We start from the raw sequence: 56724 nt of genomic DNA on the forward strand, positions 1-56724 counted from the left end.
GGTGGTGCAGGTGCTTGCGGTCGGGCGAGAACGGCGACTTGCCTTTGCTCATGCGCCGCACGACCGCCAGCCCGAAGTCCAGCAGCGGCAGGAGCACCACGACCACCGGCAGCAGGATCGGGATGAACGCACCGAGCAGCTGCGAGCGCCCGAACTCATCGGGGTCGAGCATCGACGGCTCGAACTGGCCTGTGATCGCGATCGCGGAGCACGCCATGAGCAGGCCCAGCATGAGCGCGCCGGAGTCGCCCATGAAGAGCTTCGCGGGGCTCCAGTTCAGCGGCAGGAAGCCCGCGCACGCCCCGATCAGCACCGCCGCGATGAAGGACGCGAGGTTGAAGTAGGTCGTCGATCCGAAGTCGCGCACGAGCATGTAGGAGTACGCGAAGAAGATCGCGTTCGCGATGAGGCAGACGCCCGCGACGAGCCCGTCGAGCCCGTCGATGAAGTTGACGGCGTTCATCACGATCACGATCGACATCACCGTCAGGATGAAGCTCACCCACGGCGAGACCACGACGAGCCCGCCGATGGGCAGCGACAGGATCTGGAGCTTGCCGAACCACGCGATGATCCCCGCCGCCAGGAACTGCGCCCCCAGCTTGATCATCCAGTCGAGGTCCCACAGGTCGTCGGCGACTCCGACGACGACGATCAGCAGAGTGGCCGCGAGGATCGCGTAGATGCGCTCGGGCCGATCCCAGAAGATCGCGAAGTACGGATGCCGTGACGACACCGCGAAGGCCGCCATGACGCCGAGGAACATCGCCACCCCGCCCAGGCGCGGAGTCGGGGTCTTGTGGACGTCGCGCTCGCGGATGCCGGGGTAGATCTTGTACCTGAGGCTCAGGCGCCACACCGTCCACGCCAGCACGAGCGTGACGGCAGCGGTGAGGATGACGATGAAGACGTACTGCTTCACTCGATGCCGCCCGGGAAAGGGCTGGATGCGGCATCCGTGCGGTCTGCCTCGAGCAGGTCGCCGAGCACGTCGCGCAGCGAATCCCGAGAGACGGTGCCCTCGCGAAGCACCCGGATGACCGGATCGTCAGACCCGACCAGTCGCGTCGCGTCGACGATCGTCGACGAGATGCCCTTCTGAGACGGGCCGTCGTCGAGGTACGCCTCGACGCTGTCGCCGAGCATGCGCTGGGCCTCTTTGGCGACGATCGCCGCCGGGACGCCGGTGCGGTTGGCGCTGGAGACCGCGAGCGGACCGGTCTCCTCCAGCAGCTCGAGCGCGATGCGGTGAGCGGGCATGCGCACCGCGACCGTTCCGCGCGTCTCGCCGAGATCCCACGACAGCGACGGCTGCGCCGGCAGCACGATCGTGAGACCCCCGGGCCAGAACGCCTCGACGAGCCGCTCGACGGGCTCGGGCACCTCGGCCGCCAGCGCGCGGAGCGTGCGCACGCCCGGCACCAGCACGGGCGGCGGGGACTGCCGGCCGCGGCCCTTCGCGTCAAGGAGCCGCTGCACCGCCGAAGCGCTGAACGCGTCGGCGGCGACGCCGTACACGGTGTCGGTGGGCATCACGATGAGTTCACCGCGGCCGATCGCCTGACGCGCGTGACGCATTCCGGCGAGCAGCTGCGCTTCGTCACGGCAGTCGTAGAGGGGGGACATGTCCGGTCCAGTCTAGTTCGGGAGCCTGCGCGGCCGCCGTCATACGGCGGGTGCCGTCAGGGGCGGATCGCGGTGGTCGCCCGGTCGCGGAGCGTGAGGTCCTGGTGGGTCGCGGCGGCGCGCCAGCCGTCCGCGGCGAGCAGCCGCCGGACCGGCTCGCCCTGCCATTCCCCGTGCTCGAGCACGAGGGTGCCGCCCGGATGAAGCAGCCGCAGCCCCACGCGGCTCAGGTCCCGCACGACGTCGAGTCCGTCCTCTCCCCCGTACAGGGCCGCGGGCGGGTCGAAGAACCGCACCTCGGGGTCGCGCGGGATCGCGGCATCCGGCACATACGGGGGATTCGACACCAGAACCGACACGGTGCCGTCGAGCTCGGGGAACGCGTGCTCGAGGTCGACGAACGCCAGCCGGGCGTTGGCGGCGCCGATGAGGGCGAAGTTCTCCTTCGTCCAGACGAACGCGTCGACGGAGTTCTCGGCAGCGTGCACGCGCGCGTGCGGCACCTCGGTCGCCAGCGCCAGGGCGATCGCGCCGCTGCCGGTCCCGAGGTCGACCGCGACGGGGGCGGGGGATGCCGCGGCCATGAGCGCGTCGATCGCGAGCTGCGCGACCGTCTCGGTCTCGGGCCGGGGCACGAACACGCCCGGCCCGACGCGCAGTTCGAGGTGGCGGAAGGGCGCGATGCCGGTGAGGTGCTGCAGCGGCTCGCGCGTGGCGCGGCGGGCGACCAGGCCCGCCAGCGCCGCCGCCGTCGCCGTGTCGAGAGCATCGCCGCGCAGCCGGGCCGCCTCGACCTCGCCGCGGCCGATGCCCATCACGTGCGCCGCGAGGAGCACCGCGTCGACCCCCGGGTCGGTGACGCCGGCGCGGGTCAGCACCGCCACGGCGTCGGAGAGGGCGCGCGCGAGAGCCACGTTCGGCGCGGGCTCAGCAGGAAGATCTTCGGGACGCATACGAGCGATAAGCCTACCCACGCGACACGTCACAAATCACCGAGAGCCGGCGCGCTCGCCTAGGCTTGATCGGACGTCTGCTCGCACTTGAAGGGACCGCTATGCCCGGCATCCACTCCGACATCACCACCGCGTTCGGGAACACCCCGCTCGTGCGGCTCAACGCCGTGACCGAGGGAGTCGGAGCCGAGATCTACGCAAAGCTCGAGTTCTTCAACCCGGCATCGAGCGTCAAGGATCGCCTCGGCATCGCGCTCGTGAACGCGGCCGAGGAGTCCGGCCAGCTGCCTCCGGGCGGCACCATCGTCGAGGCCACCAGCGGCAACACCGGCATCGCCCTGGCGATGGTCGGCGCGGCCCGCGGCTACAAGGTCATCCTCACGATGCCCGCGTCGATGTCGAAGGAGCGCCGACTCCTGCTGAAGGCGTTCGGCGCCGACCTCGTGCTCACCGACCCGACGAAGGGCATGATCGAGTCGCTGCGCGTCGCCAACGAGATCGTCGAGGCCACGCCCGGCGCGATCCTCGCCAAGCAGTTCGAGAACGCCGCGAACCCCGCGATCCACCGCAAGACGACCGCCGAAGAGATCTGGCGCGACACCGAGGGCGACGTCGACATCTTCGTCGCCGGCATCGGCACGGGCGGAACCATCACCGGCGTCGGCCAGGTGCTCAAGGAGCGCAAGCCCGACGTGCAGGTCATCGCGGTCGAGCCCAAGGACTCCCCCATGCTGACCGAGGGCCACCCCGGTCCCCACAAGATCCAGGGCATCGGGCCGAACTTCGTTCCCGCGATCCTCGACCGCGACATCATCGACGAGGTCATCGACGTCGAGTTCGAGCCGTCGCTGGCGACCGCGCGCGAGCTCGCCGCCAAGGAGGGCCTGCTCGTGGGCATGTCCAGCGGCGCCGCCGTGTGGGCCGCGCTCGAGGTGGCCAAGCGCCCCGAGAACGCGGGCAAAAAGATCGTCGTGATCGTGCCCGACACCGGCGAGCGCTACCTCACCACAGCACTCTTCGCAGACCTGCGCGAGGACTGAGGTGCGAGCCTGGGATCGCGTGCGGGAAGACCTCGCTGCCGCGAAGCTGCGTGATCCCGCCGCGCGCGGCGCCCTCGAGATCGCACTGCTCTACCCGGGACTGCACGCCGTGTGGTGGCACCGGGTGTGGCACGCGCTGTGGGTGCGGCGCCTGCGCTTCCTCGCGCGCGCGGGATCTCAGCTCACCCGCTGGTTCACCGGCATCGAGATCCATCCCGGCGCCACGATCGGCCGCCGCTTCTTCATCGACCACGGGATGGGCGTCGTCATCGGCGAGACCGCCGAGGTCGGCGACGACGTCATGCTCTACCACGGCGTGACGCTCGGCGGCCGCACGACCGACGGGGGCAAGCGCCACCCCACGCTCGAAGACGGCGTGGCGGTCGGCTCCGGCGCGAAGATCCTCGGGCCCATCCGGATCGGGGCGCGCTCGGTCGTCGGCGCGAACGCCGTCGTCACGCGCGACGCGCCGGCCGACAGCATCCTCGTCGGGGTTCCCGCGAAGCCGCGCGCGCGCCGCGCGGGCGAAGACACGCGCGCCATCCTCACTGCCCCCGAGTACGTGATCTGACGCGAGGCGCGTGCCCGCGGCTGGTGGGACAGCGGAGCCGTCACCCGTGCCAGCGCGCGATGTTCGCCAACCACTGGTCGACCTCGCGCTGACCGCACAGTCGGATGACGGGCCAGCCGGCAGCGGCGCGCTCGGCCATGCTCGCACGCGTCGACGCGTGGCGCGTCCAAGTCCAGAGCACGATGTTCTCATGCGGGTCTCGGCTGAGCCAGGTCGCGGGTCGCTCCCTGTTGCCGTGCCACAGATCTTGGCGCAGGATGCCACGCCGCAGCGTGCGCCAGATCACCCGGCGCATGACGACGCCGCGCGGATGATCCAACCACACGACGGTGTCGGCGCCTCCCGGTGTGCCCGGATCGAGCAGCCCGTCGAGCCGCGACGCCCAATTGCCATCGACCACCCATCCGTCCGGATGCGCACGAGCGAAGTCACGGACGAGTTCCCGCGCCTCATCGAGGTCGCGATAGGTCCACCCGGCATCCCAGAAGACGGCGTCCAACTCAAGACGCGGGAGCCCCGTCACGCGAGAGATCCCGGCCGCGAGTCGTGACTTGCCAGCGCCGGAGACCCCGATCACGCGGATGCGGCGCGGGCGCTCAGGGGGCGGCATCCCGACAGACTATGAGCCCCGGCGCTGCTGCGCCTGATTCTTGATGAACAGCGGTGGAAGCAGCCACGTCGCAAGCGCCGTCACCAGCCATACGGCGAGCGTGCCGATGATCCACGCGACCGGCCCGTCGATGCCGATGCCCGCGGCAGGGATCAGCACGGCGACGAGGAGCGCGACGAACGTCGACAGCAGGCCGATGCCGCCCATCAGGGCGTGCGCGTGGCGGCGCGTGATCTTCAGCAGCCACGGAGCGAGGATGCTCTGCAGCACCGCGAAGACGACGACGGCGAGAACAATCCCCCACCAATCGCTCCAGTGCAGCGAGAAGCCCGGCAGCAGGAGGTCGGCCGCCACGAGCCCGAGGAACGCGGAGACGAGGAAGATCACACCGCGAATGAGGATTGCGATCACGCGCTCACCCTAGCGGCCCCTGTCGCCCGCACCGCGGAAGTGCGCGGTGCCGGACCCATCTTCGCCGAATGATGCGCCGGATGAGCCTCAGGCAGGGCGGAGCAGTCAGGCGTCGGCGCCGAGGGCGGCCAGGCGCGCCTCTTCGTCGGCGGCGATCGCCGAGTCGATGATCGGGTCGAGGGCGCCGTCCATCACCTGGTCGAGGTTGTACGCCTTGTAGCCGGTGCGGTGGTCGGCGATGCGGTTCTCGGGGAAGTTGTACGTACGGATCCGCTCGGAGCGGTCCATGCCGCGGATCTGCGACCGACGAGCGTCGGATGCCGCGGCATCCAGCTCTTCCTGCTGCTTCGCCAGCAGTCGGGCACGCAGCACGCGCATGCCGGCCTCGCGGTTCTGCAGCTGTGACTTCTCGTTCTGCATCGACACCACGATCCCGGTGGGAAGGTGGGTGATGCGCACAGCGGAGTCGGTCGTGTTCACGGACTGACCGCCGGGACCCGACGAGCGGAAGACGTCGATCTTCAGGTCGCTCTGTTCGATGTGGATCTCTTCGGGTTCGTCGACCTCGGGGAACACCAGCACCCCCGTCGTGGAGGTGTGGATGCGCCCCTGCGACTCGGTCGCCGGCACGCGCTGCACGCGGTGCACGCCGCCCTCGTACTTGAGGTGCGCCCACACGCCCTGCGCGGGGTCGGTGGACGACCCCTTGATCGCGACCTGAACGTCCTTGTAGCCGCCGAGGTCGGACTCGTTGCGTTCGAGCAGCTCCGTCTTCCAGCCCTTCGACGCGGCGTACTGCAGGTACATGCGCAGCAGGTCGGCCGCGAACAGCGCCGACTCGGCGCCGCCCTCGCCCTGCTTGATCTCCATGATCACGTCGCGCGCGTCATCGGGGTCGCGTGGGATCAGCAGGCGCCGCAGCTTCTCCTGCGCGTCGGCGAGCTTCGCCTCGAGCGCCGGAACCTCTGCGGCGAACGCCTCGTCCTCACGAGAGAGCTCGCGCGCGGCATCGAGATCATCGGATGCCGCAGCCCACGCCTCGTGGGCCGCGACGATCTTCGACAGCTCGGCATACCGCCGGTTGACGCGCTTGGCCCGCGCCGCGTCGGCATGCACGGCCGGATCGGAGAGCTCGGTCTGAACGGCCTTGTGCTCTTCGATCAGGCTCTTCACCGAATCGAACACGCCACTGCCCCGACGTCAGCGGATGCTGTTGTCGTGCGCGTGGCTGTGGCCGCCGCCGTGCCCGTTCGCAGGCGTCGGGATCGACTTCTGCATCTGCACCAGGAACTCGACGTTCGACTGCGTCTCCTTCAGCTTGCCGAGCACGACCTCGAGGGCCTGCTGAGTGTCGAGGCCCGCGAGGGCACGACGCAGCTTCCAGGTGATCTTGACCTCGTCGGGCGACAGCAGCATCTCTTCGCGACGTGTCGACGATGCGTTGACGTCCACCGCCGGGAAGATGCGCTTGTCGGCGAGTTGGCGGCTCAGACGCAGCTCGCTGTTGCCGGTGCCCTTGAACTCCTCGAAGATGACGTCGTCCATCTTGGAGCCGGTCTCGACGAGCGCGGTCGCGAGGATCGTGAGCGAGCCGCCGTTCTCGATGTTGCGCGCGGCGCCGAAGAAGCGCTTGGGCGGGTAGAGAGCGGACGCGTCGACACCGCCGGTCAGCACGCGCCCCGAGGTCGGCGCCGAGATGTTGTAGGCGCGACCCAGGCGCGTGATCGAGTCGAGCAGCACGACCACGTCGCGACCGAGCTCGACCAGGCGCTTCGCGCGCTCGATCGCGAGCTCGGCGACCGTCGTGTGGTCCTCGGCGGGACGGTCGAAGGTCGAGGCGATGACTTCGCCCTTGACCGTGCGCTGCATGTCGGTGACCTCTTCGGGCCGCTCGTCGACGAGCACGACCATGAGGTGCACCTCGGGGTTGTTGGTCGCGATGGCGTTCGCGATCTGCTGCAGCACGATCGTCTTGCCGGCCTTGGGCGGCGCGACGATCAGGCCGCGCTGGCCCTTGCCGATCGGGGCGACCAGATCGATGATCCGCTGCGTGAGCTTCTCGGGCGCCGTCTCGAGGCGCAGGCGCTCCTGCGGGTACAGCGGCGTGAGCTTGCCGAACTCGACGCGGGTCGCCGCGTCTTCGACGGAGAGCCCGTTGACCGCGTCGACCTTGACCAGCGCGTTGTACTTCTGGCGGCTGGACTGCTCGCCCTCGCGCGGCTGCTTGATCGCGCCGACGACCGCGTCGCCCTTGCGGAGGTTGTATTTCTTGACCTGGCCGAGCGAGACGTAGACGTCGCTCGTGCCGGGGAGGTACCCGGTCGTGCGCACGAAGGCGTAGTTGTCGAGCACGTCGAGGATGCCCGCGATCGGGATCAGGACGTCGTCCTCGCCGATCTCGGTCTCGAACTCGTCGGTGCCGGGCTGGCCGCGGCGCTTGTTGCGCTGGCGGTTGCGGCTGTTCGCCGACTGACCCTGCTGGTCGTCGTCGGCGTCGCCGGCGGGAGCAGCCGGCTGCTGCGCCTGGGGCTGCTGGCTCTGGCCCTGCGCAGGCTGCGCGGCGGCTGCCTGGCCGTTCTGACCGCCACGGCTGCGGCTGCGGCTGCGGCTGCGGCCGCGGCTCGAGCGGGCGGGGGTCTCGTCGGCGGATGCGTCGGCCTGCTCGTCGCCGGTCGTCGTGGCCTCGGCGGTCTCGCCGGCGGATGAACTCGATGCATCGCCTTCGTCGACACTCGATCCGGCCGCATCGACCGGCGCCTCGGCGGCGGCGTCCGCGGTCGCCTCTTCGGCGGCGGGCGCGGCGGGCTCGTCGGCGGCGGGCGCGGCGGCCTCGTCGGCGGCAGGCGCGGTCTCAGCCGGGGCGGCCTCGTCGGCCGGGGCCACGACCGGCTCGGCGGGGACGTCGGTGCTCTTGGCGCGGCGCGGAGCGCGCTTGCGCGGCGCCTTCACCGGGGCGACGGGCGCCTCCGCGGGCTCGGCGGGCGCCTCCGTCTCGGCGGCGGGCGCCTGCTCGGCAGCCGGCTCGGCCGGAACCTCGGCGACGATCTCTGCCGCGGTCTGTTCGGCAGCCGCCTCCGCGGCGACCTCCTCGGCCGGAGCCTCGGTCACCGGCTCTTCGACCGGCGCCTCGTCGGCGGGCGCCTCTTCGACCGGCGCCTCGTCGGCCGGAGCCTCGACCTCGTCGGCCGGAGCGTTGGCCGGAGCCTCGACCTCGTCGGCCGGCGCGTCGGCTGCGGCATCCGACGTCTCGGCGTCAGCCTCGACAGCGGTGTGCTCGGCCTCGACGGCCGGCGAGCTGGTCGTTTCGACGCCCTCGAGCGCGTCGGTGCGCTCCTCGGACGACGAGTCGACGGAATGGATCTCGGAGATGGACTCCACGAGTACTCCCTTGTGAAACGAAATGGATTGACTCCGCACGGAGACGTGCAAAACGGGTCAGACCCGTCTTGTCATCGGCAGGGAAGCTGATGAGGTGGGGGGCCGTGCGGGGGCTCGCAGAATTGCGACGGAGGCCAGATTCACGTGCTACGTGGAACCCTCCGTTTGATCCTTCACTGTACCACCCTTGAAGTCGACGGCGAGCATCAGCGCCTCCCACGGGGTTTTCGAGACGGATGCCGCGACCTCTGCCGCCTCGAGCCGACGGCCTGGTCCGTCGGCCAGGACCAGCACGCTCGGACCCGCGCCCGAGACGACGGCGGCGAACCCCGCCTCGCGCAGCGCCCGGATCAGCCGCTCGGTCTCGGGCATCGCCTGCGCGCGGTAGTTCTGGTGGAGCTTGTCCTCGGTGGCGGCGAGCAGCAGTTCGGGGCTCTGCGTGAGCGCGGCGATCAGCAGCGCCGACCGCGAGACGTTGAACACGGCATCCTCGCGCGGCACCTGGAGGGGCTGGAGGCTGCGCGCGAGACTCGTCGACATGGTGAAGTCCGGCACGAAGACCACGGGCGACACCCCGCGATGCACGAGCAGCTTCTTGTACTGCGGTCCGGTCTCGTCGACCCACGCGATCGTGAGTCCACCGAACAGGGCCGGAGCGACGTTGTCGGGATGGCCCTCGAGCTCGGTCGCGAGCCGCAGCAGGGTGTCGGGGCCGATCGCGACGTCGCCTTCGAGGAGGCCCTTGGCCGCGAGCAGGCCCGACACGACCGCCGCGCCGGACGATCCCATGCCCCGGCCGTGCGGGACGACGTTGTTCGCCTCGAGTCTGAGTCCGGGCATCCGCCGCCCCACCGCCTCGTACGCGTACGCGATCGAGCGGACGATGAGGTTCGACGCATCTGTCGGGATGTCGTCCGCGCCGGCGCCGGTGACGTGCACCTCGAGCTCGCCCTCGGCAAGGGCCGTCACGACGAGTTCGTTGTAGACGCTCAGCGCGAGACCGAGCGTGTCGAAGCCGGGTCCGAGGTTCGCGCTCGTCGCGGGAACCCGGACGCGCACGCTGCGCCCGGGGGCGGGTGAGACGGCGGCGGCCATTCAGTCGCCTTCCACGCGCAGCACCGACACGACGCGCTCGACCACGCCGCTCGCGGCGAGCCGATCGACCGTCGCGCTGAGGTTCGCCTCGCGCGCCTTGTGGGTGCCGATCACGAGCCGGGCGACCGTGTCGCTGGCCGGCTCGGCGCCCGCGCCGCCGTTTCCGGGAACCGGCTCCGAACGCACCGTCTGCTCGACGGTCGCGATCGAGACCTCGCCGTCGCTCAGGATGCCCGCGACCGTCGCCAGCACGCCGGGCTGGTCGTCGACCTCAAGGGTGATCTGATAGCGCGTGGTGACCGCGTCGATCGGAAGGATCGGAAGGTTCGCGCGGGTGGACTCCCCCACGCCGACTCCGCCGGCGATATGGCGGCGCGCAGCCGAGACGACGTCGCCGAGCACCGCCGAGGCGGTCTGCACGCCGCCTGCCCCGGCGCCGTAGAACATGAGGTTGCCAGCGGCCTCGGCCTGCACGAAGACGGCGTTGTTCGCACCGCGCACGCTCGCCAGCGGGTGGTCGCGGCGCACGAGGGCCGGGTACACGCGCACCGAGATCGCATCTCGATACGCGGTTCGGTTGTCGAGTAGCGGCGCAGACGCGTATCGAGACACGCCGCTGCTCGTTGACCGCACTTCCGAGGACTCCGTCAGCCGCTCGCACACCGCGAGGAGCTTGATGACGTACCCGGCGTGGCGGGCGGCGTCCATCATCGCCTTGTCGACGCCCGTGATGCCCTCGCGGTGCACGGCGTCCAGCGGCACGGTGGTGTGGAACGCGAGGCTCGCGAGGATCGCGGCCTTCTGCGCGGCGTCGAAGCCCTCGATGTCGGCCGTCGGGTCGGCCTCGGCATAGCCGAGCCGCTGCGCGTCGGCGAGGACATCGGCGAACTCGGCGCCCTCTGAGTCCATGCGGTCGAGGATGTAGTTCGTCGTGCCGTTGACGATGCCCATGATGCGCTGCACGCGGTCACCGGCGAGCGAGTCGCGCAGCGGCCGGATGATCGGGATCGCACCCGCCGCGGCGGCCTCGTAGTACACCTGCGCGCCGACCTGGTCGGCGGCCTCGAAGATCTCGGGGCCGTGGGTGGCCAGCAGCGCCTTGTTGGCGGTCACGACGTCGGCGCCCGAGTTGATCGCATGCAGCAGGTGCGCGCGGGCCGGCTCGATTCCGCCCATCAGCTCGATCACGATGTCGGCCCCCGTGATGAGCTGCTCGGCGTCGGTGGTGAACAGCTCGCGCGGCAGATCCGTCTCGCGCGGCGCGTCGGGGTTGCGCACCGCGATTCCCACCAGCTCGAGGTGCGCGCCCGCCCGGTCGGCGAGCTCGTCGCCGTGGCGGCGCAGCAGCGAGGCGACCTGCGACCCTACGGCTCCGGCGCCCAGCAGCGCCACCCTCAATCGTCGGTAGTCAGTCATTCGTTCCCTTCCCCCGTGGTGCCCTGTGCCGGCGCCGCAGCGTCGCGGGCCAGCAGATCGTCGATCGTCTCGCCGCGCACGATGACCCGCGCGCTCCCCTGCCGCACCGCGACCACCGGGGGGCGGGGCATCCAGTTGTAGTTGCTCGACAGCGAGAAGCAGTACGCGCCCGTCGCGGGCACCGCGAGCAGATCGCCCGGGGCGATGTCGGCCGGGAGGTACTCGTGGTCGACGACGATGTCGCCGGACTCGCAGTGCTTGCCGACCACGCGCGACAGCTGCGGCACGGCATCGCTCGTGCGCGAGGCGATGCGCGCGGAGTACTGCGCCCCGTAGAGGGCGGTGCGCGGGTTGTCGCTCATGCCGCCGTCGACGCTCACGTACAGGCGCGTGAGGTCGTCGCCGAGGGCTACGGGCTTGGTGGTGCCGACCTGGTACAGCGTCACCCCGGCGCGCCCCACGATCGCGCGCCCGGGCTCGAAGGCGAGGTTGGGCATCGGGATGCCGCGCACCGCGCACTCGCGCGCCACGGCGTCGGCGATGCCCGTCGCCAGATGCTCGATGGGCGTCGGGTCGTCAGCGGCGGTGTAGGCGATGCCGAACCCGCCGCCGAGGTTCAGGACCGGGATCTCGCCGCCGGCGAGCAGTTCGGCGTGCAGCTCCACGACGCGGGCCGCGGACTCCTCGAACCCGGCGGTGCCGAAGATCTGCGAGCCGATGTGGCAGTGCAGGCCCACGAACCGCAGACCCGGAACCTCGCGGATGCGGGCGACGGCGGCCCCGGCATCGGTCAGCGTGAAGCCGAACTTCTGGTCTTCGTGAGCCGTGGCGAGGAAGTCGTGCGTCTCGGCGTGCACGCCGCTGTTGACCCGCACGAGCACCGCCTGCGTCGCGCCGCGGCGCTCGACGATCGCGGCGAGGCGTTCGAGCTCGATGAAGCTGTCGATCACGATCGAGCCGACGCCGGCCTCGACCGCGCGCTCCAGCTCGGCCTCGCTCTTGTTGTTGCCGTGGAACCCGAGCCTGGCAGGGTCGGCGCCCGCGGCGAGCGCGACCGCCAGCTCGCCGACCGAGCACACGTCGACGGCGAGCCCCTCCTCAGTGACCCACCGCACGACCTCGGTCGACAGGAACGCCTTGCCCGCGTAGTACACGCGCGCCTGCGCGCCGCGCAGCGCCGCCGCGGCGCGGAAGGCGTCAAGCGTGCGGCGCGCGGTCTGACGCACCGCGTCCTCGTCGAGGACGTACAGCGGGGTGCCGAAGCGCTCGCGCAGCTCGGTGACCGCCACCCCGCCGATCTCGAGCACGCCGTGCTCGTCGCGGACGGCGGATTCGGGCCACACCGCGGGGACGAGCCCGTTCGGGTCGGACGGCACCGCGAGCCAGCGCGGCACCGGCTGCGAAGCGGACGAGACGGCGGACACAGGTGACCAATCAGGTGGGGTGGATCGGCGGGGCCGATGGTTGACAGCCCGGCGCGCAGTGGGGGGATTCACGCGCGCGCCGCACGGTACGTGCAGTCTAATCGCACGCAGATGCCGCCCCCTCGCGCGCGCCGCAGGTAGCGTGGTCAACGACGCCGGTGCGGCGTCCGGAGGAACGGGAGGGCTACATGACCTGGAACATCGACGTCGTGCGGGCGAGATCCGTGTGCGAGACCACCGAACACCATGCGGAGGGAATCGACACCACCGCGACCGCAGTGGCCAACGCCTTCGCCACTGTGCAGAGCGCGGCCGCTGAGGCCACCCAGACCGCGGCGGCACTTCGCGAGGTCGCCGCCGACCCGTTCCTGATCCGGCTCGCCGGCATGCGGCGCATGGTCACGACGGTCACCCAGACCACCGCGCACGTCATCGACCTGTACGAATCCGCTGATCTCGAGATGGCCGCGTCCACGCAGACGTCGATGCGGGGCCTGCAGCCGTGAACCCGCCCGTCCGGATCCCGTCCTCGGCGGCGGTCTCCGCCGCCGCCGACACCCTCGCGTCCACCATCGACGCGCTGGATGACACCGTGCTGGAGGTGACCGGCACCTGGAGCGGACTGGGCAGCGTGTACTCCGCCCCCGAGGCCGAGATCGCTTACCAGGCGATGGCCCCGCTGTCACCGGCGCAGACCGATCTCACGACGGACCTCTCCACCGCCGTAGCAGCCCTGCGCACCTTCGCCGAGGCTCTCACGGCGCTCGAGGTCCGCCGCGCCGAGCTAGTGTCGGACATCGCGCTGGCCACCGCGGCCTGGCCGCCGTCTCCGACGACTCCGACGGTTTCCGAAGTGACGGCGCAGCTCGCGCGGTTCGCCGCGGACGCCGCGACCGTCGACGCCGACTGCGCGCGTGCGTTGCGCGCACTCCGCGACAGCGCATCGTGGTTGCTCACCGGCGCGGTGGCGCCGTTCACCGGAAACGTGGGCAGCGGTGTGCAAGGTCTCGCCGCCGAATTGCTGCAGCGCTATCGCGGGACCCTGCTCGTGCCGGGCCCCGGCGCGGTGCTCCCCGACTCGATCAGCCTGCCGGCATCGGCGATCAACCCCACCTGGCCGCGCAACGTCGTCAACGGGCAGACCTGGGTGCAGCGCCCCTCGGGGATATGGGTGCTCGAAAGCAACCTGCTGCCCGATGGGCAGCCCCCTGCCGGGACTCTCCCCGGCTGGCAGGCGCGACCGCAGTTCACCCCGGCTCCGGAGATCGGCACGCCACCGGCGTGGGCGCGTTTCGGCGGACGCGCTCTCACCGTTGCGGGCGCGGGACTGACGTACTGGAGCGTGTACGGCGAGAGCTACAACGACACCCTGACCCGGCATCCGGACTGGACCGACGAGCAGCGTCAGCAGGAGGCACTCGTCGACAGCGCAGTCGTGGGGACGAGCTCGGTCGCCGCCGGCGCCGGGGGCGCGTAGGGCGGCGCGGCGGCGGGAGCGGCGATCGGCTCGATCTTTCCCGGCCCCGGCACGCTGATCGGAGGCATAGTCGGGGGGATCATCGGCGGTGTCGCCGTCGGATGGGCGGGCCAGGAGGCATCGCAGGAGATCCTGGATCAGGTGCGAGGCGACACGGACGAGATCATCATGGCACCCGGCCCGCTCGGGCCCGGCACCGACGAGGCGAACGATGGAGGGGTCGTATGATCACCGCGGTCTGGCTGGTCGCACTGGCGCTCATCGTCGCGGGCGTCCTCGCGTACGCCGGCGTGTGGAAGCGCTGGGCCGTCTCGACGCGCGGCTTCGGCACCTTCATGGGCTTCAGCTGGCTCTACCTCGGCATCGCCCTCGTGTTCGCCGCCCTCTCGCTCACCCTGTCCCGCTCAGGCGAGCCGCTGTTCTTCGCGCTTGTCGCGCTGGCGGGGACGGCTCTCATCGTCGCGATCGTCGGCTTCTGGTGGCTGCCGGCGTTCCTGCAGCCGCGGTGGTTCCGCACGGCGCGCTCGGCGGCGCTCGCGGGAGAGGGGCGGCGGTGAGGTTCTCCACCGAAGACGCCTCTGCGCGCGGCGCCGCCGACGTCGTCGAGGTCGAGACCCCGCACGCCGCTCTGCGCTACCCCGGCACGTTCGAGCCCATGCGGGTCGACGCCGCCGACCTCGTGCTGGTGACCCGCGACGATCCGCCTGGATTCCGGCCGAATCTCGTGCTCACATCGGTGCTCAGCACGGCCCCGCTCCCCGACGCCGCGATGTCGGCTCTGCTGGCCGCGCCTGCGCAGCATCCGGCCGCCCGAGTGCTGAGCTGCGACCTGTGGGATCTCGCCGACGTTGAGGGCGGCGACGACACCGCGCTGGGCCGGCGGATCGTGTTCCTGTACCGCGGCGACGACACTCGCGACGTGCTGGTGCACAAGTGGGTGTGGGCGACCGGTCAGCACCACGTGCACCTGTCCGCAAGCTGCCTGCCGTCGCAGGCCGAGGCGCTCGTGCCGGCGTTCACGTGGATCGCGAGATCGCTGCGCCTGTCGGCTCCGGATGCCGCGGTCCGCGCCGCGGCCGTCGCGACCGGCGCCGCCCCGGTGGACGCCGAGGCGAGCCTGGGCGTCGGGGTGCCACTCGAGGACCTGGGGTCTTTTCCGCTTCTGTCCTGGCTCTGCCCCGGCTCGGCGGTGACCCTCGACGCTTTGCAGGCGCTGCTGGACGGGGCGAGTCGAAGCCGGATCGGCGCATCGGCCGGCATCCTCCCCAAGGCCCTGCGCGACACCGCTGAGGCCGCCGAACTGGTCTCGGCCGGCTGGCTCGACGAGCGCGGGAAGCTCTCCACGCCGGGATCGGATGCCGCGACCGCCCTCGCCGACGGCACGGCATGGGTCATCGCGAAAGTGCGCCGTGGCTCTCGCGCCGCGCTCCTGCGGGCCTATCCGCACCGCCGGGGGGTGCTCGTCGTACGGGACGCGCATCCGGACGAGTCTCCGCTCGACTCCGACCGCCTCCGGATCGTCTCGCACGCCTCGAACGATCAGCTCCCGGGCCTGGTGGCCGCGTGGATCGGGCTCGGGCCGGCGTGGTCGTTCACCCCCGACGCAGACGACATCGACCCCCGCGACCTGGAGAGCCACCTCGCGCACGATCCGGGGGTCGAGCCGTGGGACGAATTCCTCGTGCGGACTCCGCTCGGAGAGTGGTACGGTGTGCGCTCTCCGTCCCGCGGCTTCCTGAGCATCGGCGCACCGGCCGAGGGGCGGCATCCGGTCACCCCGCTGCCGAGCGGCGCGCTGGCCGATGCCCTGCTGAGGCTCGCCTCCGGCTGACGGGTCTCATCGACCGGCGCTCGTGGGTCGACCGCCCTTGCCGACGAGGCCACGCCGGATTGCGCGCGTCACGTGCAGGAGCCGGTCTCTTGCAGCAAGGGATCGTGCAGCATCCCCGGTGCGATGTCGAAGCCCGCGACGAGCGTGTCGCCCGACACCGCGACGCTCGCGAGCGTCAGGCCGGACGGCAGGTACTGGGCCACGCACACGCCCCAGTCGCGCAGCACGACGTCCGCGATCGCGCCGAAGCGGTCGTGCAGCTCGTCGGCGCCGATGTCGGCCCCGGCGAGCTGCAGCGCGGCGGGGCTCAGCACGAGGTCGCCGTCCGCAGCGGACGGCGTGAGCGCCACGCCGACCGGGAACGACAGGCCGAACAGGCTCACCTGCGTCGACATCGTGACGTCCGGCTCGTCGATGCCGAGCGATCCTGCGGGAAACCCGTCGACCTGAGACATCAGGGTGCGCAACTGCTCCTCGGTCATCGTCACCGAGGCTGAGGCATCCGCCATCGGCCCGTCACCGCGCACCGGCACACCGTGCGCAATGATGACCACGTCGCCCGAGAACGCGTCACGTGAGACGTCGTCGGCAGAGATCGTGATCGTGCCGATGGTTCCGGCGGCCAACTGAGGGATGACAAGGCCCGGAACCTCCACCTGCACGCCGGATGCGTCGACCCCCGCCGTCTTCGAGATCTGCTCGCGCACCGCCTTGACCATGAGGTCGCGCACCAGCGCATCGGCGAGGAGGAACGCCGCGACGGCCAGGGCGATCACGATGATCCCCGAGACGATCCACGGCCAGGCCGAGCGGCGCCGGGGCCGATCCGGCTTCGGCGCGGACTCACCGGGCAGCGGGAGCGTGGGGTGCTGGTCCGACGTGGTCATGGCATGTTCCCCCCCCGCGGCCCTTCGCTACATGCGCTCGGGCGCGTCGACGCCCAGCAACTGCAGGCCGTTGCGCAGCACCTGGCCAGTCGCGTCGTTGAGCCACAGGCGCGTGCGGTGCACGTCCTGGACGGGCTCGTCGCCGAGCGGGATCACGCGGCAGTTGTCGTACCAGCGGTGGTAGAGGCCCGCGAGCTCCTCCAGGTAGCGCGCGACGCGGTGCGGCTCGCGCACCTCGGCGGCGAACCCCACGATGCGCGGGAACTCCTGCAGCGCGCCCAGCAGCGCCGACTCGGTCTCGTGGTCGAGCAGCTCGGGCGCGAACGCGTCGCGCGTGACGCCGGAGCCTTCCGCGTTGCGGGCCACGTTGTGGGTGCGCGCGTGCGCGTACTGCACGTAGAACACCGGGTTGTCGTTCGTGCGCTTGCGCAGCAGCTCGGGGTCGAGCGTCAGCGGCGAGTCGGCCGGATACCGCGCGAGCGAGTAGCGCAGAGCGTCGGTGCCGAGCCATTCGCGCAGGTCGTCCATCTCGATGATGTTGCCCGCGCGCTTGGAGAGCCTGGCGCCGTTGACCGACACGAGCTGCCCGATGAGCACCTCGATGTCCTTCTGCGGGTCGTCGCCCGCCGCGCCGGCGAGCGCCTTGAGCCGGTGCACGTAGCCGTGGTGGTCGGCGCCGAGCAGGTAGATCTTGTGGTGGAAGCCGCGGTCGCCCTTGTCGAGGTAGTACGCGGCGTCGGCGGCGAAGTAGGTGTACTCGCCGTTCGCGCGCCGGATGACCCTGTCTTTGTCGTCGCCGAAGTCGGTCGTGCGCACCCACACGGCGCCGTCCTGATCGAACACGTGGCCCTGGACGCGCAGGCGCTCGACCGCCTCGTCGACCAGGCTCGGTCCGTCGTCTGCGCCCTTCGCGTGCAGCACCCGCTCCGAGAACCAGACGTCGAAGTTCACGTTGAACTTGAGAAGGGATGCCTGGATCTCGGCGAGCTGGAACTGATAGGCGAGCTCACGGGCGGTCGTCAGGAGTCCCTCGCCGTCGAGGTCGAGCAGGTTCGGCTCGGCCTCGAGCACGCGGTGTGCGAGGTCGTCGATGTACGCGCCCGCGTAGCCGTCCTCGGGGGTGGGCTCGCCCTTCGCGGCGGCCACGACCGAGCGCGCGAAGCGCTCCATCTGGGCTCCCGCGTCGTTGATGTAGAACTCGCGGGCGACGGTGGCGCCGCTGGCCAGAAGCAGGCGCGCCATCGAATCGCCCAGCGCCGCCCAGCGCGTGTGGCCGATGTGCAGCGGACCGGTCGGGTTCGCGCTCACGAACTCGACGTTGATCGTGCGGCCGCGCTGGGAGTCGTTCGTGCCGAAGGCGGCGCCGGCCTCGACGATCGTCCTGGCGAGGGCTCCGGCGGCCGCGGCATCCAGCCGGATGTTGATGAAGCCGGGCCCGGCCACCTCGACGCTCGCGATCCCGTCGACCCGCTCGAGCCCCGCGGCGAGCTCGGCTGCGAACTCACGCGGGTTCGCGCCGACGACCTTCGCGAGCTTCAGCGCGGCGTTGGACGCCCAGTCGCCGTGGTCGCGGTTCTTCGGCCGCTCCAGCGGCAGGTCGGCGACCGAGAGCCCGTCGGCCGACCCCGGTCGTCGCGCCTCCGCGGCGGGGCGGATCACGTCGAGCAGGGCGGCGGAGAGGGCTTCAGGATTCATATCCCGTCAAGTCTAGAGGGGCGCCCCCGTGCGACCGCCGGGAGCGCCCCGTCGCGCATCGCGACGCCGGGGCGACCGGGCGATTTTCGCGTCAGGCAAGCTGCACGAGTTCGACGAAGTCGTCAAGGGCCGGGTCGGCCGCCTCAGGGAGTGTCTCGAGCCCCTCGAAGGCGGCCTCCTCGGGCACGACCCACGCGTCGACCTTGAGGCGCTTGAGGCCGACGTAGCCGCCGTGGTAGCTGAGGAACGCGCAGTCCGAGGCGTCCCGCCCCGTCGCGATGCGCACGAGCGACCGCCGGTTCGCCAGGCGCGTGCCGTCGATCACATACCACGTGCCGTCGAAGTACGCCTCGGCGACGGCGTGGAAGTCCATCGGGCGAAGACCGGGCGCGAAGCACGCCGTGTAGCGGGCGGGCATGTCCATCGCGCGCAGCAGCGCGATCACGACGTGCGCGTAGTCGCGGCAGACGCCCTGGCCGGTCATGAGGGTCGTCACGGCGCTGTCGGTGCCGTGGCTGAGGCCCGGCGTGTACGTCGTGCTCGTGGCGACGAACTCCGAGACGGCGTGGATGAGGTCCTGTCCGTGCAGGCCCTTGAACTGACGACGAGCCTGCGAGAAGACCTCGTCGGACTGGCAGTAGCGGCTCGGGCGCAGGTAGGTGATCGCCTCGAGATCGCTCGTGCGACTCGTCGACATCTGACCCTCCACGGTCGCCTCGTAGCGCACCTCGACCCGCCCGGGCTCGCCCGTGAGGCGGTGCAGGCGACTGCCGGACTGGTCGACGATCTCGGTCGGCGTGTACACGCGATCACCCTGCGTGAACGTCAACGACTCGCTCACCACCGGCACCTGCTGGGCGGCGGAGATCTGGAAGATGAGGTCGACGGACGCCCCCAGATCGAGGTCCAATTGAGCGGTCACGACGCGTTGCACCGAAGTATCCTCGCACGCCGCGCAGGGCCTTCCGTGCGAGCCGGTCGAGCCCTGGCTGAGAGCCGTCCGCGAGGTGGCTGAATCGCCCCGTCCGCTATGCCCGCGGAGCGCTTCCGAGCGCCCGGCGCTGGTGCGCGCAGGCGACCGCCATGCCGCCCTCGCCCACTCCCGCGGCGACGATGCACGCCCTCGACTGCGACGCACCGCTCGCGGGCGATGTCGTCGGGCGAGAGCGGCCATTCGTGTCGCCACCGGTCGATGCGGTGGAGGGCATCCGGCGGGCGTGACGTAGCCTCTGCTCATGACGTCGTCGGAGAGGTCGCGCCCGAGACCCCGGCTGTGGCCGGTCCTCGCTCTCGGGGTGGCCGTCGTGCTCATCTGCGCACTTGCCGCGTGGCGCCCGTGGGCGGCGACGCCGCGCGTGGTCGCCGACGCCGCCGGCGAGGCCGCGCCCGCCGCGATCGCGCCCGCTCCGCTGGCGCTTCGCGACCACCCGCGGGTGCTGGTGTTCGGCGACTCGTGGGTGTACGGGTCGGCGGCATCCGTCCCGACGCTCGGGTTCGCCTACGTGATCGCGCACGAGCGCGGATGGGACGCGACCGTGGACGGCGTGCGCGGCAGCGGTTACCTCAAGCCCGGCATCGACGGACCCTCGTACCCGGAGCGCATCGCCGCGCTCGAGGCGGCGCTCGAGCCCGACCTCGTCATCATCGAGGGGTCGATCAACGATCGCAGGCAGCCCGCAGCCGGATACCGGGATGCCGTCACCAGCGCGTGGGACGCGCTGGCCGCCCTCTACCCCGGCGCCGCCTTCGTCGTGCTCGGCCCCGCACCGCAGGTGCTGCCCGTCGAGAAGGCGACCGCTCGCATCGACCGCGACCTCGCCGAACTGGCAGCCGCACGCGGCTGGTGGTACATCTCCCCGCTGCGGGAGGCGTGGATCACCGAGGCGAACTACCTCTCGGTGATCGACACGAGCCCGCTGGGCAATGACCACCCCTCGACTGCGGGGCACGCCTACCTCGCGGAACGGCTCGGCGAGGCGCTCGACGCGATCTCGGGCACGGTGGCGACCGCCGACGGAACGTCCCCTTCCGACTTCGACCGTCCGTGAGAATGATCGTGCCCCCGACAGGAATCGAACCTGCGACCTTTGGTACCGGAAACCAACGCTCTATCCCCTGAGCTACGGAGGCGTACCGGTCGAGTATATCCGTCAGGAGCGCCGCGCCCGTGCACGGCGTCGGCCGAGGCTCTCGTCCTGGCGCCCGTCACACCAGGAACAGCCCGTCCAGCCCACCCGGATTGTGCGCGTGCACGAGCACCAGGAACACGATCGCGTCGAACAGCAGGTGCACCGTCACGACGTACGCGAGCGAACGCGTCCTGACGAAGATGTAGCCCTGCATGAGCGCGAACGGGATGGTGAGCAGCGGCCCCCACGCCTGGTAGCCGAGCTCCCACAGGAACGACACGAACACGATCGTCTGCAACAGGTTCGCCTGCCAGAACGGGAAGTGCCGCAGCACGAGGGCGAACACCGTGCAGATGAAGAACAGCTCGTCCCAGATGCCGACCCCGCCGACCCCGACGAACAGGCGCGCGATGAGGTCCGCCGTGTCGACGACGGGCCAGTTCTGGTAGACGCCGGACGTGATGAAATAGAACGGCAGGATCAGCCACGCGAGCACCAGCACTCCCACCAGCCACAGCCAGTGCAAGCGCGTCCAGCGTCCGCCGCCGCGCCACGGGAAGCGGATCGCGCGATCGCGATACACCCATCGCGACACGATGTACGGCACCGCGACCGCCCCGCCCAGGGCGACCGTGAACCGCAGGATCGCCAGGTTGTCGAGCTCCGCCCTCAGCGGGATCGCGCTCACGATGAGCAGGCCCAGCGCGATGAGCGACAGGTCGCGCACGAGGCCGGGGCGACGGATGCCGCCGGCCGGGGCATCCGCTCGGTCGCCCGCCCGCTCGATCATCAGCGCGAGCACCAGGCCTGCCGCCAGCAGCGCCCAGCCGAGCCACGGGATGCGCGCCACGAAGAACGCCGGCGCGGCCAGGCACACCAGCAGCGCCGGGGCGAGCCCCCACGACCACGCGGGCCGGGGGCCGAGCACGGCCGAAAGCTGCGCGGGCACGTCAGGCCACCGCGCTCAACGCGCCCTTCGGCGGTACGCGAGGTCGCGGATGTCGCGGCCCTTCGCGGCGCCTTTGCGCTCGAACGCGGTCAGCACGCGGCCGTCGAAGCGCTCGGCCCACTCCCCCTCGAACGCTGGCTCGAAGCCGGGCGCCCCGGTCAGAACCGACCGCATCTGCTGCGCGTAGTCTTCCCAGTCGGTCGCCAGGCGCAGCATCCCGCCATCTTTCAGCGCACGCGCTGCGAGCGCGGCGAACTCCGGCGTGACAAGGCGCCGCTTGTTGTGCTTGGCCTTGTGCCACGGGTCGGGGAAGAACACCCAGAGCTCGGCGACGGATGCCTCGGGCAGCAGGTGCTCGAGCACCTCGGGCGCGTTCGCCTCGACGAGCCGCAGGTTGCGCGCCCCGGCGCGGTCGGCGTCGAGCATCGTGCGGGCAAGGCCCGCCTTGAACACCTCGATCGCGAGGAAGTCCGTGTCGGGACGGGATGCCGCGGCGTGCACGATCGCGTGGCCCTGGCCCGATCCGATCTCCACGACCAGGGGCGCCGCGCGCCGCCACACCGCTGCCGGGTCGATCTCGGCTTCGTGGTGCACGCTCGTCGAGGCGATCGCGCGCGGCACGTCGATGACGTAGTGCGGGGCAAGCTCGCTCCAGGCCCGCTCCTGCGCATCGGACATGCGGCCGCTGCGGCGCACGAACGACACCGGCTTGTCGCGGAAGGGGCGAGGCTCGGGAGCGAGGTCGGTCACGCCTCCAGGCTACGTGAGCGGCGTCGGACGGATGCCGCAGCCCGCGTGCGCCGGAGTACCCCGCCTCACGAGCGCCCCGCCTGGCTGCCCTCTGCGGCGGCGGGTCGCGGGGCGGAGCATCCACCACCGCCTTCACGCGGTGACGAAGTCGATGAGCTCCTCGACGCGGCCCAGGAGAGCCGGCTCGATGTCGCGATAGGTCTTCACCGACGCGAGGATCCGCTGCCACGCGCGGGCGAGGTCGGCCTGGTCGCGGGCGGGCCAGCCCAGGGCGCGGCACACGCCGGTCTTGTAGTCGATGCCGCGCGGGACGTCCGGCCAGCGCTCGATGCCCACCGCACGCGGGGTGACGCACTGCCACACGTCGATGTAGGGGTGGCCGACGATCTTCAGATGGCGCCCGTGCGGCCCGCGCAGGATCGCCTGGGCGATGCGCGCCTCCTTCGACCCGGGCACGAGGTGGTCCACGAGCACTCCGTAGCGGCGCTGCGCCGACGGCGGCTCGTCGTCGAGCATCGTCGCGAGCAGGTCCACCCCCTGCAGGTACTCGACGACGACCCCCTCGACCCGCAGATCATCGCCCCAGATGCGCTCGACGAGCTCGGCGTCGTGGCGGCCCTCGACGAGGATCCGGCTCGCGCGCGCGACGCGAGCCCGCGCATCGCCGACGGCGAACGACCCCGACGCGGTGCGCGAGGGGCCCTGCGGCGCGCGCGGAGCGGGGCGCTCGAGAACGACGTCCTCGCCGTCGATGAGAAACCCCGCCCCGAGCGGGAACAGGCGGCGGCGCCCGCGGCGGTCCTCGAGCTCGACGTTGCCGCCCGCGACGCCCACCACGGCGCCGCACCAGCCGTCTCCGGCGACCTCCACCACCAGATCGGGCTCGGCCGCGACGCGCGGCACGGCCTTGCGGGCGCGCTCGCGCCAACCGGCGGCGAGCACATCGGCTCCATAGCGGTCGTGTTCCATCGTCTCCTCCGAGTCGCACAGGCTACCGGGTGCGGGCCGCAGCAGGCGGATGCCGCGCGGGCGGCGGCATCCGTTCCTGCGGCACCAGTCACGAACTACCGCGCCCCGCCCGGGGTCAATAGACTCGCGAAGTGGCGGGGTTCCGCAGCGACAAAGGGGGTTCGATGCGCGCGCGATGGGCGACGGTGCTCGCGGTGGCGGCAGGCCTGATGATGGCCACGGGCGGATCAGGCGCGGCATCGGCGACGGATCCCGTCCCGCTCGGCAGCGGCCACGTGGTCGACCAGGTGGGAGCCCTCGGCGGCCGTACCGGCGAGGTCGAGCAGCGCCTCGGTGAGCTGTACGACCAGTCCCGCCTCGACCTGTACGTGGTGTTCGTCGACGAGTTCACGAACCCCTCCGACCGCATCCAGTGGGCCGACCAGGTGGCGCTCGACAACGGGCTCGGCAGCACGCAGTACCTGCTGGCGGTGGCCACCGAATCGCGCCAGTACTACATCTCGGCCGACTCGTCGGGGCCGATCACCGACGAGCAGGTGGGCGCGATCGAGCAGTCGATCGTTCCGCAGCTGCGCGAGGGCGACTACGCCGGCGCCGTGCTCACCGCCGCCGACGGGTTCCAGACCGCGGCGGGCGGCGGGCTGCCCGGCGCCGCCGACTCCGGCGGAGGAGGCTGGCTCACGGGAATCCTGATCCTCGTGGTCGTGGCCCTCGCGATCGCGCTGGTCGTGTGGCTGATCATGCGCGCGCGCCGCAAGAAGAAGACCGCGGCAGCGGGGGGTCCCGCGCCCGCCGGCGTCGAGGCCCTCCCGACCGAAGAGCTCGAGCGCCAGGCGTCCTCCGCCCTCGTCGAGATGGACGACGCGGTGCGCACGAGCGAGCAGGAGCTGGGCTTCGCGAGGGCGCAGTTCGGCGATGCCGCGACCGTCGAGTTCGCCCAGGCGCTCGAGGTCGCCAAGGCCAACCTGACCCAGGCCTTCACGCTCAAGCAGAAGCTCGACGACGGCGAGGAAGACACCGAGGAGGAGGTCCGCGCGTGGAACGCGCAGATCCTCGAGCTGTGCACCCAGGCCAGCGACGGCCTCGACGAGAAGGCCGAGGCGTTCGACGAACTGCGCAAGCTCGAGCAGAACGCACCCGAGGCGCTCGAACGCGTGCAGGAGTCGCGGGCGCGGGCTGCGGCATCCGTCGACTCGGCCGCCGCGACCCTCGCCGGCCTCGCCACCGCGTACGCGCCCGAGGCGCTCTCGACCATCGCCGACAACCCCGACCAGGCGCGGGCGCGCATCGCGTTCGCCGACGAGCAGCTCGCCGTCGCGCAGGCCGCGATCGGCGCGGGTCAGGGCGGGCAGGCGGCCGTGAGCATTCGGGCCGCCGAGGAGTCCGTCGCCCAGGCCGCGCTGCTGCAGGAGGCGATCGGCAAGGTCGGCGCCGACCTCGCCGCAGCCGAGCAGAATGCAGGCGCGCTGGTGGCCGAGCTCGAGTCCGACATCGCCGCGGCGTCGGCCCTGCCCGACCCCGACGGGCGGATCGCGGGGGCCATCGCGGCAACGCGGCAGCAGGTCGACGCCGCCCGCGCCCAGCTCGCCGGCCCCGCGAAGCGACCGACCGCGACGCTGCAGGCGCTCGAGTCCGCGAACGCGACGATCGACGGCATCGTGCAGGGGGCGAGGGATGCCGCTGCCCAACAGCAGCGCAGCCGCCAGATGCTCGACCAGGTCATGATGCAGGCGCAGGCGCAGGTCTCGGCCGCCGAGGACTACGTCACCGCGCGGCGCGGCGCGGTCGGCGCCGAGGCGCGCACGCGGCTGGCCGAGGCGGGCGCGTCGCTCGTGCGCGCACAGGGGCTCGCGGCATCCGACCCGGCACAGGCGCTGCAGTACGCCCAGCGCGCCGACCAGCTCGCCGGGCAGGCGATCCGCGCCGCCCAGCAGGACGTCGGGTCGTTCTCGGACGCGGGCGCGGGCGGCATGTTCGGCCCGGCCGGCGGGTCGGGCGGATCGGGCGGCTCGGGCATGGGCGGGATGCTCGGGGCCGTGCTCGGCGGCATCGTCATCAACTCGATGCTCGGCGGAGGCGGCGGGCGTTCGTCGGGCGGATTGGGCGGCGGGCTCGGAGGCCTCGGCAGCGTCCTCGGCTCGGGCGGAGGAGGAGGCCGCAGCGGCGGCGTGCGGCCCGGCAGCTTCGGCGGCGGCGGTACCCGCGGTCGCCGGGGAGGTGGTCGCTTCTAGACCGCCTCGATCTGCCCCGACGGGCACCTCACTCTTCGTGACATCCAAGGAAAGGAATCCCCATGGCAAAGCAGTCCATCTTCGGTCGCATCTCGACGCTGATGAAGGCGAACATCAACGCCCTCCTCGACCAGGCCGAGGACCCGCAGAAGATGATCGATCAGCTCGTGCGCGACTACACGAACAGCATCGTCGACGCCGAGGCCGCGATCGCCGAGACGATCGGCAACCTGCGCCTGCTCGAGCGCGACCACCAGGAAGACGTGCAGGCCGCCGCGGAGTGGGGCAACAAGGCCCTCGCCGCGTCGCGCAAGGCCGACGAGCTGCGTGCGGCCGGAAGCACCGCGGATGCCGACAAGTTCGACAACCTCGCCAAGATCGCGCTGCAGCGCCAGATCAGCGAGGAGGGTCAGGCCAAGGCCGTCGAGCCCACGATCGCGTCGCAGACCGAGGTCGTGGGCAAGCTCAAGGACGGCCTCAACGGCATGAAGCAGAAGCTGGAGCAGCTCAAGGCCAAGCGCTCCGAGCTGGTCGCGCGCGCCAAGACGGCCGAGGCGCAGAACAAGGTCGCCGACGCGGTCAAGTCGATCGACGTGCTCGACCCGACGAGCGACCTCGGCCGCTTCGAAGACAAGATCCGCCGCCAGGAGGCGCTCGCGCAGGGCAAGCAGGAGCTTGCCGCCTCGAGCCTGGACGCCCAGTTCAACGAGCTCGACGACGTCGGCGAGCTCACCGAGGTCGAGGCCCGGCTCGCCGCCCTCAAGGCCGGCGGCACGCCGCAGCAGGCGATCGGCATCTGACCGCCGCCCGCGCCCGGGCGAGGGGCGCCGGACCCGCCGGGTTCGGCGCCCCTCGCGTTCGCCGGTGCGCGGCATCCATCGTCGAGTACGTGGTGTCTCGCCGAGACCGCACGCTGCCGACGTCGACAGCGTGGTGCCTCGGCGAGAAACCGCGCATTCGACATGCGAGCACGGGCGACGGATGCCGCGGACCGGCGCGGTGCGCGAAGATGTCAGGATGACCCGCTACCTCGTCGTGCCCCAGTGGCAGGGAAGCCCCTCGTCACGGGCGATGCAGCTCATCGACGGCGCCCGCGCGATCGCCGGCGATCTGCCGCGACCCCGCACCACGATCCTCGAGATCCCCATGGAGGCCGGCGAATCGCAGGGCAGCGGCATCCATCGCCTCAGCACCCTGCAGCGCGTGCGCGGCCTCATCGAGGAGGCCCTCGCCGAGCACACCGAGCCCGTGCTCACCGTCGGAGGCGATTGCGGCATCGCGCTGGCCCCGATCGCCCATGCCGCCCGCGGTCATGACAACCTCGCCGTCGTGTGGGTCGACGCGCACCCCGACTTCAACACCCCCGAGACCTCGCCGTCGGGCGCCTTCTCGGGCATGGTGCTGCGCGCCGCGCTCGGCGAGGGCGTGCCCGGGCTGTCGCTGGAGGAGGGGACGCTCTCGGCAGAGCGGGTCGTGCTCGTCGCGACCCGCTCGTACGACGATCCCGAACTCGAGGCGGTCCGGGCCCGCGGCGTCGCCGTCGTCACCGCCGACGCGATGGCCGACCCGCAGGCGCTCGCGGCGGCGGTGCGCGCCACGGGCGCCACCGCGGTGTACCTGCACGTCGACGTCGACGCGCTCGACCCCGCCGAACTCGCCGGCAACGCGCATCCCGAGCCATTCGGCGTGCGTGTGGCCGAACTCACCGCGGCGATCGCGGCGCTGCGCGCAGAGGTGCCGCTCGTGGGCGCCTCGCTCACGGGCTACTCCCCCGCGTCCGCCGAGGCCGCGACCGACGACCTCGGGGCCCTCCTGCGCATCGTCGGAGCGCTCGCGTGAGCCCGATTCCGCGCCCGCCCGAGGGATGGGAAGCCGCGGCGCGGCGCGCGGTCGAGCGCGGGCGAGCGCTCGACCGGTTGATCCCGTCGTTCCTTCTCGACTCGTCGATCAGCCGCGCCGGGTACTGGTACGGCACGACCGTCGGCTGGGTGTGGGGGTCGCTGTGGAGCACCGGCCGCATCGAGAGGCGCGAGGGCCTGTGGGTGTTCCGCGGCATGCCGCGCTGGACGTTCCCGCGCGGCGGCGTGTGCGCGGGAGGCTGCTATCTGACCGGCGACGCACCCGTCACCGACGCGGTGCTGCGGCACGAGGCCGTGCACACGCGGCAGTGGCGGCACTACGGATTCCTGATGCCGCTGCTGTACCTGCTCGCCGGGCGGGATCCGCTGCGCAACCGCTTCGAGATCGAGGCAGGGCTGGAGGACGGCAACTACGTCCCGCGTCAGCGAGCGACCCCGGCCCGCCCCACCCGCAGCACCTGACGGCCGAGCACGATCACGACCGCGAGCGGGAAGACGATCCAGAACAGGTTCGGCAGCACCGCGACCATGAGGAAGCCGACGAGGTCGCCGCGCTCGAGCGACTGGCGGGTCATCTCCAGACCGCTGGAGGCCTCGACGAGGAAGTAGATCACGGTCTTCCAGAACGTCGCCGTCGTCACGATCAGCGCGACGACCACCCCCGACCACTTGCGGGCGTGCAGCAGCGCCCACACGATGAAGACGACCTCGACGAGGTTCGCCCAGCTCTGGGCGCTGCCGAATGCGTCGAACTGCCCGTAGCGGTGGTCGAAGGTGCCGTAGAAGACATGGCCGGGCCAGAAGCCGGCGAGCGGGCCGCCCGCGTGCGACAGCGGCCCGAGCAGCACGTAGAACGCGTCGTAGGTCTGGATGATCGCCGAGACCGTCAGCCACACGAGCACCCACGTGGGCAGGCGCAGGTCGCGTGGCGCGACGGTCGTGGGGGCGGCGGGGGCGTCTGTGGGGGCAGGAGTCATGCGCGCGAGTGTAGCGACAGGCGGGCCGATGCCGCGGACCGCTGTCGCTCGACGATCAGCGCGTCGCGTTCAGCCCGTACTGCGCGGGCGTGTGCACCGTGTCGGCGTCGACGCCGTTGTGCGTGACCAGGTGGTCGAGGATGTCGGCGGTGCCGAGGTATCCGCCCAGCAGGAGGATGCGGGTGTGGTCGTCGTCGCCGCACAGCATCTCGTCGGCCCACGCGGTCACCGCGCGGGAGAGCGCCTGGCCGGGGGCGCACGCGCGGCCGCTGCCCGGGTCGCCCGTGCGCGCGGAGCGGTCGAGCCACGTGAGCACCATGCGGGCCGGCACGACGAGGTCGGCCTGCCACGAGGCATCCGGGATCTCGACGAACACACGGCCCGTCGAGCACAGCGGGAGGGTCGCCAGCAGCGTCTCGAGCTCGACGAGCGAAGACTCGTCGGCGGTGATGAGGTGCTGGGCGCGCGTGTGGCGCGACGCGCGGCACGCGGCGGCGTTGTGCTCGCCGGCGGCGCTTGCGTGCGCGGTGCTGTGAGATGCGGTGGTGGTCATGACGTTTTGACTATACCCCCGATGAAGGGTTGCCTAACCTCACTCCCGCTGAGTGAGCGCCGCGAATCCGCTCACCGCGCGACGAGCACGCGGCGCAGCTCTGCCACCTCGTCGTCCGAGAGGCCGTTCGCGCGCAGATAGTCGCCCGCCGACCCGAACCGCGCGGTGAGGTCGTCGAGAAGCCGACGCATGACCGGCGCCGGCGAGCGCGTCGCGAGATCCTCGAGGTGCCGCGCCCCGGGATGCGTCCGGCGCAGCTGCTCGACGATCCAGCGGTTGCGCCAGTCGGGAAGAAGCCCCTCGGTGCGCGCGTAGTCGGACACGATCGCGTCCTCGTCGACGCCGGCTGCGGCGAGGGTCAGCGCGACCGTCACGCCCGTGCGGTCCTTGCCGACCGTGCAGTGCACGAGCACCGGCTGGTCGGTGACGATCCCGCGCACGACGTCGACCACGCGGCCCGCGGAGTCGTCGACGAGGCGGCGGTACAGGTCGTCGAGCGAGAGGTCCTCCTCGAAGAAGGATGCGACCGACCCGGGAAACAGCGGCACGCGCTGCGTCTGGGCGGCCAGACCCGTCGGGCTCGGCGAGTGCAGCACCTCCTCGTCGTCGCGCAGGTCGATGATGCGGCGCAGCCGCAGCGCCGCGAGCGCGTCGACCCCGGGCGGATCGAGCCGGGCGAGGTTGCCGGAGCGGAACAGGATGCCGTAGCGCGAGCGCCCTGCGCCGGCGGCGAGCCCGCCCACGTCGCGCAGGTTGACCGCGCCCGGCACGACGGGGTCGGGGCGCTGCTGTGCGGCCTCTGGCGTCACCACGCCCTGCCGGCGGCGGCGTCGCGGTTCTCGCCGACCAGGTCGGCCCCCGGGGGCACGCTGTAGCGGCCGGCGATGGCGACGCGGTTGAAGGCGTTGATCGCCACGAGGATCCAGCTGAGGGCGACGTACTCCTGTTCTGTGAGGACTCCGCCGACCCGGTCGTAGACCTCGTCCGAGACACCCTCCTCGGAGATGAACGCGAACGACTCCGCCAGTTCGAGCCCCGCGCGCTCGCGGTCCGAGAACACGCCGGACTCGCGCCAGACCGGCAGCTGCGCGATCGTGTCGGCGGTGATGCCCGCCTTCACCGCGCGCTCGACGTGTACGCGCACGCAGTAGGCGCATCCGTTCAGCTGCGAGGTGTGGATCTGCACGAGCTCCTTGAGCCGATCGTCGACCCCCGCCGCGTCGGACAGTTCACCCACCGTCTTGGAGAACGCTCCGAGCGCCTGATACGTCGCAGGCGCCGAACGGGACAGGTGAACTCGCGATTCCTGGCTCATGCCTCCAGCCTATCGAGCACCCCGGTTGCCGCCTTCGGCTTCGTGACACGCCCCGACACGCTCGCTCGCGCCACGGCACAATGGCGGGGTGAGCGACGCCTTCGACGAGTTCTCCTTCCTTCCCGAGCAGGCCGCCGACGCCGGCCTCCACGTGCCGATCCCGCCGGTCGAGCGGCTGCGGCTCGACCTCGCCGACGGGCGCGTGCTGAGCGCGCTGCGGTACGGGAGCGCGCCGCCGGTCGTGACGCTCCTGCACGGCGCGGGCCTCAACGCCCACACGTGGGACACGACCGTCCTCGCGCTGGGGCTGCCCGCCCTCGCGATCGACCTGCCCGGGCACGGCGACTCGTCGTGGCGGGACGACGCCGCGTACCTGCCGCGCCTGCTGGCTGCGGACGCCGCCGCCGGGATGGATGCCTGGACCACCGCCCCGCAGGTGCTCGTCGGCCAGTCGCTCGGCGGACTCACCGCGGCGGCGGTCGCCGCGACGCGCCCCCACCTCGTGCGCACGCTGGTCGTCGTCGACATCACCCCCGGGGTCGACCCGAACGCCGGGCCCGGCCAGGTGCGGGACTTCTTCGCCGGCCCGACCGAGTGGGCGACCCGTGACGAACTCGTCGACCGCGCGCTGCGGTTCGGCCTGGGCGGCGGATCGCGGCGCCTCGCCGAGCGCGGCGTGTACCTCAACACGCGCATCCGCCCCGACGGACGCGTGGAGTGGAAGCACCACTTCGCCCATCTCGCCGCACAGTCGGCCGCGCGGGCCGGCGCCGACCGGGCCGGAGCCGCTCCCCCGCAGGCGGCCGGGGACGACGCGCTCACGCGGCTCCTGGGCGACAGCGGCTGGGAGGACCTCGCCGCCGTGCCGGCGCCGATCACCCTGATCCGCGGGTCGAGCGGGTACGTCACCGAGGCCGACGCCGAGACGTTCGCGGCGCGCGTGGCCGAAGCATCCGCCATCACCCTCGCAGGCGGGCACAATCTTCAGGAGGACGACCCGGTCGGCCTCGCGGAGCGCATCGCCGGCCTCGCGTGATCACCGCCCGGTTCCAACCGGGTAACGATTTCGCGCAGTGTGACGTTCCATCACACATCTGGAACAGGCGCTCGGCCGCAGTTCGTAGGCTAGGTCCCACATCACGAAGCCCCCTGCACGAAAGTCGCGACAAGACCCCCGCGGGCCGTGCCGTCGTCGACGCAGTCGAAAGGAAACCCCCCGATGCTTCGCCGCACAGCACTCTTCGCCGCCACCGCCGCGATCGCCGCACTGGCGCTCACCGCGTGCACGGCCTCCCCCGACTCCGGCGCCACCAACGGCACGGGCGACGCCGACCCGAACGCGTCGATCACGGTCGGCCTCGTGCTCGAGCCCGACAACCTCGACATCCGCCACACGAGCGGCGCGGCCCTCGAGCAGGCGCTCATCGACAACGTCTACCAGGGCCTGGTCACGCGCGCCCCTGACGACGACAACGCGGTCGTTGCCGCCCTCGCGTCGGACTGGGATGTCTCGACCGACGGTCTCACCTACACCTTCACGATCCAGGACGGGGTGACCTTCCACAGCGGCGACCCGCTCACCATCGATGACGTCGTGGCCTCGCTCACGGCCGTGAAGGACGACGAGACGATCCAGGGCCACGGCGACTTCGCGAACGTGGCCTCGATCTCGGCGCCCGACGACTCCACCGTCGAGATCGTGCTGACCGAGCCGAACATCAACTTCCTGTTCACGCTCACCGGCCGCGCGGGCCTGGTCGTCAAGGCCGGCGACACCACTGACCTCAAGACCGCCGAGAACGGCACCGGCCCCTTCACCATCTCCGACTGGGAGCAGGGCGACAGCCTGGTCCTGGCCCGCTACGACGACTACTGGGGCCAGCCCGCCGGCGTCGCCGAGGTCGTGCTGCAGTACATCCCCGACTTCACCGCCGGCGTGAACGCCGCCCTCGACGGCTCGCTCGACGTGCTCACCGCGGTCGACCCGAACCTCGCGTCGCAGCTGGACGGCACCGACTTCACCCTCTCCACCGGCCAGACCACCGACAAGGGCACGCTCGCGTTCAACAACAAGCGCGCGCCGCTCAACGACGCCCGCGTGCGCGAGGCGCTGCGCCTGGCGATCGACCACGACGCGCTGGTCGAGGCGCAGGGCTCGGCCCAGACGCTGTTCGGCCCGATCCCGCCGCTCGACCCGGGCTACGAAGACCTCTCGGATGTCGCCCCCTACGACCCCGAGAAGGCCAAGGCGCTGCTCGCCGAGGCGGGTCAGGAGAACCTCCAGCTCACGCTGACGATCCCGTCGTTCTACGGCACGACGGTGCCCACCTACCTCGTGTCGGCGTTCGACGAGATCGGCGTCACGCTCGAGGTCGACTCGGTGGAGTTCCCGACCTGGCTGCAGGACGTCTACACGAACAAGGACTACGACCTGAGCTTCGTGCTGCACGTCGAGGCGCGCGACTTCGGCAACTTCGCCAACCCGGACTACTACTTCCAGTACGACAACCGCGAGGTGCAGGACCTGTACGCGCAGGCGCTGGCGACCACCGACGCGGACGAGTCGGCCGACCTGCTCAAGCAGGCCGCCCGCATCGTCTCGGAGGACAACGCCGCCGACTGGCTCTACCTCGGCAACACGATCACCGCGGTCGGATCGGGCGTGAGCGGGTTCCCGGTGAACTCGATCAATGTTCGCCTGAACCTGGCTGACGTGACAGTATCTCGGGGGTGACCCGGTACGCGCTCACCCGGTTGGCCCTGCTGCTTCTGGGGCTGCTGGTCGCGAGCGTGCTGATCTTCGTCACATTGCGGGTGCTGCCCGGTGACGTCGCCCAGCTGATCGCGGGAACCCAGGCGACACCGGGGCAGGTCGCGGCGCTCCGCGAGGGCCTCGGCCTCGACCTGCCGCTGTGGGAGCAGTACCTCTCGTGGATCGGCGGGGTGCTCACCGGCGACCTCGGCTCGTCGATGCTCACCGGCACGCCGGTCGCGTCGGAGCTGCTGCAGAAGGCGCAGGTCACGGTGCCGCTGGGGCTGATGTCGCTCGGCATCGCGATCGTGTTCGCGGTGCCGCTGGGCGTGCTGTCGGCGATCCTCCGGCGCCGCGCCGGAGGCACGCTGATGAGCGTCGGGACCCAGGCGCTGGCCGCCGTCCCGGTGGTGTGGGCGGGGATGATGCTCGTCATCGTGTTCGCGGTGTGGCTCGGGTGGCTGCCGGCGCAGGGGTTCCCCCGCACAGGCTGGACGACTCCGTGGCAGGCGATCCGGTCGCTGCTGCTGCCGGCGATCACCATCGGGATCGTCGAGGGCGCGATGCTGCTGCGCTTCGTGCGGTCGGCGACCCTGCAGGCGATCGGCCAGGACTACGTGCGCACGGCGGCGGCCAAGGGCCTCACCCGCAGCCAGGCGCTGCTGCGGCACGGGCTGCCCAACGTCGCGCTGTCGGTCATCACGGTGCTGGGACTACAGGTCGCCGGGATCATCGTCGGCGCGGTCGTGATCGAGCAGCTGTTCACCCTCCCGGGGATCGGACGCATGCTGGTGGCCGACGTCGGGTCGCGCGACCTCGTGAAGGTGCAGGGAGAGCTGCTCGTGCTGACCGGTTTCGTGCTGATCGTCGGCTTCGCGGTGGATCTGCTCCACCGCGTGCTCGACCCGCGCCAGAGAGAGGCCTCGTGATGGGCCGTCTGACGTGGCTGCGTCGCCTGTGGGGCATCTCCACGGGCCGTTTCGGCCTCATCGTCGTGGCGGTGATCCTCGTCACCGCCGTGGTCTCACTGCTGTGGACGCCGTTCGACCCGAAGTCCGTCGACATCGCCAACCGCTGGGCCTACCCCGGCTGGCCGCACGTGCTGGGCACGGACGGCAACGGTCGCGACATCCTGAGCCTTCTCATGGCCGGGGCGCGCACGACCGTGTTCGTCGCGGTCGGCGCGGGCATCGTCGCAACCCTCGTCGGCATCGCGTTCGCCGCGCTCGGCGCGCTCACCACGCGCCGGGTGCGCGAGTCGGTGGCGGTGTTCATCGACATCCTGATCGCCTTCCCGGTGCTGATCATCGCGATGATGATCTCGGCCGTGTGGGGCGGGTCGCTGTGGGTCGTGATCTGGGCGGTCGGCATCGGCTTCGGCGTGAACATCGCGCGCGTGACGCGCCCCGAGCTGCGTCGCGTGCTGCACAGCGAGTTCGTGCTCGCGGGCCGCGCGTCGGGCCTGACGCCGGTGCAGAACCTGTGGCGGCACCTGCTGCCGAACGTCGCTCCGGTGTTCATCGTGCAGCTGTCGTGGTCGATGGCCGTGGCCGTGCTCGCCGAGGCGGGCCTGTCGTACCTCGGGTTCGGAGCGCCCGTGACCGAGCCGTCGTGGGGCCTGCTGCTGTCGGACGTGCAGCGCTACATCGGCATCCACCCGCTGTCGGTGGTGTGGCCGGGGCTCGCGATCACCCTCACCGTGCTCGCGCTCAACCTCATCGGCGACGCACTGCGCGAGGCGACCGACCCGACCCTCTCGCACGGCCGCGACCCGATGCAGCCGCCGCGCGGCTCGATCCGGCACGTCCCGGGGGTGGTGTCATGACCCTCGAGGTGCAGGGCCTCACGATCCAGATCGGCGGGCGCACGGTCGTCGACGGCGTCTCGTTCGACGTGCCCGACGGCGCGCGGATCGGGCTGATCGGCGAGTCCGGCTCGGGCAAATCGCTCACGGCGCTCGCGATCATGGGGCTCCTCCCCGACGATGCGACCGCGTCGGGGAGCATCCGCTGGAACGGCACGGAGCTTCTGGGCATGCCCGACCGCGACCTCGCGCGCGTGCGCGGCGACCAGATCGGCATCGTGTTCCAAGAGCCCCAGACCGCGCTCAACCCGATCCGCACGGTGGGGCGGCAGATCGCCGAGCCCATCCGCATCCACCAGGGTGCGAGCCGCAGGGACGCCTGGGAGCGCGCGGTGCGCGCGGCCGAGCGGATGCGGCTGCCTGAGCCCGCCTCGATCGTCAAGCGCTTCCCGCATCAGCTCTCCGGCGGCCAGCGCCAGCGGGTCGCGATCGCGATGGCTCTGGCCGCACGCCCGCGCCTGCTGATCGCCGACGAGCCGACGACGGCCCTCGATGTGACGATCCAGGCCGAGATCCTCCAGCTCTTGCTGAAGCTCGTCGAGGACGCGGGCATGTCGCTCGTCTTCATCACGCACGACCTCGCCGTGCTGTCGCAGATCGCGACGTTCGGCGTCGTGCTCGACCACGGACGGGTGATCGAGGCCGCTCCCGTCTCGACGCTGCTGACCTCCCCCGCGTCGCCGGTCACGCAGGGGCTCCTGCGCGACGCCACGGCGACGGTGTGGCATCCGGGGGGTGTGTCATGACGCCCGCGCCTGTGCTGCTGCGCGCACGCGGCCTCACCCGCCACCACGCCAAGCCGCGCACGACGCTGTTCGAACGCCGCACCCACACGGTCGCCCTCGAGGACGCCGACATCGACGTGCGCGAGGGCAGCGCGGTCGGCATCATCGGCGAGTCGGGGTCGGGCAAGTCGACGCTCGTGCGGCTGCTGCTCGCGCTGGACGTGCCGACCTCGGGCACGGTCGAGTTCGACGGCCGCCGCGTGGACGCCACCGCCTCCGCGCGGCGCCTGCACTGGCTGCGGCGCCAGACCGGCATCGTCTTCCAGGACCCGTACGCGTCGCTGGACCCCCGCATGAGCGTCGGGCGCATCGTCGGCGAGCCGCTGTGGGCGCTCGGCATCGAGGGCGATCGGCGCGCCCGCGTGCGCGAGGTGCTCGAGAACGTCGACCTCGAGCCCGAGATGGCGGACCGCTTCCCGCACGAGTTCTCGGGCGGCCAGCGTCAGCGCATCGCGCTGGCGCGCGCCCTCGTCCACCGGCCGCGGCTGCTGATCGGCGACGAGCCGATGTCGGCGCTCGACGTCACCGTGCGCGCGCAGATCCTGCAGCTGATCGCCGACCTCCGCAGGCGCAACGGCCTCACGCTCGTGATGGTGTCGCACGACATCGGCGTCGTGCAGAACCTGTGCGATGAGGTCGTGGTCATGAAGGACGGCCGCGTGGTCGAGGAGGGCCCGACCGAGAAGGTGCTGCTGCAGCCGAACGCCGCGTACACGCGGCGCCTCCTCGCCTCGATCCCGGTGATCGATCCGGATGCCGCCGCCTCCTGAGCCCGCTCGGGTGCAAGCGGGCGCGGCGGGCGCCGATGTCTGCGGGGCGCACTAGCCTCGGACGCATGCGCCACGCGATCGTCCCGCCTTACCTGCTCGCCCGCATCGCCGCCGCGCAGGAGCCCCACCTCGCGCACGCCGCCGAGGCGGCGCGCCAGACCCTCGTCGCGCAGCGCGAGTACCGCCCTGAGCGCATGCGGCTGCGGCTGACGATCGAGAACGGCGACACGCTCGTCGCCGAGACGACGCCGGCGCCCGACCGCACGATCAGCGACGCGCAGGGCCGCGAGGCGCTGCCCGGCGTCGTGGTGCGCCGCGAAGACGACGCAGCGACGGGCGATGCCGCAGTCGACGAGGCGTTCGACGGGCTCGGCGCCACGTTCGACTTCTTGTGGGACGCGTTCGCCCGCGACTCGATCGACGGCGCGGCGGCGGCGCTGGAGGCGACGGTGCACTACGGCGTCTCATACGACAACGCGTTCTGGAACGGCGAGCGCATGGTGTTCGGCGACGGCGACGGCGAGGTGTTCGCGGGCTTCACGCGGGCGCTGTCGGTCATCGCGCACGAGCTCGGCCACGGCGTCATCGAGTCCGCCGGAGGCCTGGTCTACCGCGGGCAGTCCGGGGCCCTGAACGAGTCGATCGCCGATGTGTTCGGCGCGCTCGCCGAGCAGCACCGCGCGGGGCAGACGGCGGATGCCGCGACCTGGCTGATCGGCGAGGGCATCTTCACGTCCGCGGTCGAGGGCCGGGCGCTGCGCTCGATGATCGAGCCGGGCACCGCGTACGACGACGACGTGCTCGGACGCGACCCGCAGCCCGCGCACATGCGCGAGTTCGTCGTGACGCGCGAGGACGGCGGCGGCGTGCACATCAACTCCGGCATCCCGAATCGTGCCTTCGCCCTCGTCGCGACGACGCTCGGCGGGTTCGCGTGGGAGCGCGCGGGACTCATCTGGTATCGCACCCTGACCTCGGGTTCCCTCGTGCCCACGACGGGCTTCGAGGCGTTCGCCGAGGCGACCCTGCGCACCGCCGAAGCGGAGTACGGTGGGGACTCGGAGGAGGCCGACGCCGTCCGGTCCGCGTGGATCGGTGTCGGCGTCATCGACGGTGACTCGCAGCCCTGACCCTGACCCCGCCGCGGCAGCGGCGATCACGGTGGTGGTGGTGCGCACCGGCGGCATCGCGGGCCTTCGCCGCGAGTGGCGCGCCGTGCCGCCGCCCGAGGAACGCGAGCGCTGGATCGCGTTGATCGACGACTGCCCGTGGGAGGCCGCGACCGGCGACGGGCGCGGCGCCGACCGCTTCTCGTGGGACGTGCGCGCGCGCTGCGCAGACGACGAGCGCGACGCGACCCTCGCCGACGAGGAGGTCGACGGCCCGTGGCGCGCCCTCATCGACGAGGTGCGCGCGACGGCCGCGCCGCCGCGCGCCCCGTCGCCGCGTCGAGCCGCGTCGCCGGGCGGAGTCTAGGGCGAGCGCTCTGCGCGCCGCCCCGAACGGGGCGGATCCGGGCGCCTGTGTGAAGCAGTGTGACGCTGCGTCACGAAGCATTTCGCGGCGCGACGACGCGTGTCGAGCCGCGTTGCCGCCGCCCCGCGCCGCCCCGCACGATGGTGCGATGCCGGCGGTGGCCCACCGCTGCGACATCCACGCACCCAGGAGCACATCATGACCAACACCACCCAGGCACCGCCGGAGGGCCAGAGCGATCTGCGCGCCTCCGTCGAGGCCGGACGCAAGCGGCGTCGCACCGGCGTCATCGTCGGCGCCGTCATCGCCGTCGCGGCGATCGTCGCCGCCGTCGTCTTCGCCGTCATCGCCTTCTCGCCCAAGCCCGTCGACGACGCGTCGGCCGCCGCAGCGCCCATCCAGCTGACGATCGCCGGCGCCGGCGAGAGCGCCCTCAACGACGCCGTGAAGCTCGTCGCGGCAGAGAAGGGCCTCGAGGTCGAGTGGGTGAACTTCACCGACGACTGGACCCTGCCCAACACGTCGCTCGTCTCGGGCGAGGTCGATGCCAACGCGTTCCAGCACGGCGCGTTCCTCAGCGCCTTCAATGTCGAGAACGACGCCGACCTCGTGCCGGTCGTCTCGACGGTGATCGTGCAGTGGGGCATCTTCTCGTCGACGCTCACCGACCTCGCCGACCTCGCCGACGGCTCCCGCGTCGTGATCCCCGATGACGCTTCGAACGGCGGACGCGCGCTGGGCATCCTGCAGGCGGCGGGCCTCATCGAGGTCGATCCCGAGGCGGGCATCTTCCCGACGGTCGACGACATCACGTCGAACCCGAAGAACCTCGAGTTCGTCGAGATCAAGGCGCTCACGATCCCGCAGCAGCTCGATGACCCGACGATCTCGGCGGTCGTCGTGGGCACGAGCTATTTCGATCCCAGCCAGGGCATCACGGCCGATGACGCGCTGTACCTCGACGACGCGCTCTCGGACCACTCGCTGCCGTACGTCAATTTCGTCGCCACCCGCGCCGACAACGCCGACAGCCCGGCGTGGGAGATCCTCAAGGAGGTCTACGCCGACCCGCGCGTCGCAGCCGCTCTCGACGAGGACTCCCACGGAGCCTCGGTGATCGTCGACATCGACCCTCAGCGCCTGCAGGACAAGGTCGCCGAGCTCGAGGACTTCGCTCGCGCGCACAGCTGAGTCCGTCCGGTGATCGGGTCGCGGCATCCCCGCGGCCCGATCACCGCGTCGTCGTCCGCTTTCCCGTCAGGAGAATCATGACCACCGCCATCGCCTTCCAAGACGTGTCGAAGACGTTCACCGTGAACGGCCGCGCGTTCGACGCGCTCAAGAACGTGAACCTCACCGTCGACCACGGCGACGTCTACGGCATCGTCGGCTACTCCGGCGCCGGCAAGTCGACGCTGCTGCGCACCGTGAACGCGCTGGAGCGGCCCACCAGCGGGCGCGTCGTCGTCGACGGCCGCGACGTCGCCGCGCTGAACCCGCGGGAGCTCAGTTTGCAGCGCCAGCGCATCGGCATGATCTTCCAGCAGTTCAACCTGCTGAACTCGCGCAGCGTGTACAAGAACGTGGCCTACCCCCTCAAGCTCGCCGGGGTGCCCCACGCCGAGCTCCTCGATCGCGTCGAGGAGCTTCTGGACTTCGTCGGCCTCACCGACAAGGCCCTGCAGTACCCGAACCGCCTCTCGGGCGGTCAGAAGCAGCGCGTGGGCATCGCGCGGGCTCTGGCGAACCGCCCCGACATCCTGATCAGCGACGAGGCGACGAGCGCGCTCGACCCGCAGACGACCGGCGAGGTGCTCGAGCTGCTGCAGCGGGTCAACCGCGAGTACGGCGTGACGATCCTGCTCGTGACGCACGAGATGGACGTCATCCGCAAGATCGCGAACAAGGTCGCCGTCATGCAGGACGGCCGGGTCGTTGAGCACGGCACGGTCTATGACGTGTTTTCCAAGCCGCAGGATGCCACGACCCGCCGCTTCGTCGGCTCGGTGCTGCACCATGAGGCGGCCGAGGCGACCCTCGAGCGCATCCGCCGCGTGCACGACGGCCGGCTCGTGCGCATCCACGTCGGCAACCGCGAGACCAACGACCCCTTCCTCTCGCGCATCGCGCGCACGCACGACGTCGACTTCAACGTCGTGTACGGCGGCGTGAGCGAGCTGCAGTCTCGCCTGTTCGGCACCATCACCGTCGAACTGCTCGGCCACGACCGGCGGGTGGATGCCGCGATCGCCGATCTGCGCGGGGTCGCCGAGGTCGACGAGCTGGGCGAAGGCGCCCGCGACGCGATCGCCGACGACGCGGCCGCGATCGACGCCGCAGGCCCCTCCCCCGCGCCGGTCCGCTTCACGACCCAGGAGGCCCGCGTTGCCTAGCATCGACCTCGACACCCTGCTGCCGAAGATCCTCAAGGCGCTCGGCGAGACCCTCATCATGGTGACCGGCGCGTTCCTGTTCGCGTCGATCGCGGGGGTGCTCCTCGGACTCGTGCTCTACGCGACGCGCAAGGGCAACCTGCTCGAGAACGGGCCCGTGTTCACGGTGCTCAACGCCATCATCAACGTCATCCGGCCGATCCCGTTCATCATCGTCGCCGTCGCCCTGATCCCGGTGACGCGCATCGTGATGGGCACGGGCATCGGCCCGGTCGCGGCGATCTTCTCGCTCGCCGTCGTCGCCAGCGTCGCGATCGCCCGCATCGCCGAGTCGAACCTGGTCGCGGTGGATCCCGGGGTCATCGAGGCCGGCAACGCGATGGGCGCGCGCCCCGCGCACGTGCTGTTCACGATCGTCGTCCCCGAGGCTCTGGGCCCGCTCACGCTCGGCCTGACGTACATCTTCGTCGCGCTCGTGGACGCCACCGCGGTCGCGGGCGTCATCGGCGCGGGCGGTCTCGGCAACCTCGCGATCACGTACGGCTACCAGCGCTTCGACTGGTTCGTGATGTTCGTGGTCATCGCGGTGATCATCCTGCTGGTGCAGGTCATCCAGTTCATCGGCAACCGCGTCGCCCGCCGGGTGATGCACGAGAACGTGTAGGGCGGCGAGATGGCTGATCCGATGCATCCGGATGCGGGCGCCCGGGGGACCTTCGATCGCGCGAGGTTCGACGCGTTCCTGGCCCGCCTGCGCGTGGACGCGCTCGCGCGCGAGACCGACCGCCGGCTGCTGTTCGACGAGGTCGCGCAGCTGCAGAGCCTGGGCTTCGGCTCGCTGCGGGTGCCCCGCGACCTCGGCGGCGCGGGGCTCTCGCTCGAGCAGGTGTTCGAGGTGCTCATCGACCTCGCGACGGCGGACTCGAACCTCGCGCATCTCACCCGCGGGCACGTCGCGTTCGTGGAGTCGCTGCTGCTCGCGGGCCTGCGCGACGGCGTCGAGCCGACCGCGCGCGAGGCGCGCTGGGCGGCGCGCCTGGTCCGCGGCGACCTCGTCGGCAACGCCCAGGCCGAGCGTCAGGAGCTCAGCGAGCTCAGCACGCGGCTCGAGCGCGACTCCGACGGCGCGCTGAGGCTCACGGGCGCCAAGTACTACACGACCGGCAGCATCTATGCCGACTGGATCCACCTGGCCGCCCTCGACGGCGACGAGCGCGTGGCCGTCACCGTCTCGGCGGCGCTTGCCGGCGTACGGTCGATCGACGACTGGGACGGCTTCGGGCAGCGCCTGACCGGCAGCGGCACGACGACCTTCGAGGCGGTGCTGGTCGACGAGGACGAGGTCGGGAGAGGACGAGCGGATGCCGCCGCCTGGCCGTACCTCGGGTCCGTCTTCCAGCTGGTGCTGCTCGCCGTGGTCGCGGGCATCGTCCAGCGGGCGCTCGAGGACACCGTCGCGTTCGTGCGCGAGCGCCGCCGCACGTTCGGGTTCGCGGGCGAATTCCGCCCTCGCGACGACCGGCTCGTGCAGTCGGTGGTGGGCGCGCTGACCAGTGCCGCCCACGGCACGCGCGCGCTCGTGCTCGACAGCGCGCGCACGCTCGACCGCACGCTCGAGGGCATCCGGTCCAAAACGGCGGCCGAGGGCGCGGCACGCGACGCGCAGCTGGAGGTGTTCCGCGTGCAGCAGCTCGTGCTGCCGCTCGCCCTCGACGCGACGAGCCGGCTGTTCGAGGTGGGCGGCGCGAGCGCGGTGAGCACGTCGCTCGGACTCGACCGGCACTGGCGCAACGTCCGCACGGTCGCCTCGCACAACCCCGCCGCGCAGCGCGCCGCCGCGCTCGGCGAGTGGGAGCTCAACGGCACCCTCCCCGACTGGGGTGCGCCGGCCGCGCCTACGGCTCCCGCCGCACCCACCGTGGCGGAGGACGCCGCCGCCCAGGGGGTCGCGCGATGACGCTCGCCGAGCCTGCGACGGCGGCGGCATCAGCGGATCTCGTCTCGCGCTTCGCTCCCGTGTTCGACGAGGTCGGCGAGGGCGCCGTCGAGCGCGAGCGCGACCACCGGCTGCCCTACGCCGAGGTCGAGCGGCTGCGCGCAGCCGGCTTCACGCGCGTGACACTGCCCGTCGAGCACGGCGGACACGGCGCATCCCATGCCGAGTTCTTCGACCTTCTCGCCGAGCTCGCGCGGCGCGACCCGAATCTCGCGCAGCTGTTCCGCTCGCACTTCAGCTTCGTCGACCGCACCGTGCTGTCGCCGCCCTCGCCCGAGCGCGACGCGCGGCTCGCGCTCGTTGCCGCAGGCCGCATCATCGGCAACGCCTCGCACGAGCGCTCGGCCGCGAAGGTCGGCTCGTACGACACGAGGCTGACGCGGGCCAGCGACGGCGGCCTGCGCCTCGACGGCACGAAGTACTACTCCACCGGCACGCTCTTCGCCGACTTCACCGGCGTGGCGGCGGTCGACGACCACGGCGATCTCGTCAGCGCGCTCGTCGCGACCGACGCGCCCGGCGTGCGCCGCATCGACGACTGGACCGGCTTCGGGCAGCGGCTCACCGGCAGCGGCACGACGGTGTTCGAGAACGTGGGGGTGACGGACGCCGACGTGGTGCGGCTGCGCCGCGGGGAGCGGCCGTCGCACGGCTCGGCGTTCGTGCAGCTGGTGCTGCTGGCCGTCGTCGCCGGCATCGGCCGGGCGATCGTCGACGACGCGGTGCGCTTCGTGCGCGCGCGCACGCGCAGCTACAGCCACGGGAGCGCCCCGACCGCGCGCGAGGACCCCCTCGTGCAAGAGACGCTCGGCGACCTCGACGCGGCCCGGTTCTCGGCCGACTCCGCGGTCGCCGCGATCGCGCGCGCGCTCGACCGCTCCACCGCCGCGTTCCTGCAGGGCGCCCCCGACGACCAGCTGCGCGCGCTGGTCGAAACCGCTGACGCCGACACCGCACGCGCCCAGCTCGTGGTGCTTCCCGCGGTGCTGGATGCCGCGACCCGCCTGTTCGAGGTCGGCGGCGCGAGCGCGACCGACGTCGGGCTTGCGCTGGACCGCCACTGGCGCAACGCCCGCACCGTGGCATCCCACAATCCCGCCCGCTACAAAGCCCGCGCACTGGGCGACCTGCTCCTCAACGACGTTCCCGTCGCCGGCTGGTGGAGCACCGGCGAGTCCTGATCGAAAGGCACGACCTTGTCCGAGCCCAAGAAGCTCATCCTGAACCTGTTCGAGATGAACACGGTGAGCCACATCAGCCACGGACTGTGGTCGCTGCCCGGAAACAACCGGCACCGTTTCAACGAGCTCGAATACTGGACCGAGCTCGCCCAGATCCTCGAGTCGGGCGGCTTCCACGGGGTCTTCCTGGCGGATGTCGTCGGCGCCTACGACACCTTCCGGGACGGGCCCGAGACCGCGATCCGCGAGGGTCTGCAGATCCCGTCGAACGACCCGCTGCTGGTGATCCCGGCGATGGCGGCGGTCACCAAGCGCCTCGGCTTCGGGGCGACCTTCTCGACGAGCTACGAGCCGCCGTTCACTTTCGCGCGGCGCGCCTCGACCCTCGACCACCTCACCAAGGGGCGGTTCGGCTGGAACATCGTGACCTCGTACCTGCCCAACGCGGCGCGCAATTTCGGGCTCGACGGCGAGATCCCGCACGACCGGCGCTACGAGATCGCCGACGAGTTCCTCGACGTGGTGTACAAGCTGTGGGAGGGCTCGTGGGACGACGACGCGGTCGTGATCGACCGCGAGCGGCACGTGTACACCGATCCCGCCAAGGTGCGCTACATCGACCATGTCGGCGAGCACTACCGCGTCGCAGGCCCCCACCTCGCCCAGCCGTCGCCGCAGCGCACACCCGTGCTGTACCAGGCGACCGGCTCCCCCGCCGGCACCGAGTTCGCCGGCCGGCACGCCGAGCTCGTCTTCACCGGTGGGCGCACGACGGCGGACTTCCACCGCAACGTCGCGAGCATGACCGCCGCCGCCGAGCGTCACGGCCGCTCGCGTGACGACATCAGATTCATCGTGCAGGCCGGGGTCGTGGTGGGCCGCGACGACGAGGAGGCCGCCGACAAGTGGCGCACGTTCCAGTCGAACCTGAGCGTCGACGGCATCCTCGCCCACGGCGGCGCGCGGCTCGACCTGACCGCCCACCCCCGCCACGTCACCGTCGCCGAGGCCGTCGCCAAGGCGGGGCTCGAACCCCAGGACGTGCCGTTCCTGCCGCTGCACAAGACCGTCGGCGAGGCGCTCGACGGGCTTCGCAGCAGCCGCGAGGGGCGGTTCTTCGTCGCCGGCTCGCCGACGACCGTCGCCGACCAGATCGAGAAGTGGCTCGATGAGGACGGCGTCGACGGCATCAACCTGCGCCAGTACCACTCCTTCGGCACAGCGCAGGACTTCACCGAGCTCGTCGTGCCCGAGCTTCGCCGCCGCGGACGCCTCGAACCGGCCGGAGGCGAGCCCACGACCCTGCGCGACGCCCTGTTCGGCCGCGGCGACCGTCTGCCGTCGACCCACATCGCAACGCGCTACCGTGGGGGCGCGAACCTCGACGTGCCCGTGGCGCCCCTGCGCTTTGCCGACCACGACCAGCGCGCGGCGTAACCTGCCGACGCGCTTGCTCCCTGCGGCCGCGAAGGCCCCAGAGCACAGGCCGGACGGGGCTGCCTGAGCCGCGTCCACTCATGCGGCTTGTGGAACGACACTCATCCCGCCGCTCCGCGCCCTCAGATCGGCCGTCGGCGACCCGCATCCGTGGGTGAGCACCCCCGCGTCGCGTTAGACAGAGAGCAATGAGGCGCGCGAGGCGACAAGACCTCCGCCCTCGGACCTACGAGCTGCCGACGAGATCGGGATTGCGTGTGATGCGACCGAAGACACGAACGCTGACGGTGCACCGAAGCAGGCAAGACGAGGGCACCCCACGCCCCCGACACCGGCTGGCTCGCACCCACCCGGCACTGGCCGCCGCAGCGCTTCTCGGAATGGTCGGCGCGGCCCTCGCGTCCCCTCTCCCGGCGACGGCGGCGCCGGGAGACCGTTTCGACTCGAACGTGCCGACCGTGTTCGTCGCCCAGTCCGCCCTTGGGGGGACGACGGGCCTGTACCGCGCCGAGACGTCCGGCGACGGAAGCTATGCCTTCTCCCCGGAAGGGCCGGCCCTGACTGGGGGAACGTACAACGCGATCGCGTTCAACAGTGCGGACGGATACATCTACGGCGCGGTCGTGTCGGACATCGGGGATATTCCGGCCAGATCACTCGTGCGGATCGGACAGAGCGGCACGGTCGCTCGAGTGGGTGGGAACCTGTTCGGAGCAACCCAGTGGATCGGTGCGTTCAATCCGGAGGATGGACTGCTGTACACGACCCACGGCACTTCGGAGCTGTATCCGATGCTGTACGCGGCCAACGTGCAGACCGGCTCGATCAACGCCGTGCTCCCCCTGAGCGGCCAGTGGGTCTTCGCCGACATGGAGTATCAGGGCGGCTATTTCTGGGCGATCAACTACCTCGAAGGGCCGCAACACAACAGCATCCTGCGAATCGACCCCAGGACGGGCGAGGTCAAATTCTTCCCCGGCGTGATCCCCGCCGAGTTCACCGGTCCGTGGGGAGCGGTATGGCGGTTCGGCAACGGAAATCTCGGGTTCTCGAATAACGCGACAGGAACGATCGCGCAGGTGAAGATCACCGGCGCGACGACGGAGTCGCCCGTCATCGAACTGGTGACCCTCGTCGACGGGCCGGCCTCGAGTGGAAACGACGGTACGGCCATCCCGGGGCTTCCTGCGGATCTTCGCATCGAGAAGACCACGCCTGCCATGTTCGAGGCGGGAGGTCGTGTCACGTACGAGCTCACCGTCACCAACGACGGGCCCGGCATCTCGAGCGGGTGGCTGGTGATCGACCCGCTGGACCCGAACCTTGAGAATATCGTCGTCACCGGCCCCGCGATGTCGGTGGTCGAAGACGGTGTGATCAAGATCAACGGCGGCCGGATGGCGCCCGGCGACGCCGTCACGATGCAGATCTCCGCCGATGCCTACGTGGAGCCGGACGTGTGCCTCACGAACACCGCGACCGTGATCGGAAACGAAGCGGATCCCGAGCACGACAATGATGCGGACACCGCGGAGTCGTGCGCGGTCTGGCTGGCGATCGAGAAGACGACGGATGCGACGTCCGCGTCGCGTCCGCCAGACACGGTCACCTACACGGTGACAGCGACCAACATCGGCGCCGGCGACTACACCGAGGCGCAGCCGGCGGTCATCATCGACGACCTGTCCGCAGTGCTCGACGACGCGGTCTACAACCTCGACGCGCACCCGACCCGTCCCGGCGGCTGGGTGCAGTATGCCGAGCCGCTGCTGCAGTGGTCCGGGCCGCTGGCGTCGGGCAGGTCGGTGAGCCTGACCTACTCCGTGACGCTGCAGCCCGGAGGCGACGGCAGGGTGCGCAACGTCGCCTGGCAGCCGGCCGACCCGTCCACGCCCACGACACCCGACTGCGACGGAACCACCGCGAGAAGTCTGTTCGCAGCCGAGCCGTGCGCGACGACCGAGTTCCTTCTGCCGAAGCTCAGCATCACCAAGACCACCGATCGCACGGAACTGCCGGCCGTCGGCGAACGGCTGCGCTACACCGTGACGGTCACCAACCCCGGCCCAGGCGATTTCACGGAAGCGGCGCCCGCCTCGGCGACCGACGATCTGGCCGGCGTGCTCGACGATGCGACGCTCGACCTCGCGACGATCACCGCCTCGGCCGGGCAGGTCTCGCATCTCGATGGTGTGCTGTCGTGGTCGGGCCCCCTCGCTGCGGGAGCCAGCGCGTCGATCTCGTACGAGGTCGTCTACACCGGAGCGGGCGATCGGGTGCTGGAGAACTCAGCCTGCGTCGACGAGGTCGACCTCGCAGCCGGCCAGGAGCCGTGCGCCACCACGGCCGTCCCTGGCGCAGCCCTCAACATGTGGAAGACGGTCACCTCGTCCGACGTCCCGGCCGTCGAGGGATCCGTGCTCACATACACACTGTTCTTCGAGAACGAGGGACTGGCCGACGCCGTCGTCAGTGCCGTCGATCTTCTCGAACACCTCGTCGACGATGCCGAGATCACGTCCGAGCCGACTTCGGACACGCTGTCCGTCGTCCGCGATGTCGATCGCATCACGATCACCGGCACGGTCGCGCCGAACACGATCGCGACCGTGACCTACGCCGCCACCGTCAAGCCGGACGGCAGCCGCGGGGACGATCACGCGGCGAACTTCCTCGTGCCGGACGATCCGGACGATCCGCAGACGCCACCGCAGAGCAACGAGTGCCAACCGGCCGACCCGCAGTTCCCGGACTGCACGGCGACCCCCATCGGAGCGATCTCCTTCGTCAAGTCGGTCACGGCGTCCGCCTCCCCGCTGCGCGCTGGATCGGTGCTCACGTACACGATCGACATCGTGAACACCGGGGCAACGCTCATGGTCGTCGATCGTGACGACATCCTCACCGACGTCCTCGACGACGCGACCCTGCTGCAGCAGCCGACGTCGGACGCGGCGACCGTGACCACCACGAACGTCGTCGGCGACGCGTTCTCGATCCGCGGCACACTCCCCGCGGGCGGGCGGGCGAAAGTGACGTACAGCGTCACCCTGAAGGACGTGGACGAGCGCGGCAACAACACCGCCGTCAACTTCCTCCTCGCGCCGGGTGACGCTGCGCCGGCCGAGTGCGCCGCAGAGGATCCGACGTGCACGGTGACGCCCCTGCCCGCCCTCGAGGCCTCGAAGCGGTCCGATCCGGAGACCGGGTCCAGAGTGATCCCCGGCCAGGTCGTCGCCTACACGCTGACGTTCACGAACTCGGGCGAGGCGGCCGCGGAGGCGGACTACACCGACGACCTTCGAGACGTCCTCGACGATGCCGCGCTCACGGCCGGACCGCAGTCCTCGAACCCGGCGATAGCGGCCGTTCTCACCGGAGAACAGCTGCGGATAGAGGGTCCGCTTCTGCCGGGCGAGACCGCCGTGGTGTCCTACGAGGTGACGGTCCGTGCGGACGACGAGCGCGGGGACGACCGTCTCGCCAACCTGCTCGCGGAGAACGGTCGCGAGCATTCCGGCTGCGACGACAGCGCTGTCTCATGCACGGAGCACGGCGTGCCGCGGATCGTCGCCGTCAAGAGCGTCGACCCGGAATCGGGCTCGACCGTGCATGCCGGCAACGAACTCGTCTACACGCTCGCATTCGAGAACGACGGCGCCGCCCCCGGCGACGTCGCCTTCGTCGATCACCTGGCGGGAGTCCTCGACGACGCCGAACTCGTGGGCGCGGTGACAGCCAGCGGCCAGCTGTCGGCCGATGGCCCCACGGGCGGTCAGCTCACCATCACGGGCCCGCTCGCACCGGGCGAGCGAGCGACGGTCAGCTACACCGTGCGCGTGGCTTCGAACCCCGGTTCGGGAGACCGCCACCTCGTCAACTTCCTGACCCCTGCGGGGCTGGAGCCCGCGGGTGTGTGCGTCGCAAGCGACCCGAGGTGCACCGAGAATCCGATCGCGCCGCCGCCGTCCCGAAGCGAGCTGCCCTTCACCGGATCGGTGCTTCCCGTGGGTGCCGCCATCGGGGCAGCGCTGCTGCTGCTGGCCGGCGGGGCTGTTCTGGCCGCGTCCTGGCGCCGCCGCGACGCACTGTCGAGTCGCGGACGGTGAGGTGAGGTGCGGGGCGGACCACTCGACCTCACCGTCCGCCCCGTCCTCACCGCTCGGGGGACCGTCACTCCTCGGCGCTGAGTTCGTCCCCGCCCGCATATGACGGCCCGCGCCGAAGCTGCCGACCACGAGCACGACGACCCGCGCCGAGGCGGCGGACGACCAGCATGACCAGGAGTGCGACGAGCAGTCCGAGCGTCAGCTGCGTCCAGGGGATCGCTGTGACGAGCACCTCTGTGCGCGCCGTGGGCACACTCACATCCGAGCCCGGAATCGTCGCGGCGTCGACGGCGACGCTCACGCCGACGAGGCCGGTCGGCCACACATCGTCCAGCACGAAGGCGCCTGTGCGGACGTCGCCGGGGGCCAGTTCTCGCACGGTCCCGGGGTTCACGCGCCTCGCGGCGCCAGAGGCGGCGGCGCTCTGGCCGGTGAGGCCGATCCCGAGGCGGGTGTTGCCGGTGTTGCGAACCGTGTAGCGGACAGTGACGCTGCCGGGCTGGAACGGGTTCAGCGAACCGTGGTAGTCGCCCAAGGCCTCCACGGCGAGGCTCGGCGTCAGTTCACCGGCAACGCGGATCATGACCCGAAACCCGATGCGACTGTCCACACCGACCACGTTCGCTCCGGATCCGCTGCCCTCGGCGGCGATTCCGGCGGCGACTCCCGCCGGATGATCACCCGGGGACGCGTTCTCGGGCACGTGAATGGTGAACGGGACGACGGCTGCCGTCCCTGCCGGAACGTGCGCGCTCTCGGGAAGAGAGATCCAGCTCCCCGCGCCGACCGAGGCCTCCGACCGGGGCAGGATGTTGAACCGTCCGGTGTCGGTGAAGTAGCCGTCCGCCGCCTGGAGGACGAACTCCGCGTCCTGCCGGCCGAGGTTGCGCACCTCCAGGTACTCGTGCGACGTCGATCCCGGGTCGAGCGTCGACTCGACCCAGGATCGACCGTCCGCGCCCATCGGGCCGGCCGGACGCACCGACCAGGTGACCGCGCCATCGTCGGGGGCAGGCGCCGCCGCGGACGCGACCGGCTCGCCGATCGCCACCAGGGCGATCGCCGTCGCCGCGGCCACCGCCTGCCGAATCCATCGGGCGGCGCCGAGGGCGCGGATGCGCGCGTTCATTCGAACAGCGAGAGCGTGATCGTCGAGGCGTAGACGCCCGGTGCGACATCGGGGGCCGTGGACAGCGCGAGGTCGGCCGACGCCGTCCAGGAGCCTTCCGCGTTGACCGAGGCCGAGTCCAGCGTGCTCGCCAGCAGCTCGCTCGTGGTCAACCCCGAACCGCCGTCGAGGGCGCCGCGCACGGGTTCGCCCGCGAACGCCTCTCCAGAGCCGCTGTAGTCGACGAGCTTGGGCGTCCAGCCGAGATTCGCAGCCGGAATCGGTGCCTGACCGGTCGCGCCGATGAAGTCCGACGCCGTGCCCAGGACGTACCATGACGCGCCGGGGCGTATCTCGTCGAGCGAACGGGTGTCGGTCACGGTGACGCTCGGCAGCGCGCCCGTGAAGCGTCGGCGCAAGGGATCCGACCCGTTCTCTGCGAGTGCGACGCTGCCTCCGGCCACGGTCATGGCGAGCACCCCGGGCTGGTCAATCTGCGCGATCTCGACGGTGACTTCGACCTTGCCGTCATCGTCGGGCGGTTCGGCGGCGGCGGCGATGGCCGATCCGGAGGTCGCGAGTGCAGCGATGGCCAGCAGTCCGGTCGTGATCTTCAGCGGTTTCGTCATGATGGGGTCCTGTCGGGAGTGGATGGGGATGCCGAGTCGAATGCGGTCGCGGAGGGCGCGGGTGTGCTCGCAGGCTCGCGAATCAGCCCGCGCATGAGAGGGCCGGATAGGCGACGGTGACCGGGTCGCTGCCGGGGATGGTCGCGGTGAGCGCACCGGCGTCGATCGAGGTGGAGCGCACGGGGAAGCCGGCCGCCGCAGTCTTTCCCGGGGCGAGGTCGCGCAGCGTCTTCGTCCCGAAGGCAGAGCTCAGCGTGAGGTCGAGCGGTCGATCCGACACGTTCACCGCCGAGGCGTACAGATACGCCTTTCCTGCGAGGCATCGCGGACTCGCTGTGACCTCCACCGGTTGCGGGACGGGATCGGCTTGGCCGAACACCTGCACTTCGGCCAGGCTCAGCATGGTGGCCGCGGTGTCCAACTGCAAGCGCACATAGCGGCCCCGTGCGTCGATGGGCAATGCGGACGGGCGTCCGACGGTCTCGGCGAGGAAGTACGAGCGGACTGCCTCATCCGCACCGACGAGCGCGGGGTCGTCCTGCGTGATCGGATCGTCCGAGACGAACACCCAGATTCCGGACGCCCGCGACTGGCAGCAGTCGGTCCGGTTCCACAGGATCAGGCCGCCGATCCGCGACACCGATCCCAGGTCGACCTGCCACCAGGGCCGGTCGTCTCCCTGTGCGGTGTGCTGGTAGCTGGTGCCGGCCGTCGAACCGTCGACGGCCGCTGCGGGCTCCAGACGCGCGCCGGATTGGAACACGAAGGTGCTGGACTGCGTCGCCGGTCTGCCCAGCGCGAGATTGGCCCCGGCCACGACGATGAGCGGCACGGTCGTGGTGACGGTGTCGTCGCTCTCAGCGTCATCGGCCGTCGCTGTCACGGTCACCGGAACTCCCGCCGAGAATCCGCCGACGGGGGTGACGTCGAAGGCGGCGGTGCTCGTGGCTCCGGGGGCGACGCCGGTGAAGGTGCCGGGCGACGCGGCGACGACGCTCCAGCCGTCGGGCCATTCGACCGACACCTGAAGCGAGTCGAGTGTGTTCTCACCGTCCGCATTGGTCACCGCGACGTCGATGCGCGCGGGCACGCCGGCCACCAGCGGTTGGGTCCTGGCCACGGTGATCTGAAGGGGCGCGGGAGCGAACACCTCACCGGGTGGGTTGGCGCCGGCTGCGGCGGCGACGGCCGTCGCGGCTGCCGGCAGGTAGGTCAGCGACTCGTGCTGATCGGTCTGCGTGCTGCCATTGCCGTTCATCTTGCGCGGCTTGCCCGTGGACCAGTTGCCTGAGGCGCTGTTGTTGATTCCGTATGCCGCCCAGTTCGACAACCAGGTGGAGCCTGGGCTGCCGGTGATCACGTTGCGGTTGACCGTGAAGTGGGAGCTCTGCTCGTCGAGGTAGATGGCGTTCGCGTCGTAGTGCTTGTGGATGTAGTTCTCGTTGATCGTCGATCCCGGCTGCGGTCCCTGGGTGTAGATCGCGCCGGCGTCGTGCTGCTCGGACCAGGGCATGACCGCGTCGATGATGCGGTTGGCGTCGATGCGGTTGTCCTTCATGTAGGGGCTTCGTGCGACCGTCTGATTCCATCCCCAGCCCAGCGAGATGCCCGAGTACGGCAGCTGCTCGAGGGTGTTGTGGCTGATGGAGGTCTCGGCTTCGTACCCGCCCCAGATCCCCACGGCGTCCGTGTACTCCCGGCCGGGGCTGCGGACGACGTTGTGCTCGTACGTGTTCGACCGCGATTCCAACTCGGCCGGCGGGTTCGGCTCCATGTCGCCGGTGTAGATCGCGCCCGAGGACAGGTCTTCGAAATGCGAGTGCGTGACGCCGCTGGACTGCGTGCCTGCTTCGAGCACGACGCCTGCGCCTCCGGTGTGCAGCACCCGCACCGCGTCGAGAAGCACCGATCGTCCGCTGCGCACGAGGATGGCTGACGCGGGCTTGGTGTAATAGCGGCCGGCCGCGTCTCGCGGGCCGGTCTCACCGGTGAGGGTCAGACCCGCCTGCATTCCCGCATACCCCTCGGCGGTGCCGGGCTGCAGCCAGGCGCTGTGCTGGAAGCCGAGTCGTTCGACGCGCACGTCGTGTACCGGATCGCTCGCGGTTCCCGCGATCCGCAGCAGGGTCTCCAGTCGCGGCGTGTAGAACGTCCGGGCGTTGGGGTCCTCGCCGTCGGCGGCCTGGTAGGTGACGGTCTTTGCGGCGGAGTCGTATGCGAACTCGCCAGGCTCCGAGATGAAGGATGCCGATCCGACGAACTCTCGCACCCCCAGATAGTCGGGGCTGTTGATCGCCTTGGTGTCCCAGGCCGGACCGACGCGCCCGGTTCCGCTGCTGGAGTTGGCCCAGCAGGGCTGTTTCATGATGAGGGCGTCCGCGGTGGTGCGGGCGACGGCGCAATGGTAGTTGCGCCAGCGAATCGCGATGACGGCCTCGACGTCGGCGACATCCGGGAGCGCCAGGAGCCGTGCAGCTCCCGGGCCGGTGAGCCCTTCGCGGGTGACGACGCAATCGCCCGGGTTGCAGCGGTCGGACTTCGCGGGCGTCAGCCGCACATCGTCGGCGAACAGCTGCCGGATCGGGCCGCCGTCCGCGGCCCGACCGCGCCACAGATTCGCGGCGCCGTCGACGGGCTCCCACTGGCCGACTTCCACTCCGCCACTGAGGATGGGAGCTGCGCCTTCGGCTGCGCGCAGGATCGTCGGCGCATCGCCGGTGCCGCTGCTGTCCGCACCCAGCACGAGCGTCTCGCGGAGTGGATACCGACCGCTCAGGAACTCGACGACCGCCTGGCCGCGGGCGGCGGTGGCGGGAAGCTGGTCGATCGCGGTGCTCGGTGAGCACGGCGCCGGTGCGGTGCAGTCGGTTCCGGCGCCTGTCGGCGAGACCGTCAGCACGATTGGATCGGCTGCGGCCGCCGCGGGCGCGCTGCCCGCGCTGACGAGGCTCGCGATCATCGCGACGGCGAGCGCGACGCCCACCGACGTTCGCGTCCGCTGCCGCGCGGGGGAATCAGGGGTACTGGGTCTCACGATCACGATGCCCTCTCGTTCTTCATTGAATGAGTTCAACAACCCATAGATCGGATCTTTACCGGCGTTATCCTGCCCGTCGCCGCCGCATGGAGGATAGCCAGGCGCGATTCATCCGATCAATATCTCGAACAGTATTGAACACCGACGTCCGCGCACGGGCGCGGGTGCGAAGCCGCCGCCGGCGGCGGAACAGCCGGCCGGTCGGCCGTTACCGCAGCCACGTCCGGGCTCCTGTACGGCATCGCGAAAGAGGAGGACGACACCGCTCGGTCGGTTCTCGATCTCATTCGAGGCCGCGCGCAAGGACAGCTGAGCGAGGCTGCGGAAGGCCGGGCGAAGCCGACCGCAGAAGCCGGGTGAACCCGGCCCTGGCGACCCGGGAGCGCGATGACGGCTCATGCCGCCGACGAATCAGCGGCGCGCGACCCTACCCGATCGACGCGAAGCGCTCCGCGATCCGGTCCGACCCGGCCCGCACGAGCGGGATGACCTGTTCGGCGAAGCGCTCGAGTTCGGCCAGCGCGGGCGAGAACTGCAGCAGCAGCGTGTCGACGCCGACGGCCTCGAACGCGAGGATCTTCTCGGCCACCTGCTTCGGCGTGCCGACGAACCCCGGTCGCAGGCCTCGGTTGGACACCGAGTAGTCCTTGAGGTCGACCTGGGTGTCGAGCTGGGACTTGCTCACGAACTCCTGGTACGACGCGTAGGCGGCGCCTCCGCGCACGTCGGTGATGCGCTCCAGCTCGGCCTGCGCCTCCTCCTCGGTGTCGCGCACGATCGCGTAGGCGGCCATGCCGAAGTGGCGGAAGGGCTCGCCGCCGCGCTCCTGGCGCCGGCGCCGCATGTCGTCGATCTTCGCGGCGAGCTCGTCGACCGTTCCGCCATGGGTGAGGTATGCGTCGGCGAAGCCGCTGATGGCCGCGCGGCCCGCCTCGCTCTCACCTCCGGCGTAGATGAGCGGCAGCGTCTCGGGCTTGGGCTCGAGGTAGGTGCCCTCGAGCGTGAACGAGGCCCCCGCGTGGCTGTAGGGCGTCTCGGTCCACAGGCCCCGCAGCACCTCGACGTACTCGGCGGTCAGTGCATAGCGGTCGTCGTGGGCGCGGAACTCGACGCCGTACTGGCGGGCCTCTTCGGCCCACCACGCCGACACGACGTTGAGGGTGAAGCGCCCGCCCGAGATCGCCTGGATCGTCGCGGCCTGCTTCGCGGCCAGCGCCGGCGGGTGGTAGCTCGGCCGCAGCGCCACCATCAGCTCGATGCGCTGGGTCACCGCGGCCAGGGCCGTCGTTGTGGCCCACGCGTCGAACGTCGGGCCCTCGAAGCCGCGGATGTCGTTGAGGTTCAGCTCGGGGATGAGCGTCACGTCGAAGCCCACGGCCTCGGCCGTGCGCGCGATCTCGGCCAGATGCGCGAACGTCAGCGGCGTCTGCTCCTGTTCGATGTCGACGTTGCGCAGCCACCCGCCGAACACCGGGGTCCAGTAGCCGAACCTCATGCCGAGACTGTCGCGTAGCGCGCCGCGAGCTGCGCGCCGAGGAAGCGCGCGACCGCCGCGGCGGCCGACCGCGACGACACCGCCTCGACGTCGGGGCTGTAGTTCGTGTTCGTGTTGATGTCGTACGGCACGAGTCGCCCGTCGGGCGTCTCGAAGAACTCCACCCCGGCCACGTCGATGCCCTGCTCGGCGAGGAAGCCCTCGAGCTTCGCGATGAGCGGCGTCGAGGCGTCGATGTCGTCGCGCTCGCTGAACAGGCTCGGCGCACCGCCCTCGGGCACCTCGCACGCCGCGCCGGCGAAGCCCTGAATGCTCACGGCCCCGGCGGCGGCGACATCCGGAACATCGCACACCGCCCCCGCGAACCCGCCCTGCACGGGCACGGCGCACGCCTCGGCCGGGCACAGCTCGAACGAGCCCTGCGACGTGTCCACGCGCACCGCGTAGACGAAGCGGCCGCCCACGAACTCGGCGCGCGTGATGAAGGGGGCCGCGGTGACGACGTACTCCTGCAGGAGGGTGATGCCGTCGACCGGATGCTCGAACTCGGGCCCGTCGACGTACGCGTCGAACTCCTCGACCGAGTCGAAGCGACGCACGCCCAAACCCTTTCCGCCCTGGTTGTGCTTCGTGATGAAGGGCGTCGGCAGCTCGCGCGCCCGCGTCTTGAGGTCGTCGGTGCCGAAGACCACGATCGTGTGCGGCACCTCGAAGCCCGCCGCGCGCAGCGCCGCGTACTGCGCCGCCTTGTTCACCTCGAGCTCGACCACGCCGCTGCCGTTGACGACCGGGCGACCCCACGATTCGAGCCAGCGCAGCAGCGCGCGAGAGAGGTCCTTCGCGTGCTCGTGCCCGCGCGTGTGCGACGAGGCGCTCAGGCGCGACCAGAACACGCCGTGCGGCGGCTCGGCCGACAGGTCGAACGATCCGGACGTCAGGGGCCACTCGCGGTACGGCACGCCGGCTGCCTCGAGCGCCGCGGCCAGCGGCGGGATCCACTCGGGGTTCTCATGCAGGATGTAGACGGCGGGCGAGGACGACGATTCGCTCATGCCCCGATCGTAAGGACAGGCGCCCTCCCCGGCGCGGCGCGAGGTCATGCGGAGTCATGATCGGGGCCGTGCGCCGCCGCGAGACCCCGGTCGAGGTCGGCGACGATGTCGCGCGCGCTCTCGAGACCGACCGAGAGGCGGATGAGTCCGGGAGTGATGCCCGCGGCGAGGCGCTGCTGTTCGGTGAGCTTGCCGTGGATCGTGCTGCCGGTGTGCAGCGCGAGCGTGCGCACGTCGCCGATGTGGGTCATCCGGCTGATGAGCTCGAGGGCGTCGATGAACCGGATCGCGGCCTCGCGCCCGCCCGCGAGGTCGAACGACACCACCGAGCCGGCGCCGCGCGGCAGATACTCCCGTGCGCGCTCGTGGAACGGGCTCGAGGGCAGGCCCGGGTAGTCGACCGCTGCCACCGCCGGATGCTTCTCGAGCCACTCGGCCACGTGCTGCGCGTTGGCCACGTGCCGGTCCATGCGCACCGACAGCGTCTCGATGCC

52 protein-coding genes and 1 tRNA gene (2 of these 53 cut by a window edge) are annotated in these 56724 nt (G+C 71.2%); 26 read left to right on the plus strand and 27 right to left on the minus strand.

From position 1 onward, the window contains the following. The 3 genes in view from AB1K54_RS05110 to prmC are tightly spaced (at most 56 nt apart) and all read right to left on the minus strand, a layout consistent with a single transcriptional unit that may run on beyond the window. On the minus strand, positions 1-922 hold the 5' portion of the coding sequence (locus AB1K54_RS05110; protein ID WP_371201641.1) for an MraY family glycosyltransferase. Its footprint begins 239 nt before the window's first position; the window shows 922 of its 1161 coding nt (coding positions 1-922); it begins with the start codon at positions 920-922; the stop codon falls past the left edge of the window. Beyond that, positions 919-1626, minus strand: coding sequence for an L-threonylcarbamoyladenylate synthase (locus tag AB1K54_RS05115; protein ID WP_371201642.1), 708 nt, complete (start codon positions 1624-1626; stop codon positions 919-921). The genes AB1K54_RS05110 and AB1K54_RS05115 overlap by 4 nt, the downstream gene beginning before the upstream one ends. 56 nt (positions 1627-1682) lie before the next feature. Next, positions 1683-2579 (minus strand): peptide chain release factor N(5)-glutamine methyltransferase, encoded by an 897-nt coding sequence (gene prmC / locus AB1K54_RS05120; RefSeq protein ID WP_371201643.1) that lies wholly within the window; start codon positions 2577-2579, stop codon positions 1683-1685. Positions 2580-2680: 101 nt separating this feature from the next. On the opposite strand from prmC, the gene cysK reads away from it, so the two are divergent. Both cysK and epsC read left to right on the plus strand, forming a co-directional pair. Next, positions 2681-3619, plus strand: a complete 939-nt coding sequence (gene cysK, locus AB1K54_RS05125; protein WP_371201644.1) for a cysteine synthase A — start codon at positions 2681-2683, stop codon at positions 3617-3619. 19 nt (positions 3620-3638) lie between these two features. After that, entirely contained in the window at positions 3639-4190 is a 552-nt protein-coding gene (epsC, locus tag AB1K54_RS05130; protein WP_371201646.1) for a serine O-acetyltransferase EpsC, read from the plus strand. A gap of 40 nt (positions 4191-4230) precedes the next feature. On the opposite strand, the gene AB1K54_RS05135 is transcribed toward epsC, so the two are convergent. The 7 genes from AB1K54_RS05135 to lysA all read right to left on the minus strand — a co-directional run bounded on the left by AB1K54_RS05135 (position 4231) and on the right by lysA (position 12524). After that, a complete protein-coding gene (locus AB1K54_RS05135) occupies positions 4231-4800 on the minus strand; it encodes a toxin (RefSeq protein WP_371201647.1) in 570 nt (189 codons plus the stop codon). A gap of 9 nt (positions 4801-4809) precedes the next feature. Then, positions 4810-5211 carry a hypothetical protein gene (locus AB1K54_RS05140; protein ID WP_371201648.1) on the minus strand — a complete coding sequence of 134 codons (402 nt, stop codon included), beginning with the start codon at positions 5209-5211 and terminating at the stop codon, positions 4810-4812. 105 nt (positions 5212-5316) lie between these two features. After that, positions 5317-6396 (minus strand): peptide chain release factor 1, encoded by a 1080-nt coding sequence (gene prfA, locus AB1K54_RS05145; protein WP_371201650.1) that lies wholly within the window; start codon positions 6394-6396, stop codon positions 5317-5319. 15 nt (positions 6397-6411) lie between these two features. Continuing rightward, complete coding sequence (gene rho, locus AB1K54_RS05150; protein ID WP_371201651.1) at positions 6412-8589, minus strand: transcription termination factor Rho; 2178 nt, start codon at positions 8587-8589, stop codon at positions 6412-6414. A gap of 147 nt (positions 8590-8736) precedes the next feature. Continuing rightward, positions 8737-9684: a homoserine kinase gene (gene thrB / locus AB1K54_RS05155; RefSeq protein ID WP_371201652.1), complete on the minus strand. Its 948-nt coding sequence runs from the start codon at positions 9682-9684 to the stop codon at positions 8737-8739. Then, a complete protein-coding gene (locus AB1K54_RS05160) occupies positions 9685-11100 on the minus strand; it encodes a homoserine dehydrogenase (RefSeq protein ID WP_371201653.1) in 1416 nt (471 codons plus the stop codon). Beyond that, positions 11097-12524 (minus strand): diaminopimelate decarboxylase, encoded by a 1428-nt coding sequence (gene lysA, locus AB1K54_RS05165; protein ID WP_371201655.1) that lies wholly within the window; start codon positions 12522-12524, stop codon positions 11097-11099. The genes AB1K54_RS05160 and lysA overlap by 4 nt, the downstream gene beginning before the upstream one ends. 188 nt (positions 12525-12712) lie before the next feature. Between lysA and AB1K54_RS05170 the strand changes: the two genes are divergently transcribed. The 4 genes from AB1K54_RS05170 to AB1K54_RS05185 all read left to right on the plus strand — a co-directional run bounded on the left by AB1K54_RS05170 (position 12713) and on the right by AB1K54_RS05185 (position 15832). Next, positions 12713-13030, plus strand: coding sequence for a DUF6507 family protein (locus AB1K54_RS05170; protein ID WP_371201656.1), 318 nt, complete (start codon positions 12713-12715; stop codon positions 13028-13030). Next, the gene (locus AB1K54_RS05175) at positions 13027-14001 is read left to right on the plus strand and encodes a hypothetical protein (protein ID WP_371201657.1); all 975 of its coding nucleotides are present in this window, start codon (positions 13027-13029) and stop codon (positions 13999-14001) included. Before AB1K54_RS05170 ends, AB1K54_RS05175 begins: the two co-directional genes overlap by 4 nt. A gap of 224 nt (positions 14002-14225) precedes the next feature. Next, positions 14226-14558, plus strand: a complete 333-nt coding sequence (locus tag AB1K54_RS05180; RefSeq protein ID WP_371201658.1) for a hypothetical protein — start codon at positions 14226-14228, stop codon at positions 14556-14558. Further along, the gene (locus AB1K54_RS05185) at positions 14555-15832 is read left to right on the plus strand and encodes a hypothetical protein (protein WP_371201659.1); all 1278 of its coding nucleotides are present in this window, start codon (positions 14555-14557) and stop codon (positions 15830-15832) included. Before AB1K54_RS05180 ends, AB1K54_RS05185 begins: the two co-directional genes overlap by 4 nt. A 68-nt stretch (positions 15833-15900) precedes the next feature. Here AB1K54_RS05185 and AB1K54_RS05190 read toward each other — a convergent pair whose 3' ends face one another. The 3 genes from AB1K54_RS05190 to AB1K54_RS05200 form a co-directional block, all read right to left on the minus strand. Beyond that, complete coding sequence (locus tag AB1K54_RS05190) at positions 15901-16719, minus strand: DUF2993 domain-containing protein (protein WP_371201660.1); 819 nt, start codon at positions 16717-16719, stop codon at positions 15901-15903. A 27-nt stretch (positions 16720-16746) separates the two neighbouring features. Then, the gene (gene argS / locus AB1K54_RS05195) at positions 16747-18414 is read right to left on the minus strand and encodes an arginine--tRNA ligase (protein ID WP_371201661.1); all 1668 of its coding nucleotides are present in this window, start codon (positions 18412-18414) and stop codon (positions 16747-16749) included. A gap of 91 nt (positions 18415-18505) precedes the next feature. Continuing rightward, complete coding sequence (locus AB1K54_RS05200) at positions 18506-19348, minus strand: transglutaminase family protein (protein ID WP_371201662.1); 843 nt, start codon at positions 19346-19348, stop codon at positions 18506-18508. Positions 19349-19649: 301 nt separating this feature from the next. Between AB1K54_RS05200 and AB1K54_RS05205 the strand changes: the two genes are divergently transcribed. After that, positions 19650-20462 carry an SGNH/GDSL hydrolase family protein gene (locus AB1K54_RS05205; protein WP_371201663.1) on the plus strand — a complete coding sequence of 271 codons (813 nt, stop codon included), beginning with the start codon at positions 19650-19652 and terminating at the stop codon, positions 20460-20462. Between the two features lie 9 nt (positions 20463-20471). On the opposite strand, the gene AB1K54_RS05210 is transcribed toward AB1K54_RS05205, so the two are convergent. From AB1K54_RS05210 to AB1K54_RS05225, 4 genes are all read right to left on the minus strand, one after another. Beyond that, positions 20472-20544: transfer RNA gene (locus AB1K54_RS05210), tRNA-Arg, on the minus strand. A 75-nt stretch (positions 20545-20619) separates the two neighbouring features. Next, positions 20620-21492, minus strand: a complete 873-nt coding sequence (locus AB1K54_RS05215; RefSeq protein ID WP_371201664.1) for a CPBP family intramembrane glutamic endopeptidase — start codon at positions 21490-21492, stop codon at positions 20620-20622. Between the two features lie 15 nt (positions 21493-21507). Continuing rightward, entirely contained in the window at positions 21508-22170 is a 663-nt protein-coding gene (gene trmB / locus AB1K54_RS05220; protein WP_371201792.1) for a tRNA (guanosine(46)-N7)-methyltransferase TrmB, read from the minus strand. A 204-nt stretch (positions 22171-22374) separates the two neighbouring features. Beyond that, positions 22375-23211 (minus strand): DUF3097 family protein, encoded by an 837-nt coding sequence (locus AB1K54_RS05225; RefSeq protein ID WP_371201665.1) that lies wholly within the window; start codon positions 23209-23211, stop codon positions 22375-22377. A 164-nt stretch (positions 23212-23375) separates the two neighbouring features. On the opposite strand from AB1K54_RS05225, the gene AB1K54_RS05230 reads away from it, so the two are divergent. From AB1K54_RS05230 to AB1K54_RS05245, 4 genes are all read left to right on the plus strand, one after another. Next, positions 23376-25442, plus strand: a complete 2067-nt coding sequence (locus AB1K54_RS05230; protein WP_371201666.1) for a TPM domain-containing protein — start codon at positions 23376-23378, stop codon at positions 25440-25442. Between the two features lie 62 nt (positions 25443-25504). Further along, the gene (locus tag AB1K54_RS05235) at positions 25505-26242 is read left to right on the plus strand and encodes a PspA/IM30 family protein (RefSeq protein WP_371201667.1); all 738 of its coding nucleotides are present in this window, start codon (positions 25505-25507) and stop codon (positions 26240-26242) included. Between the two features lie 217 nt (positions 26243-26459). After that, positions 26460-27281, plus strand: a complete 822-nt coding sequence (locus tag AB1K54_RS05240; RefSeq protein ID WP_371201668.1) for an arginase family protein — start codon at positions 26460-26462, stop codon at positions 27279-27281. Then, positions 27278-27763, plus strand: coding sequence for a Fe-S oxidoreductase (locus AB1K54_RS05245; protein WP_371201669.1), 486 nt, complete (start codon positions 27278-27280; stop codon positions 27761-27763). Before AB1K54_RS05240 ends, AB1K54_RS05245 begins: the two co-directional genes overlap by 4 nt. Here the strand turns inward: AB1K54_RS05245 and AB1K54_RS05250 are convergent. The 4 genes from AB1K54_RS05250 to AB1K54_RS05265 all read right to left on the minus strand — a co-directional run bounded on the left by AB1K54_RS05250 (position 27724) and on the right by AB1K54_RS05265 (position 30146). Continuing rightward, positions 27724-28278 (minus strand): hypothetical protein, encoded by a 555-nt coding sequence (locus AB1K54_RS05250; RefSeq protein ID WP_371201670.1) that lies wholly within the window; start codon positions 28276-28278, stop codon positions 27724-27726. The two genes, AB1K54_RS05245 and AB1K54_RS05250, sit on opposite strands and share 40 nt — an antisense overlap. Before the next feature lie 55 nt (positions 28279-28333). Then, a complete protein-coding gene (locus tag AB1K54_RS05255) occupies positions 28334-28831 on the minus strand; it encodes an SIP domain-containing protein (RefSeq protein ID WP_371201671.1) in 498 nt (165 codons plus the stop codon). Between the two features lie 71 nt (positions 28832-28902). Next, complete coding sequence (locus AB1K54_RS05260; RefSeq protein ID WP_371201672.1) at positions 28903-29640, minus strand: tyrosine-protein phosphatase; 738 nt, start codon at positions 29638-29640, stop codon at positions 28903-28905. Then, entirely contained in the window at positions 29637-30146 is a 510-nt protein-coding gene (locus AB1K54_RS05265; protein WP_371201673.1) for a carboxymuconolactone decarboxylase family protein, read from the minus strand. Before AB1K54_RS05265 ends, AB1K54_RS05260 begins: the two co-directional genes overlap by 4 nt. A gap of 88 nt (positions 30147-30234) precedes the next feature. Between AB1K54_RS05265 and AB1K54_RS05270 the strand changes: the two genes are divergently transcribed. From AB1K54_RS05270 to AB1K54_RS05340, 15 genes are all read left to right on the plus strand, one after another. Continuing rightward, on the plus strand, positions 30235-31182 hold the full coding sequence (locus AB1K54_RS05270) for an alpha/beta fold hydrolase (RefSeq protein ID WP_371201674.1): 948 nt from the start codon (positions 30235-30237) through the stop codon (positions 31180-31182). A gap of 183 nt (positions 31183-31365) precedes the next feature. Then, entirely contained in the window at positions 31366-32880 is a 1515-nt protein-coding gene (locus AB1K54_RS05275) for an ABC transporter substrate-binding protein (RefSeq protein WP_371201675.1), read from the plus strand. Further along, positions 32877-33827 (plus strand): ABC transporter permease, encoded by a 951-nt coding sequence (locus AB1K54_RS05280; protein ID WP_371201676.1) that lies wholly within the window; start codon positions 32877-32879, stop codon positions 33825-33827. The genes AB1K54_RS05275 and AB1K54_RS05280 overlap by 4 nt, the downstream gene beginning before the upstream one ends. Further along, positions 33827-34723, plus strand: a complete 897-nt coding sequence (locus AB1K54_RS05285) for an ABC transporter permease (protein ID WP_371201677.1) — start codon at positions 33827-33829, stop codon at positions 34721-34723. Before AB1K54_RS05280 ends, AB1K54_RS05285 begins: the two co-directional genes overlap by 1 nt. After that, entirely contained in the window at positions 34720-35508 is a 789-nt protein-coding gene (locus tag AB1K54_RS05290; RefSeq protein ID WP_371201678.1) for an ABC transporter ATP-binding protein, read from the plus strand. Before AB1K54_RS05285 ends, AB1K54_RS05290 begins: the two co-directional genes overlap by 4 nt. After that, a complete protein-coding gene (locus tag AB1K54_RS05295) occupies positions 35505-36317 on the plus strand; it encodes an ABC transporter ATP-binding protein (protein WP_371201679.1) in 813 nt (270 codons plus the stop codon). Before AB1K54_RS05290 ends, AB1K54_RS05295 begins: the two co-directional genes overlap by 4 nt. 65 nt (positions 36318-36382) lie before the next feature. Beyond that, entirely contained in the window at positions 36383-37447 is a 1065-nt protein-coding gene (locus AB1K54_RS05300; RefSeq protein ID WP_371201680.1) for a M4 family metallopeptidase, read from the plus strand. Continuing rightward, positions 37431-37793 carry a protealysin inhibitor emfourin gene (locus AB1K54_RS05305; RefSeq protein ID WP_371201681.1) on the plus strand — a complete coding sequence of 121 codons (363 nt, stop codon included), beginning with the start codon at positions 37431-37433 and terminating at the stop codon, positions 37791-37793. Before AB1K54_RS05300 ends, AB1K54_RS05305 begins: the two co-directional genes overlap by 17 nt. A 198-nt stretch (positions 37794-37991) precedes the next feature. Continuing rightward, positions 37992-38984, plus strand: coding sequence for a MetQ/NlpA family ABC transporter substrate-binding protein (locus tag AB1K54_RS05310; RefSeq protein ID WP_371201682.1), 993 nt, complete (start codon positions 37992-37994; stop codon positions 38982-38984). Positions 38985-39061: 77 nt separating this feature from the next. Continuing rightward, positions 39062-40186 carry a methionine ABC transporter ATP-binding protein gene (locus AB1K54_RS05315; protein ID WP_371201683.1) on the plus strand — a complete coding sequence of 375 codons (1125 nt, stop codon included), beginning with the start codon at positions 39062-39064 and terminating at the stop codon, positions 40184-40186. A gap of 58 nt (positions 40187-40244) precedes the next feature. Beyond that, on the plus strand, positions 40245-40850 hold the full coding sequence (locus AB1K54_RS05320) for a methionine ABC transporter permease (RefSeq protein WP_371201793.1): 606 nt from the start codon (positions 40245-40247) through the stop codon (positions 40848-40850). Between the two features lie 9 nt (positions 40851-40859). Continuing rightward, positions 40860-42143 (plus strand): hypothetical protein, encoded by a 1284-nt coding sequence (locus AB1K54_RS05325; RefSeq protein WP_371201684.1) that lies wholly within the window; start codon positions 40860-40862, stop codon positions 42141-42143. Further along, positions 42140-43363, plus strand: coding sequence for an acyl-CoA dehydrogenase family protein (locus tag AB1K54_RS05330; RefSeq protein ID WP_371201685.1), 1224 nt, complete (start codon positions 42140-42142; stop codon positions 43361-43363). The genes AB1K54_RS05325 and AB1K54_RS05330 overlap by 4 nt, the downstream gene beginning before the upstream one ends. Positions 43364-43378: 15 nt before the next feature. After that, complete coding sequence (locus tag AB1K54_RS05335; RefSeq protein WP_371201686.1) at positions 43379-44800, plus strand: NtaA/DmoA family FMN-dependent monooxygenase; 1422 nt, start codon at positions 43379-43381, stop codon at positions 44798-44800. 449 nt (positions 44801-45249) lie between these two features. Continuing rightward, positions 45250-48909 (plus strand): hypothetical protein, encoded by a 3660-nt coding sequence (locus tag AB1K54_RS05340; RefSeq protein WP_371201687.1) that lies wholly within the window; start codon positions 45250-45252, stop codon positions 48907-48909. Positions 48910-48973: 64 nt separating this feature from the next. On the opposite strand, the gene AB1K54_RS05345 is transcribed toward AB1K54_RS05340, so the two are convergent. From AB1K54_RS05345 to AB1K54_RS05370, 6 genes are all read right to left on the minus strand, one after another. Continuing rightward, on the minus strand, positions 48974-50038 hold the full coding sequence (locus AB1K54_RS05345; RefSeq protein ID WP_371201688.1) for a hypothetical protein: 1065 nt from the start codon (positions 50036-50038) through the stop codon (positions 48974-48976). Next, complete coding sequence (locus tag AB1K54_RS05350) at positions 50035-50646, minus strand: hypothetical protein (protein ID WP_371201689.1); 612 nt, start codon at positions 50644-50646, stop codon at positions 50035-50037. Before AB1K54_RS05350 ends, AB1K54_RS05345 begins: the two co-directional genes overlap by 4 nt. Before the next feature lie 82 nt (positions 50647-50728). After that, a complete protein-coding gene (locus tag AB1K54_RS05355) occupies positions 50729-53629 on the minus strand; it encodes a discoidin domain-containing protein (protein WP_371201690.1) in 2901 nt (966 codons plus the stop codon). Between the two features lie 481 nt (positions 53630-54110). After that, positions 54111-55178, minus strand: coding sequence for an LLM class flavin-dependent oxidoreductase (locus AB1K54_RS05360; protein ID WP_371201691.1), 1068 nt, complete (start codon positions 55176-55178; stop codon positions 54111-54113). Then, positions 55175-56230, minus strand: a complete 1056-nt coding sequence (locus AB1K54_RS05365; RefSeq protein WP_371201692.1) for a RimK family alpha-L-glutamate ligase — start codon at positions 56228-56230, stop codon at positions 55175-55177. Before AB1K54_RS05365 ends, AB1K54_RS05360 begins: the two co-directional genes overlap by 4 nt. Before the next feature lie 44 nt (positions 56231-56274). After that, positions 56275-56724, minus strand: the 3' portion of a protein-coding gene (locus tag AB1K54_RS05370) for an O-acetylhomoserine aminocarboxypropyltransferase/cysteine synthase family protein (protein WP_371201693.1). Its footprint extends 858 nt past the window's final position; the window shows 450 of its 1308 coding nt (coding positions 859-1308); the start codon falls outside the window, past its right edge; the stop codon is at positions 56275-56277.

Source organism: Microbacterium sp. BWT-B31 (assembly GCF_041379855.1).
Classification (GTDB): Bacteria; Actinomycetota; Actinomycetes; order Actinomycetales; family Microbacteriaceae; genus Microbacterium.

What these genes read in the sequence shown, in the direction of transcription:
- AB1K54_RS05135 (WP_371201647.1), bottom strand. Translation starts at nt 4,800, where the DNA reads ATGCCGCCCCCTGAGCGCCCGCGCCGCATCCGCGTGATCGGGGTCTCC.
- AB1K54_RS05310 (WP_371201682.1), top strand. Translation starts at nt 37,992, where the DNA reads ATGACCAACACCACCCAGGCACCGCCGGAGGGCCAGAGCGATCTGCGC.
- AB1K54_RS05230 (WP_371201666.1), top strand. Translation starts at nt 23,376, where the DNA reads ATGCGCGCGCGATGGGCGACGGTGCTCGCGGTGGCGGCAGGCCTGATG.
- AB1K54_RS05290 (WP_371201678.1), top strand. Translation starts at nt 34,720, where the DNA reads ATGACCCTCGAGGTGCAGGGCCTCACGATCCAGATCGGCGGGCGCACG.
- trmB (WP_371201792.1), bottom strand. Translation starts at nt 22,170, where the DNA reads ATGTCCGATGCGCAGGAGCGGGCCTGGAGCGAGCTTGCCCCGCACTAC.
- AB1K54_RS05160 (WP_371201653.1), bottom strand. Translation starts at nt 11,100, where the DNA reads ATGACTGACTACCGACGATTGAGGGTGGCGCTGCTGGGCGCCGGAGCC.
- AB1K54_RS05205 (WP_371201663.1), top strand. Translation starts at nt 19,650, where the DNA reads ATGACGTCGTCGGAGAGGTCGCGCCCGAGACCCCGGCTGTGGCCGGTC.
- AB1K54_RS05190 (WP_371201660.1), bottom strand. Translation starts at nt 16,719, where the DNA reads ATGACCACGTCGGACCAGCACCCCACGCTCCCGCTGCCCGGTGAGTCC.
- AB1K54_RS05170 (WP_371201656.1), top strand. Translation starts at nt 12,713, where the DNA reads ATGACCTGGAACATCGACGTCGTGCGGGCGAGATCCGTGTGCGAGACC.
- AB1K54_RS05365 (WP_371201692.1), bottom strand. Translation starts at nt 56,230, where the DNA reads ATGAGCGAATCGTCGTCCTCGCCCGCCGTCTACATCCTGCATGAGAAC.
- AB1K54_RS05225 (WP_371201665.1), bottom strand. Translation starts at nt 23,211, where the DNA reads ATGGAACACGACCGCTATGGAGCCGATGTGCTCGCCGCCGGTTGGCGC.
- AB1K54_RS05330 (WP_371201685.1), top strand. Translation starts at nt 42,140, where the DNA reads ATGACGCTCGCCGAGCCTGCGACGGCGGCGGCATCAGCGGATCTCGTC.
- prmC (WP_371201643.1), bottom strand. Translation starts at nt 2,579, where the DNA reads ATGCGTCCCGAAGATCTTCCTGCTGAGCCCGCGCCGAACGTGGCTCTC.
- AB1K54_RS05300 (WP_371201680.1), top strand. Translation starts at nt 36,383, where the DNA reads ATGCGCCACGCGATCGTCCCGCCTTACCTGCTCGCCCGCATCGCCGCC.
- AB1K54_RS05325 (WP_371201684.1), top strand. Translation starts at nt 40,860, where the DNA reads ATGGCTGATCCGATGCATCCGGATGCGGGCGCCCGGGGGACCTTCGAT.
- thrB (WP_371201652.1), bottom strand. Translation starts at nt 9,684, where the DNA reads ATGGCCGCCGCCGTCTCACCCGCCCCCGGGCGCAGCGTGCGCGTCCGG.
- AB1K54_RS05295 (WP_371201679.1), top strand. Translation starts at nt 35,505, where the DNA reads ATGACGCCCGCGCCTGTGCTGCTGCGCGCACGCGGCCTCACCCGCCAC.
- AB1K54_RS05250 (WP_371201670.1), bottom strand. Translation starts at nt 28,278, where the DNA reads ATGACTCCTGCCCCCACAGACGCCCCCGCCGCCCCCACGACCGTCGCG.
- AB1K54_RS05320 (WP_371201793.1), top strand. Translation starts at nt 40,245, where the DNA reads ATGGTGACCGGCGCGTTCCTGTTCGCGTCGATCGCGGGGGTGCTCCTC.
- AB1K54_RS05285 (WP_371201677.1), top strand. Translation starts at nt 33,827, where the DNA reads ATGGGCCGTCTGACGTGGCTGCGTCGCCTGTGGGGCATCTCCACGGGC.
- AB1K54_RS05350 (WP_371201689.1), bottom strand. Translation starts at nt 50,646, where the DNA reads ATGACGAAACCGCTGAAGATCACGACCGGACTGCTGGCCATCGCTGCA.
- AB1K54_RS05240 (WP_371201668.1), top strand. Translation starts at nt 26,460, where the DNA reads ATGACCCGCTACCTCGTCGTGCCCCAGTGGCAGGGAAGCCCCTCGTCA.
- AB1K54_RS05345 (WP_371201688.1), bottom strand. Translation starts at nt 50,038, where the DNA reads ATGAACGCGCGCATCCGCGCCCTCGGCGCCGCCCGATGGATTCGGCAG.
- AB1K54_RS05265 (WP_371201673.1), bottom strand. Translation starts at nt 30,146, where the DNA reads ATGAGCCAGGAATCGCGAGTTCACCTGTCCCGTTCGGCGCCTGCGACG.
- AB1K54_RS05275 (WP_371201675.1), top strand. Translation starts at nt 31,366, where the DNA reads ATGCTTCGCCGCACAGCACTCTTCGCCGCCACCGCCGCGATCGCCGCA.
- AB1K54_RS05115 (WP_371201642.1), bottom strand. Translation starts at nt 1,626, where the DNA reads ATGTCCCCCCTCTACGACTGCCGTGACGAAGCGCAGCTGCTCGCCGGA.
- AB1K54_RS05255 (WP_371201671.1), bottom strand. Translation starts at nt 28,831, where the DNA reads ATGACCACCACCGCATCTCACAGCACCGCGCACGCAAGCGCCGCCGGC.
- cysK (WP_371201644.1), top strand. Translation starts at nt 2,681, where the DNA reads ATGCCCGGCATCCACTCCGACATCACCACCGCGTTCGGGAACACCCCG.
- argS (WP_371201661.1), bottom strand. Translation starts at nt 18,414, where the DNA reads ATGAATCCTGAAGCCCTCTCCGCCGCCCTGCTCGACGTGATCCGCCCC.
- AB1K54_RS05180 (WP_371201658.1), top strand. Translation starts at nt 14,226, where the DNA reads ATGATCACCGCGGTCTGGCTGGTCGCACTGGCGCTCATCGTCGCGGGC.
- AB1K54_RS05315 (WP_371201683.1), top strand. Translation starts at nt 39,062, where the DNA reads ATGACCACCGCCATCGCCTTCCAAGACGTGTCGAAGACGTTCACCGTG.
- AB1K54_RS05360 (WP_371201691.1), bottom strand. Translation starts at nt 55,178, where the DNA reads ATGAGGTTCGGCTACTGGACCCCGGTGTTCGGCGGGTGGCTGCGCAAC.
- AB1K54_RS05235 (WP_371201667.1), top strand. Translation starts at nt 25,505, where the DNA reads ATGGCAAAGCAGTCCATCTTCGGTCGCATCTCGACGCTGATGAAGGCG.